The 57,511-nt window shown below is 64.5% G+C and carries 53 protein-coding genes and 3 pseudogenes (1 of these 56 cut by a window edge); 38 read left to right on the top strand and 18 right to left on the bottom strand.

Annotated elements, in window-relative coordinates:
- The first annotated feature begins 1 nt into the window (after position 1).
- A complete protein-coding gene (locus L1080_RS37735; RefSeq protein WP_109336418.1) occupies positions 2-1,354 on the top strand; it encodes a C40 family peptidase in 1,353 nt (450 codons plus the stop codon).
- Positions 1,355-1,630: 276 nt separating this feature from the next.
- Here L1080_RS37735 and L1080_RS37730 read toward each other — a convergent pair.
- The 3 genes and pseudogenes from L1080_RS37730 to L1080_RS37720 form a co-directional block, all read right to left on the bottom strand.
- Positions 1,631-1,925: pseudogene (locus tag L1080_RS37730) on the bottom strand (transposase); the annotation flags it as partial.
- Positions 1,926-2,253: 328 nt separating this feature from the next.
- A complete protein-coding gene (locus L1080_RS37725) occupies positions 2,254-2,649 on the bottom strand; it encodes an IS3 family transposase (RefSeq protein ID WP_109336420.1) in 396 nt (131 codons plus the stop codon).
- A complete protein-coding gene (locus tag L1080_RS37720; protein WP_250775884.1) occupies positions 2,649-3,017 on the bottom strand; it encodes a transposase in 369 nt (122 codons plus the stop codon). The genes L1080_RS37725 and L1080_RS37720 overlap by 1 nt, the downstream gene beginning before the upstream one ends.
- Positions 3,018-3,242: 225 nt before the next feature.
- On the opposite strand from L1080_RS37720, the gene L1080_RS37715 reads away from it, so the two are divergent.
- Positions 3,243-3,404, top strand: coding sequence for a hypothetical protein (locus tag L1080_RS37715; protein ID WP_162603431.1), 162 nt, complete (start codon positions 3,243-3,245; stop codon positions 3,402-3,404).
- 227 nt (positions 3,405-3,631) lie between these two features.
- On the opposite strand, the gene L1080_RS37710 is transcribed toward L1080_RS37715, so the two are convergent.
- Positions 3,632-4,642, bottom strand: a complete 1,011-nt coding sequence (locus L1080_RS37710; protein WP_109336422.1) for a helix-turn-helix domain-containing protein — start codon at positions 4,640-4,642, stop codon at positions 3,632-3,634.
- A gap of 151 nt (positions 4,643-4,793) precedes the next feature.
- Between L1080_RS37710 and L1080_RS37705 the strand changes: the two genes are divergently transcribed.
- From L1080_RS37705 to L1080_RS37680, 6 genes are all read left to right on the top strand, one after another.
- Complete coding sequence (locus L1080_RS37705) at positions 4,794-5,114, top strand: 2Fe-2S iron-sulfur cluster-binding protein (RefSeq protein ID WP_109336470.1); 321 nt, start codon at positions 4,794-4,796, stop codon at positions 5,112-5,114.
- A gap of 22 nt (positions 5,115-5,136) precedes the next feature.
- The gene (locus L1080_RS37700; protein ID WP_109336423.1) at positions 5,137-6,525 is read left to right on the top strand and encodes a cytochrome P450; all 1,389 of its coding nucleotides are present in this window, start codon (positions 5,137-5,139) and stop codon (positions 6,523-6,525) included.
- Positions 6,522-7,730 carry an NAD(P)/FAD-dependent oxidoreductase gene (locus L1080_RS37695; RefSeq protein ID WP_109336424.1) on the top strand — a complete coding sequence of 403 codons (1,209 nt, stop codon included), beginning with the start codon at positions 6,522-6,524 and terminating at the stop codon, positions 7,728-7,730. The genes L1080_RS37700 and L1080_RS37695 overlap by 4 nt, the downstream gene beginning before the upstream one ends.
- Before the next feature lie 233 nt (positions 7,731-7,963).
- Entirely contained in the window at positions 7,964-8,689 is a 726-nt protein-coding gene (locus L1080_RS37690; RefSeq protein WP_109336471.1) for a transglutaminase-like domain-containing protein, read from the top strand.
- A gap of 842 nt (positions 8,690-9,531) precedes the next feature.
- Positions 9,532-10,593, top strand: coding sequence for a BtrH N-terminal domain-containing protein (locus L1080_RS37685; protein WP_109336425.1), 1,062 nt, complete (start codon positions 9,532-9,534; stop codon positions 10,591-10,593).
- A gap of 313 nt (positions 10,594-10,906) precedes the next feature.
- Positions 10,907-11,434, top strand: a complete 528-nt coding sequence (locus tag L1080_RS37680) for a PaaI family thioesterase (protein WP_109336426.1) — start codon at positions 10,907-10,909, stop codon at positions 11,432-11,434.
- Between the two features lie 87 nt (positions 11,435-11,521).
- On the opposite strand, the pseudogene L1080_RS37675 reads toward L1080_RS37680, so the two are convergent.
- A pseudogene (locus L1080_RS37675) lies at positions 11,522-12,025 on the bottom strand (transposase); the annotation flags it as partial.
- On the opposite strand from L1080_RS37675, the pseudogene L1080_RS37670 reads away from it, so the two are divergent.
- Positions 12,014-12,211: pseudogene (locus tag L1080_RS37670) on the top strand (peptide transporter); the annotation flags it as partial. The pseudogenes L1080_RS37675 and L1080_RS37670 sit on opposite strands and share 12 nt — an antisense overlap.
- Here the strand turns inward: L1080_RS37670 and L1080_RS37665 are convergent.
- Entirely contained in the window at positions 12,197-12,460 is a 264-nt protein-coding gene (locus L1080_RS37665; protein WP_162603432.1) for a hypothetical protein, read from the bottom strand. The pseudogene L1080_RS37670 and the gene L1080_RS37665 overlap by 15 nt on opposite strands.
- Positions 12,461-12,951: 491 nt before the next feature.
- Here L1080_RS37665 and L1080_RS37660 point away from each other — a divergent pair, with 491 nt between their 5' ends.
- The gene (locus L1080_RS37660) at positions 12,952-13,224 is read left to right on the top strand and encodes a hypothetical protein (RefSeq protein WP_250775882.1); all 273 of its coding nucleotides are present in this window, start codon (positions 12,952-12,954) and stop codon (positions 13,222-13,224) included.
- 205 nt (positions 13,225-13,429) lie between these two features.
- Here the strand turns inward: L1080_RS37660 and L1080_RS37655 are convergent, their stop codons facing one another.
- The 3 genes from L1080_RS37655 to L1080_RS37645 form a co-directional block, all read right to left on the bottom strand.
- Positions 13,430-16,186 carry a DEAD/DEAH box helicase gene (locus L1080_RS37655; RefSeq protein WP_109336427.1) on the bottom strand — a complete coding sequence of 919 codons (2,757 nt, stop codon included), beginning with the start codon at positions 16,184-16,186 and terminating at the stop codon, positions 13,430-13,432.
- Positions 16,187-16,854: 668 nt separating this feature from the next.
- Positions 16,855-17,571 (bottom strand): HNH endonuclease family protein, encoded by a 717-nt coding sequence (locus tag L1080_RS37650; protein ID WP_109336428.1) that lies wholly within the window; start codon positions 17,569-17,571, stop codon positions 16,855-16,857.
- A gap of 139 nt (positions 17,572-17,710) precedes the next feature.
- Positions 17,711-17,983, bottom strand: a complete 273-nt coding sequence (locus L1080_RS37645; protein ID WP_109336472.1) for a hypothetical protein — start codon at positions 17,981-17,983, stop codon at positions 17,711-17,713.
- A 272-nt stretch (positions 17,984-18,255) separates the two neighbouring features.
- On the opposite strand from L1080_RS37645, the gene L1080_RS37640 reads away from it, so the two are divergent.
- The 4 genes from L1080_RS37640 (at position 18,256) to L1080_RS37625 (ending at position 23,772) form a co-directional block, all read left to right on the top strand.
- Complete coding sequence (locus tag L1080_RS37640; RefSeq protein WP_208964486.1) at positions 18,256-20,133, top strand: RNB domain-containing ribonuclease; 1,878 nt, start codon at positions 18,256-18,258, stop codon at positions 20,131-20,133.
- Between the two features lie 200 nt (positions 20,134-20,333).
- Positions 20,334-21,047, top strand: coding sequence for a ParA family protein (locus L1080_RS37635; RefSeq protein WP_208964487.1), 714 nt, complete (start codon positions 20,334-20,336; stop codon positions 21,045-21,047).
- Positions 21,047-21,910, top strand: coding sequence for a ParB/RepB/Spo0J family partition protein (locus tag L1080_RS37630; RefSeq protein WP_208964488.1), 864 nt, complete (start codon positions 21,047-21,049; stop codon positions 21,908-21,910). The genes L1080_RS37635 and L1080_RS37630 overlap by 1 nt, the downstream gene beginning before the upstream one ends.
- Before the next feature lie 1,247 nt (positions 21,911-23,157).
- Entirely contained in the window at positions 23,158-23,772 is a 615-nt protein-coding gene (locus L1080_RS37625) for a recombinase family protein (RefSeq protein ID WP_160094833.1), read from the top strand.
- A gap of 91 nt (positions 23,773-23,863) precedes the next feature.
- On the opposite strand, the gene L1080_RS37620 is transcribed toward L1080_RS37625, so the two are convergent.
- From L1080_RS37620 to L1080_RS37600, 5 genes are all read right to left on the bottom strand, one after another.
- The gene (locus tag L1080_RS37620) at positions 23,864-24,364 is read right to left on the bottom strand and encodes a hypothetical protein (protein ID WP_160094831.1); all 501 of its coding nucleotides are present in this window, start codon (positions 24,362-24,364) and stop codon (positions 23,864-23,866) included.
- Positions 24,365-24,478: 114 nt separating this feature from the next.
- The gene (locus L1080_RS37615) at positions 24,479-25,159 is read right to left on the bottom strand and encodes a hypothetical protein (RefSeq protein WP_250775879.1); all 681 of its coding nucleotides are present in this window, start codon (positions 25,157-25,159) and stop codon (positions 24,479-24,481) included.
- A 321-nt stretch (positions 25,160-25,480) separates the two neighbouring features.
- Positions 25,481-26,677, bottom strand: coding sequence for a DUF2637 domain-containing protein (locus tag L1080_RS37610; RefSeq protein ID WP_250775877.1), 1,197 nt, complete (start codon positions 26,675-26,677; stop codon positions 25,481-25,483).
- A 76-nt stretch (positions 26,678-26,753) separates the two neighbouring features.
- On the bottom strand, positions 26,754-27,164 hold the full coding sequence (locus tag L1080_RS37605; RefSeq protein WP_250775875.1) for a hypothetical protein: 411 nt from the start codon (positions 27,162-27,164) through the stop codon (positions 26,754-26,756).
- Positions 27,161-28,102: a ParA family protein gene (locus tag L1080_RS37600; RefSeq protein ID WP_308202194.1), complete on the bottom strand. Its 942-nt coding sequence runs from the start codon at positions 28,100-28,102 to the stop codon at positions 27,161-27,163. Before L1080_RS37600 ends, L1080_RS37605 begins: the two co-directional genes overlap by 4 nt.
- A gap of 847 nt (positions 28,103-28,949) precedes the next feature.
- Between L1080_RS37600 and L1080_RS37595 the strand changes: the two genes are divergently transcribed.
- Positions 28,950-29,768 (top strand): SDR family NAD(P)-dependent oxidoreductase, encoded by an 819-nt coding sequence (locus L1080_RS37595; protein WP_250775872.1) that lies wholly within the window; start codon positions 28,950-28,952, stop codon positions 29,766-29,768.
- A 77-nt stretch (positions 29,769-29,845) separates the two neighbouring features.
- Positions 29,846-30,850, top strand: coding sequence for a GAF domain-containing protein (locus tag L1080_RS37590; RefSeq protein WP_250775870.1), 1,005 nt, complete (start codon positions 29,846-29,848; stop codon positions 30,848-30,850).
- 171 nt (positions 30,851-31,021) lie between these two features.
- Here L1080_RS37590 and L1080_RS37585 read toward each other — a convergent pair whose 3' ends face one another.
- The 4 genes from L1080_RS37585 to L1080_RS37570 form a co-directional block, all read right to left on the bottom strand.
- Positions 31,022-31,594: a hypothetical protein gene (locus L1080_RS37585; RefSeq protein WP_250775868.1), complete on the bottom strand. Its 573-nt coding sequence runs from the start codon at positions 31,592-31,594 to the stop codon at positions 31,022-31,024.
- Positions 31,595-31,715: 121 nt separating this feature from the next.
- On the bottom strand, positions 31,716-33,431 hold the full coding sequence (locus tag L1080_RS37580) for an FUSC family protein (RefSeq protein ID WP_250775865.1): 1,716 nt from the start codon (positions 33,429-33,431) through the stop codon (positions 31,716-31,718).
- 362 nt (positions 33,432-33,793) lie between these two features.
- Complete coding sequence (locus L1080_RS37575; protein WP_250775863.1) at positions 33,794-33,937, bottom strand: hypothetical protein; 144 nt, start codon at positions 33,935-33,937, stop codon at positions 33,794-33,796.
- Between the two features lie 200 nt (positions 33,938-34,137).
- Positions 34,138-34,632 (bottom strand): helix-turn-helix domain-containing protein, encoded by a 495-nt coding sequence (locus tag L1080_RS37570; protein ID WP_459032677.1) that lies wholly within the window; start codon positions 34,630-34,632, stop codon positions 34,138-34,140.
- Between the two features lie 1,168 nt (positions 34,633-35,800).
- On the opposite strand from L1080_RS37570, the gene L1080_RS37565 reads away from it, so the two are divergent.
- The 22 genes from L1080_RS37565 to L1080_RS37460 form a co-directional block, all read left to right on the top strand.
- On the top strand, positions 35,801-37,069 hold the full coding sequence (locus L1080_RS37565) for a hypothetical protein (RefSeq protein WP_250775861.1): 1,269 nt from the start codon (positions 35,801-35,803) through the stop codon (positions 37,067-37,069).
- 21 nt (positions 37,070-37,090) lie between these two features.
- Positions 37,091-38,044: a hypothetical protein gene (locus L1080_RS37560; RefSeq protein ID WP_250775858.1), complete on the top strand. Its 954-nt coding sequence runs from the start codon at positions 37,091-37,093 to the stop codon at positions 38,042-38,044.
- Between the two features lie 2 nt (positions 38,045-38,046).
- Positions 38,047-38,961: a hypothetical protein gene (locus tag L1080_RS37555; protein ID WP_250775856.1), complete on the top strand. Its 915-nt coding sequence runs from the start codon at positions 38,047-38,049 to the stop codon at positions 38,959-38,961.
- Positions 38,962-39,046: 85 nt separating this feature from the next.
- Positions 39,047-40,594, top strand: coding sequence for a cutinase family protein (locus tag L1080_RS37550; protein ID WP_250775854.1), 1,548 nt, complete (start codon positions 39,047-39,049; stop codon positions 40,592-40,594).
- 99 nt (positions 40,595-40,693) lie between these two features.
- On the top strand, positions 40,694-42,391 hold the full coding sequence (locus L1080_RS37545) for a peptidoglycan DD-metalloendopeptidase family protein (RefSeq protein ID WP_374435242.1): 1,698 nt from the start codon (positions 40,694-40,696) through the stop codon (positions 42,389-42,391).
- A gap of 220 nt (positions 42,392-42,611) precedes the next feature.
- Entirely contained in the window at positions 42,612-43,199 is a 588-nt protein-coding gene (locus tag L1080_RS37540; RefSeq protein WP_250775851.1) for a hypothetical protein, read from the top strand.
- The gene (locus L1080_RS37535) at positions 43,196-43,849 is read left to right on the top strand and encodes a DUF6668 family protein (protein ID WP_250775849.1); all 654 of its coding nucleotides are present in this window, start codon (positions 43,196-43,198) and stop codon (positions 43,847-43,849) included. Before L1080_RS37540 ends, L1080_RS37535 begins: the two co-directional genes overlap by 4 nt.
- Positions 43,850-43,865: 16 nt before the next feature.
- On the top strand, positions 43,866-44,168 hold the full coding sequence (locus L1080_RS37530; protein WP_250775847.1) for a hypothetical protein: 303 nt from the start codon (positions 43,866-43,868) through the stop codon (positions 44,166-44,168).
- A gap of 7 nt (positions 44,169-44,175) precedes the next feature.
- Complete coding sequence (locus L1080_RS37525; protein ID WP_250775838.1) at positions 44,176-44,478, top strand: hypothetical protein; 303 nt, start codon at positions 44,176-44,178, stop codon at positions 44,476-44,478.
- Between the two features lie 41 nt (positions 44,479-44,519).
- Positions 44,520-45,191, top strand: a complete 672-nt coding sequence (locus L1080_RS37520; RefSeq protein ID WP_250775837.1) for a hypothetical protein — start codon at positions 44,520-44,522, stop codon at positions 45,189-45,191.
- Entirely contained in the window at positions 45,191-46,066 is an 876-nt protein-coding gene (locus tag L1080_RS37515) for a hypothetical protein (RefSeq protein ID WP_250775835.1), read from the top strand. The genes L1080_RS37520 and L1080_RS37515 overlap by 1 nt, the downstream gene beginning before the upstream one ends.
- Positions 46,060-47,505 carry a hypothetical protein gene (locus tag L1080_RS37510; RefSeq protein WP_250775832.1) on the top strand — a complete coding sequence of 482 codons (1,446 nt, stop codon included), beginning with the start codon at positions 46,060-46,062 and terminating at the stop codon, positions 47,503-47,505. Before L1080_RS37515 ends, L1080_RS37510 begins: the two co-directional genes overlap by 7 nt.
- Positions 47,506-47,563: 58 nt before the next feature.
- A complete protein-coding gene (locus L1080_RS37505; protein ID WP_250775830.1) occupies positions 47,564-49,051 on the top strand; it encodes an SCO6880 family protein in 1,488 nt (495 codons plus the stop codon).
- A gap of 87 nt (positions 49,052-49,138) precedes the next feature.
- Positions 49,139-50,890 carry a hypothetical protein gene (locus L1080_RS37500; RefSeq protein ID WP_250775828.1) on the top strand — a complete coding sequence of 584 codons (1,752 nt, stop codon included), beginning with the start codon at positions 49,139-49,141 and terminating at the stop codon, positions 50,888-50,890.
- Positions 50,887-51,177 carry a hypothetical protein gene (locus L1080_RS37495; protein ID WP_250775825.1) on the top strand — a complete coding sequence of 97 codons (291 nt, stop codon included), beginning with the start codon at positions 50,887-50,889 and terminating at the stop codon, positions 51,175-51,177. Before L1080_RS37500 ends, L1080_RS37495 begins: the two co-directional genes overlap by 4 nt.
- On the top strand, positions 51,174-51,413 hold the full coding sequence (locus tag L1080_RS37490) for a hypothetical protein (RefSeq protein WP_250775823.1): 240 nt from the start codon (positions 51,174-51,176) through the stop codon (positions 51,411-51,413). The genes L1080_RS37495 and L1080_RS37490 overlap by 4 nt, the downstream gene beginning before the upstream one ends.
- 25 nt (positions 51,414-51,438) lie before the next feature.
- Positions 51,439-52,122, top strand: coding sequence for a hypothetical protein (locus tag L1080_RS37485; RefSeq protein WP_250775820.1), 684 nt, complete (start codon positions 51,439-51,441; stop codon positions 52,120-52,122).
- Positions 52,122-53,942: a type IV secretory system conjugative DNA transfer family protein gene (locus L1080_RS37480; protein ID WP_250775818.1), complete on the top strand. Its 1,821-nt coding sequence runs from the start codon at positions 52,122-52,124 to the stop codon at positions 53,940-53,942. Before L1080_RS37485 ends, L1080_RS37480 begins: the two co-directional genes overlap by 1 nt.
- A complete protein-coding gene (locus tag L1080_RS37475) occupies positions 53,942-54,388 on the top strand; it encodes a DUF4913 domain-containing protein (protein ID WP_250775816.1) in 447 nt (148 codons plus the stop codon). Before L1080_RS37480 ends, L1080_RS37475 begins: the two co-directional genes overlap by 1 nt.
- A gap of 21 nt (positions 54,389-54,409) precedes the next feature.
- On the top strand, positions 54,410-55,450 hold the full coding sequence (locus L1080_RS37470) for a hypothetical protein (protein WP_250775813.1): 1,041 nt from the start codon (positions 54,410-54,412) through the stop codon (positions 55,448-55,450).
- Between the two features lie 28 nt (positions 55,451-55,478).
- Positions 55,479-56,327 carry a hypothetical protein gene (locus L1080_RS37465; protein WP_250775811.1) on the top strand — a complete coding sequence of 283 codons (849 nt, stop codon included), beginning with the start codon at positions 55,479-55,481 and terminating at the stop codon, positions 56,325-56,327.
- 217 nt (positions 56,328-56,544) lie between these two features.
- Positions 56,545-57,511, top strand: partial view of a hypothetical protein gene (locus tag L1080_RS37460; RefSeq protein WP_250775808.1) — the 5' portion only. 767 nt of this gene lie beyond the right edge of the window; only the first 967 of its 1,734 coding nucleotides appear in the window; the start codon lies at positions 56,545-56,547; its stop codon lies off the right edge, out of view.

Here is a 57,511-nt window from a genome sequence, read left to right as displayed (position 1 = left end):
GATGTCCGACCCCTCCGCCATCATCACGGCGATCGTCATCGCCGTCGGTGGCGCCGCGAACAACACCGCCCTGCCGCCCGAAGTGAAAACACCGGTCACCGACGCCCTAGCGGCGGTCGAGCAGGCAGCACCAGCCCTCGATCAACAGGTCGGAGATGTGTTGGCAACACTTCCCACCCCCGTGCAGCAGTTTGCGCAGCAAGGGATCGACAATGCGGCGCAGGCGATGTCGGAGGTGATACCCCCTCAACCCCCGCCCGCGCCGCCGATCCCGCTTCCTCCGGCCGACACACCCCCACGACCAGATCCCGCCCCTGCAGAACCCGTGCCGCCGGCAGACCGCGCCGTCGTACCCAGCCCCGGCACCGCTGCCACCGACGGATCCGATGGAGGATATTGGAGCAGTGCCAATTTCGCAGACACCGCGTCTCTCGCACCGATCAGCAGCGTACTGCCCCGCCTCACTTTGGCCCCCGGTAATACTTTCGCCACCTTCGTGCCCTGGCTGAACAAGGCCGGCGCACTGTGCGACGGGATCACAGCGCCTACGCTCGCGGCACTCTATTCAGCGGAGAACGGATTCCGCTACGGACCGTCAGCCCCGGTATCTCCGGTCGGCGCCAAGGGCCCCGGTCAATTCATGGATGGAACCTGGCGCACGTACGGCAAGGACGCCGACGGTGACGGTACCGCAGATGTTCTCGGCGTCGCGGACTCCGTCATGGCCTCCGGGCATTTGTTGTGCGACATGTACACCCAGATCGACTCGTGGAAGCACCAAGGACGAGTCCGCGGGGACACCCTCGACCTGGCGATCGCCGGCTACAACGCCGGCCTGGGCGCCGTGCTCGCCTCTCGGGGAATGCCCTCCGGTAGCCCTGACTACGAGAATCAGACAAAACCGTACGTCGCGAAGATCCGCGCGTCCGAGGCCTACTTCGCCAGCTTGCTCTCCCCCTTCGGGGGACCGGCCCTGTCCGAGGCCGGCGCACGGGTCGTCCAGAGCGCCATGAAGTTTCTCGGCCTTCCCTACGTATGGGGCGGCGGAAACATTCACGGCCCCTCGCAGGGCGGATTCGACTGCTCCGGCCTGACCTCCTACGCGTTGTACGCGGCGACCGCCGGGAAGGTCGTCCTCCCGCGCACCTCCGAGACCCAGTGGAACGTCGGTCTCGAACGGCCCCTCGCCGAGGCAGTGCCCGGTGACCTGTTGTTTGGGAACTGGGGACCGAACGGGCCGGGACACGTCGCCATCTACATCGGGAACGGGCAGATGATCCATGCGCCGACAACGGGTGACGTAGTACGTGTGGCGGCGGTTTTCGACGATATGCGGGTGCGACACGTGATGTGACACCCGAGGGGCAGTATGTGTTCGACGCCGCCGCCGAAAGGCATTTCACCCCGAAACACGAGTACGACCACTTCGTCTCTTTTTCTTTACTGTTCCCCTGTGGGTGCCGGGCACCGTCGTTGTCTTCTCTATATTCGGTAGAATCTGCGCCAGTTGGACATCCAGGTTGCGTTGGGCGTTTCCAGCCGGTCAGGCCTGTGTCTCTGGCACATCGGTTTAGTTCTGACTCAGGGTGATCCGGCCTGCGAATGTGGTCGCGAATGCGTTCAGTGCCGGCGTGCCCGGCGCAGAATCTCGCGTTCGAGCTGCCATTCCTTCTCCGCACCCCGCAGCCGAGCATTCTCCGAGCGCAGCCGCGCGAGCTCGTCCGACTCGGTCCCGTCGGCGCCGGTACTGCGGTCCTGCGACGGCCCGTTACGGGCGGTGTCCTTGCGAACCCACGTCCGCAGCGTCTCGCCAGTGATCCCAGGTCCGCAGCCACCACAGCGTATGTGCGTTTACCGTCGGCCGCGCGATACAACGCGACCGCGTCCTTCCGGAATTCCTCCGGGTACAGAGACGGGCGTCCCACCTCGACATCCTTCTGGCTCTCCATTGGAACCATTGTCAGGGGTGTCCACTGCAAGGGTGCAGCCTCAGCGGTCAGGTGAGCCGTGTATTCCCCACCCCGGTCCGAGTGCAGGATCGTCTCACGACACCACCCACCGCGCGCAGCCACGGCGCGGTCGATGGCTGTCGTGACCATCTCGGCACCGATGTGATCAGCAATGCTGTATCCCAACACTTTCCGCCGAATGGCCGTCCCGGATTGCACAAGAACATGTCACCTTCACCGGAGGTGAGATAGGTGACGTCGGTGAGCCAGACGGCATCGAGTCGGCCCTGGTCGAAGTGCTCGATCAGATCCGGCGGGAACGACGCCTGCGGATCGACCACCGTCGTCTTGACCTTGAACGTGCGCGGACTGATGCCCTCCATGCCTTCGAGGCCATGATCTTGGCCACCGTCTTCTTGTTCACCACCTCGCCGTGAGCACGCAACTCGGCCGTGACCCGCGGAGACCCGTAGGTTCCCTTCGAATCCTTGTGGATCTCGACGATCTTGACTTCGAGGTCGGCGCGACGCTGCTGTCCCGGCGTCAACACCGTGGTAGCTCTACGTTTGATGTACTGGTAGTAGCCAGATGTGGACACTGTCAGCAGTCGCGCCATCCGCGTGATCGAAAAGCGCTCACCTTCCGGTGCGGCGGTACCGGCGGTCTCCGCAATGTCGTCGGGGCCGGCGTACTTCACCATCAGATCGAACCGGGTCGATTCTTCTGCGTCGCAGCATAAGCCGAGGCTTTTACCAGGAAAGCGTTGTCTTTCTCGAGCTCGCCGACCTGCCGTCGCAATCGCAGCAACTCGGCGCGTTCGGCCGTGTCCAGAGGTTTTTCTCCATGGACCTCGGCGGCAGCGATCCTGCGTCGCTCGACTTTGACCCACTCACCCAACAGGCTCTCGCTCAGGCCCAGCTCCCGGGCCACTTCTGCGATGGTACGGCCGGAATCGATCACACGATGGGCGGCCTCGACCTTGTACTCGGCCGTGAACGACCGACGCTTGCGAGGAGGCATACGGACATCCTTCCAGCGGGACTGGAGTCCCGCTAACTCGATGTCCACTTTTCGGGGGGAACCTCAGACAACACCGCCACCGAACCCGCTCAGGAGGTGACCCAAGCGGCGCTGACCGCATAACCACCCGACGAAGACTCACGCGACGACGTCATACACCACCACCCAGGACTTTGACCCCCGGTAGGCGTGGACTCCTGCTTAGAAGATGTTTGGGCCGTGGCCGCGATGGTCAGTCACCTGGTGACCCCAGGATGTGGACCGACAGGAGCGATGACGATGGCATGGACGTTGCGGATCGTCGTGGCCGTCCGGCTGGTCAAGCAGCGCTCCACGATGGTCAAGCGCCGGGACGCGGTCTATGCCCGGCTCGATGCGTTGGTCGAGTTGCTCGGGCCCAGGAACAGGCGTCAGAACGCGGCTGCCGCCCGGTGATGGCCGCCGCGACCGAGGTGACCGCAGCGAGCACGTTATCGAGGCGGCCAGGTTGTTGCGGGGTGGTGCCGGAGAAGCCGTTGTCGATGAAGATCCGTTCGCGGGGGACGTCGAGCGCGAGAAGCCGGGCACGGGTTCGATCGGTCATCAGATCAGCCGTTGTTCCGACAGTCCACCGAGGAGCCGAGGCGAAGCCAAAGTCTCCGGACTCCCCGGGCAGCTCAGCGTTATGTGCGCCGGAACTCGCTCGGGGAGCGGCCGGTCCATCGCTTGAAGGTGTGTGAGAAGTTGGTGAGGTCGCTGTATCCGAGATCCGTGGCGATCTCACTCACCGACATTGATCGGTCGAGTAGCCGCAGCATCGCGCGTTCGCGCAGGAATGACTGGTGCAACCCGCGAAAGGTGGTCCCCTCCTCGGCAAGGCGCCGCTTGAGTGTGCTGGTGGATATCGACAGCTCGTGCGCGACCCACTGGCTACTTCTCTGTCCGGGGTCCTTCTCCAACAGCCGTCTCACCTTCTCCGAGAACGACGTGGTTCCGCTGCGCTGGTCGAGAGTTCGTTGCAGATCGGCGATGGCGTGTCGATACGCGACGGGATCAGAGAACCGGCAGACCTCGTTGAGAGTGTCAGCGGGGATGTGGAGGAACGACATCGGAGCGTCGAAGAACAGGCGCCCGGCTAGCATGTCCTCGTAATTGGTCGGGAAGGCGGGCGCTGGCCAACTCAAGTGGAGTGTAACGGTCTGCACCTCGCCGGCGAGCATGTCAAGCAGTCGCAGTAGCGCCGACCCACTGTAGGTGACGACCAGGCAGTCCAGGGCCGAATCACGTGTGTGTCCGGTGAGCCCGACGGTGAGGCCGTGCTCACTTGGGTGAAACTGGGGGCTGACCGCTGTCGAAATCAACGGCAGATAGGTGAGCAGCTCCACGATCTCGGCCACTGAGCCTGCGCTGACCAACGGAAAACTCAACGGGCCGAAGGACGTCAATTGGGCCTGTTCAGCGAACGCGAAACCGAGCAGGGTTGCCTGGTCGACATCGAGTTCGGGGTAGACCTCCCGAAACCACCGTAACGGGACCTGGGTGTCACGCTGGATCAGCGTCGCCTCGTCGGTTCCTTCGCGTGCCATGATGTTACGAAGCCGTGCGACGGCGTCTGGGTCGAGCGCTTGGCTCTCGAGCAGCTGCACGAACACGAGCGGGGGCACACCCGCGTCATTGGGGCACGCCCGCGTCATTGGGGCACGCCCCTCGTCACTGATGTTCACCATCGTCTCGCTGAGCCAAATTCACAAGTTTCTGACTCTGTCGAACATAGTCGTAGGTGCTCATCTTCGACAAGACTTCTACCAAGTATTCACATTGAGGACTACATATCAGGAGTTGACTATGGCAGTTGTCACTTTTGTCTCCCACGACGGCGAGACGCATGAGGCGGCTTTGGTGGAAGGTCAGTCGCTGATGCAGGTTGCTACCGATAATGCGGTGCCCGGGATCGATGGGGACTGTGGTGGAGAAACGGCGTGCGGGACCTGCCATGTGATCGTCGATCCGCAATGGTCCGACGTGGTGGGCCTCTCGGGTGCCGATGAAGAAGAGATGCTCGCGATGAACCCTGAGCGGCAACCTACCTCTCGGCTGTCCTGCCAGATGGTGGGCTCAGAGGAATGGGACGGCTTGGTCGTCCGAACACCCGAGTTCCAACTGTGACGACGAAAGGCAGGTAAGACGCGTGAAGGTTTCCGAGACGATCGGCGACAAGGTTCAGTCGGCCATCCCGATGGATCTGCAGATCCGGGGCGCACACCTCTATGACAAGACCCGACGCTGGGTGACCGGAACGAATGGGACGAAGATGTTCGTCGAGAGCCCCATCCCGCCGGTCGAGGATGTCGAACTCGCCGACATCGACCTCAGCAACCCTTTCCTCTATCGGCAGGGGCGTTGGCAGTCGTACTTCGAGCGCGTGCGTAACGAGGCGCCAGTGCACTACCAGCCCAACAGTGCGTTCGGTCCGTTCTGGTCCGTCACTCGCCATGCCGACATCGTGGCCGTCGACAAGAATCATGCGGTGTTTTCCGCCGAACCGTTCATCGTCATCGGTGTCCCGCCTCGCTTTCTCGATATCGAGATGTTCATCGCGATGGATCCGCCTCGCCACGACAGGCAGCGGGCCGCGGTTCAGGGTGTGGTCGCACCGAAAAACCTGCGTGAGATGGAGGGGCTCATTCGATCGCGCGTTCAGGAGGTGCTGGACAACCTGCCCGTGGATCAGCCATTCGACTGGGTTCAGAATGTCTCGATCGAGCTGACCGCTCGGATGCTCGCGACTCTCCTGGACTTCCCGTACGAGCAGCGTCGCAAGCTCGTCTACTGGTCCGATCTCGCGACCTCGATGGAGCAAGCCAACGGCGGTCCCTCGGACAACGACGAGGTGTTCGAAGGCATGCGCGACATGGCGCGCGGTCTCAGCGCGCTATGGCACGACAAGGCGGCCCGGACAGCTGCCGGGGAGGAACCCGGCTTCGATCTGATCACCATGTTGCAGAGCAACGAGAGCACTAAGGACCTGATCGACCGCCCGATGGAGTTCTTGGGCAACCTTGTGTTGCTGATCGTCGGAGGGAACGACACGACCCGGAACTCGATGAGCGGCGGTGTCCTTGCGCTGAACCGGTTCCCAGACCAGTTCGAGAAGCTGAAGGCCAATCCCGGCCTGATCCCCAACATGAACTCGGAGATCATCAGGTGGCAGACACCGTTGGCTTACATGCGCCGAATTGCAAAGGCCGACACCGTCTTGAACGGGCAGTTCATCCGCAAGGGTGACAAGGTAGTGATGTGGTACGCCTCGGGCAACCGCGACGAGCGTGTGTTCGAGCGACCCGATGACTTCATCATCGACCGGGCCAACGCCCGCAACCACATCGCCTTCGGGTTCGGCGTACACCGGTGCATGGGCAACCGACTGGCCGAGATGCAGCTGCGAATTCTCTGGGAGGAGTTGCTCCCCCGCTTCGAGAACATCGAGGTCGTCGGCGAACCCGAGTACGTGCAGTCCAACTTCGTGAGGGGTATCAGCAAGATGATGGTGCGCCTCACCCCGAAATCCGGCACATGACATCGCAGCGAGCCCTCATCATCGGTGCCAGCCATGCCGGAGCCCAACTCGCGGCGAGTCTGCGCCAGGAAGGGTGGAGCGGTGAGATCGTCCTTATCGGCGACGAGTCGGCGGCTCCGTATCAACGCCCCCCGTTGTCGAAGGCCTACCTGGCCGGCAAACGTGTACTCGACGAGATCACCATCCGCAGTGCGGACTTCTACTCCAAGCAGCGAATCCAGCTTCTGGACGCGCACGTGGAGGCGATCGACCGCTCGGCTGGGCACATCGTTCTGAGCACCGGCGAAACACTGACATACGACAAGCTCGCGCTGTGCACGGGAGCCCGCCCTCGTCAGCTCCGAGTTCCTGGGGCCGAGCTCGCCGGGGTCCATTACCTTCGGACCGCCGCAGACGTCGAGATGATCCGCACGTCCGCCACCCCCGGGCGGCGGGTGGTGATCGTCGGGGGCGGCTACATCGGACTTGAGACGGCCGCCTCGCTGCGGGCACTGGACCTGGAAGTCACCGTGCTCGAAGCAACCACTCGCGTCCTCGAGCGGGTCACTGCTCCCGACGTATCGACGTTCTTCGAACGGATCCACCGAGAGGAGGGCGTCGACATCCGAACGAACGCGAGGGTCGATGCCCTGACCGGTGACCGTACAGTCCGTGAAGTGACTCTGGACAGTGGTGAATCAATTCCTGCCGACCTCATCATCGTCGGCATCGGCGTCGAACCGAACACCGACCTCGCCGACGCTGCGGGTCTCGTGGTCGACAACGGCGTCGTGATCGACGACCATGCCCGGACCGAGGATCCCGACATCGTGGCCGCCGGAGATTGCACAAGCCACGACATGGCCCGTTACGGCCGCCGTATACGCATGGAGTCCGTGTCGAGTGCGGGGGAGCAGGCCAAGGTCGCCGCCTCGACCGTCTGTGGAAAATCTAGGAAGATCGCGGCACTTCCCTGGTTCTGGTCAGACCAATACGATCTCAAGCTGCAGATCGCCGGTCTCAACACCGGTTACGACGAAGTCGTCTTCAGCGGTGACCCCACCCGGGACCGCGACTTCAGTTGCTTCTACCTACGCGGTGGCAAGCTCATCGCCGCCGACTGCATCAACCGCCCCCGCGACTTCATGTTCAGCAAGCGAGCCATCATGCAGCAACTTCCCGTCGATAGGGCCGAGCTGATGCTCGGCGGACTTGCCCGCAGTTGATCGATCGTGGGTGTTGGATACGACGAGCAGCGACCGTGTTTCGGAAAGGAACATCAATTGACGACCGTGATCCGCCACCCTCGTCGAGCGGGGTGGGGCCCGGAGGGTGAAGCGATTCGGCACCACATGCTACGCACCTACACCTGGCCGATCCCCGATCGACATGAGGGGAAATGGGGCGACACATCGCTCCCCATCCCGGGCGGCGGGTTGCCAATCGCGTCGGGGCGCAGATGAAGCAGACACCGGTGGTGTACTTGGGGGCGACCGAATTCCTCGACATCGATCACGAGTCCGTCCGGGCGTTCACCGCCGCCGCGATTGGCGATGCGAGCACCGACCGGGACAAGGCGAAGCGCCTCTTCGCCGCCGTCCGCGACCAGATCTGGTACGACCCCTACACAGTCTCAGAGGATCCCGCCCACTATCGAGCGAGTTTTGTCCTCGAGGCCGGGCGAGCCTATTGCGTCCCGAAGGCGGTGCTCTTGACCGCGGTGTGCCGCGCGGCACGGATTCCGGCGCTGCTGGGCTTCGCTGACGTCCGCAATCACCTGCAGACCGAAACGTTGCGAGTGCTCATGGGCGGCACGGACCTGTTCGTCTATCACGGCTACAGCCATCTCTACATCGACGGCCGGTGGTTGAAGGCGACGCCTGCGTTCAACACCGAATTGTGTGCGCGTTTCGGTGTACCGCCGGTGGATTTCGACGGCGATCGCGACGCCCTCCTGCACGCCTTCACCGCCGACGGAGCCCAGCATATGGAGTACGTCCGCCAGCGCGGCGTCTTCGACGACCTGCCTTTGAACGCGATCCTGACCGAGCTTCGGCATACCTATGGACCGCTGACGCTTAAGGGCACTCACGGGACCGCTGACGCTTTCACCGACACACCCACCAACCACACCCAGCCCGACAGGATCTCCCGCGGGCCCCGCTCATCCCTGGAGACCCGATGAGCACGGCGACCACAGCGGACACCTTGGATGTGCGTAACCCAGCCGACAACCGGCACGTCGCAACTGTCCCTGTGGATGACCGTGAGAACGTGAATGGCATCGCGGCTGATCTCCGCCGCGCCCAGGTCGGGGCCGAAGCTGGCCCGAGGCAACGCGCCAGGTGGTTGCATCGCTGGCGGGACTGGATCCTGGACGCCTCACCGACCTGTTGCAAGCCGAAACGGGCAAGGTGCGCCCTGACGCCCCGGTGGAGACGACAGCGTCGTGTGAGTTCATTACCTACTACGCCAACCCATGCCGAGGAGTTTCTCACTGGCGAGCAGGTCAGGTCCTCGGGTCTGCTGAGACTGTCGAAGCGACTGTCCACCACCTACCACCCGTACCCGGTCGTCGCTCATCACGCCGTGGAACTCCGGTCACCCTGTTCCTCATGGACGCAGCGCCCGGGTTGGCTGCCGGAAGCGCGGTCCTGGTGAAGTCCTCGGGGACGCCACTGATGTGTGCGGGTCATCGAGGGCTGGCACGAGATCGGAGCCCTTTGGTTCTGGCGAAGCGGGTGCGTCGGTGGTGGACGCCGTTGACTTCGTGCAGTTCACCGAGCGACAGCCGTTCTGATCGAAAACCCGCGTCCTTCGTGCGCGTCACCCGCCTCGCCGGGGCATGGTCGCGGCGATGAAGTTCGTCCCCGGACAGCTTGCCGGCAGGCTCGGCTCTGGGCACGGACACGGTGTTCCTCGATGAGGTCGACGTCGCGGCCCGCCAAGCTACCTGGACAGAATCCGAAACAACTGAACCAGTCTTCGAAATCCATCATCCACCCATCCACTCGAAGGGGAAGTCACATGCCCTGCAGGACCCTGATCAAGGACTATCCACATCAGATAGGGGGGCACTGTGGTTCGGGCGCGATGCGAGATCTTCTGCACTGGCATGGCTTGGGGTGGGACGGACCGCCCGATGAAGGTCTGGTGTTCGCGCTCGGCGGCGCGCTGGGGCTGTCCTACCTCCGATCGAGCGATCTGGTTCCACCGCTGTACCTGGTGGGACGAGGCGCCGACTTCGAAATCGACCTACCTTGCCGGCTCGGCGCAAAGGTCCAAGTTCTTACGACCGACGATCCCAGGGAGGGATGGTCGTGGGTTCGCGACGAGATCGACGCAGGCAGACCCAGCCTGGTGTGGGGCGACATCGCCGAGCTCCCCTACCTGCGGGTCCAGTTACAGATGAGTCGCCACGACATCGTGGTGATCGGCTACGACGAGGCCAAGCGGATTGCCTTTGTCGTGGACAATGACCGCGCCGAGGTGCAGGAGGTCCCGCTCGAGGCCCTGGCTCGGGCGCGGTCCTCGACGTCGTTCCCGCAACCGACGCGCCACTGCACCTACCGCATCACCTGGCCGGGCGCGCTGCCCGACGTGGCGGGCGTGGCGGCAGAGGCATTTCGCCAGTCCGCCGCCAGCATGCGCCGCCCGTCGCAGCCTGGGATCGTCGATCTCACGACAGCGGCGGGCGGGGCCGAGGGCTTAGATGCGGTCGTGCAGCTGGCGGCCGACATTCAGACCTGGGGAGATCTTCCGGAAGACGACCTCGAGATCCTCCTGTTCAGCCTGAGCGCTTTCATCGATAAGGCCGGCACCGGCGGCGGGCTGTTCCGCCGGTTGCTCGCCGATGGCAGCGCGGATATCGCACGCCTGACCGGCGACCTCGCCACCGCAGACCTCGTCGTCGCCGCCAGCCGTTGTGCGCAGGCATGGACGGCGACTGCACGTGCCGGGATCCAGCGCGACGTTGATGTGCGAGCTCGCCTTGACGGGGTGGCCTTGTCGGCTAGCCAGCTGCCGGAACTTGAGTTGGACTTGGTCGAGTCCCTGGAGTCTGCTTCAAGCTCGCTGACAGCACGCTGAAGACGAAAGGCAGTCAGCGAAATCTAGAATTTCTTTCCAGTCAGACATCTGGGTAGGACGGAGCAGAGAATTGATACGCATAGTTGGAGTTCATGACCCCGGCGACTATCGCGCGCACTACGGCACCGGTGGAGGTGCCCAGGACGATGGGAGACTGATCTCCTCGTGGGCGGCACACCTCGCCGGCGAGGGCAAAGTGGAGTTGCGTCAAAGGCTGCCGGCGCTCTTCCCCGGAGTGTGCCGGGTGTATTTGCCTAGCGGTCACACTCGCGATCGGCGTTGGGCGCATTTCGTCGACAGGGAGGTCTGAACCATGGGCAAGGCTTCGGATGCGGTCAGTGGGTCGTCCGACCCCGACGTGGAGGACTGGGTGCGCTCGTTCCGGTTCCCGGAATCTGGCTCGCCTGAGTTGCCGCCTCACCATCCCAATTGTCTTGGTTGTGGGCCGGCGAACCCGCACGGGCATCGCCTGTCGGTACGGCGTTGCGGAGACGGCGTCCACGCCCATCACCGTTTCGACTCCCGCCACGTCGGCGCCCCAACGATCGCCCACGGCGGTGCGGTCGCCACCGTCCTCGACGACCTGTTCGGATTCCTGCTCTACACCGTGGGAGAACTCGCCGTCACCCGCCACCTCGCCATCGACTACCTCGCCCCGGTCCTGCTCGACACCCCCTACACCCTCCGCGCCCACATCCACGCCCGCGACGGCCGCAAACTACACCTGCGAGCCACCATCGAAAACGACCACGCCCACGTGGTCACCACCGCCACCGCCCTGTTCCTCATCGTCGACATCGACCACTTCCTGACCACAACACACCAACCCCACCACCGGTAACACCCCCAGATTGCGGCAATGCCCACGCACACGAAGACACACAACGCCGCAGATGGACACACCCCTTGTGACGGGACTGTAACTCTCGTTCCAGTATCTGCGGGACGCGTACCGAAACGTGTTGTTAAGCAGTGGATGACACATGTCTGGACAATCGTTCGATCCCACACCGCGGTGATCGCGTCCGGCAGGCCCTTCAGTCCGTCACACACCACAATGCACACATCGGCGACTGCCCGATGCTTGAGGACGGCGAGCCAGAACTTCCCTCACCGCCGTCACCGGCCCATAGCCCCAGGATGGCGCGTTCCCCGTTCACGGTGACGCCGATCGCGACATAGATCGGCCGGTTGGTGACCTGACCGTCCCGGACCTTGACTGGGGATGCCCCCGCTTGCGGGAGGAGGATGGCGTCGATGAAAATCACCGGGTACACCGGATTCACCGGGTCCAGGGGCCGGACGGACCATTCGGCCATCTCCGCGAGGACTTTGTCAGTGATCTTGCTGCTCGTGGGTGTGGTCCTGAGTAGGCCCCAATTCGGCCACTGATCGTCTCCCTCGACACCGAGGCGCCGTAGATGTCATCGAAGAGGCCAAGGCCGTCGAACTCCTGATCAACGAGTGCGGAACCGTCGACAAGGCGGCACTCAAGCTCAACAAGTCCAAAGCCTGGATTTCGTACCGCCGATCCCTGCTCAAACTCGCCCCCGAGCTGCAAACCGCACTCCGCAAAGGCGAACTCGCCGTCCGCACCGCCCGCTCACTCGCACAGGTCCAGCCCCGATGCCCACGAATCGTCGGCGACACCGTCGACGTCGCGGTATCCCTCGTACTGGCCGAGGACTACTTCGGCGGGGTCGAGCGGGCGGAACGCTCCGATCACCGATTCGCGCGCAGACTGGAGGTCGAGTCGAGGCCTGGGCCGCCGAACAGCAGCGGGAACACACGAAGCCCGATCCGGATCCCACACCAGAAATCGAAAACCGTTTGCCGACAAGACCTCCGGCACTGCACGGAAGGTCACGCGCACCTTCCGCCGCCTGGAGGCCGACCCGACCACGTTCGCCGACGCCCTGGTCGACCACCTCGACGCCGACGGATTGCGAACACTCATCCAGGCGCTCACCGATCGATACTGACTCGGGACCGCCTATTGGGGCTCTTCACCGCGGTGAAGAGCCCCAGCATCGAAATCCTTGTTGCGCAACTGCGCAACTGCGCACGACATCCGACGAACCTAACGTTTTCCGACGAACGTCCGCACGTTTCGTCGACTATGCCTGCGTCTACCAATATCTAGGCGAGCAGTAGCTGACGGTCGCGAACATCCACTTCGTTAGCTGTTACCGAGCCCAACCGACAAGGCAAAACGGGGTGAACGCCATTCTGCGGTCACCAGGGTCCGGTTTGACCTAGGCAATACCGGAAACGTTGCAGATGGCGCGGAGGATGTGCGGTTGATCAGTCGGGCTGTGTGCGGCGACGCGCCTGGCGGCGGACGTGGCGTGCCATGAGATGCGCTCTGTTTTTCTCGCTGCGAAAGATCTCCTGGTTCACTGCCTGTTCAATCATTCCCGGGGCCTCAAGCACACGCTGCGCCGCCAGACGCATCAACTCCGCACGATCGGGGCGGCGAGCTGGTCGATTCCCGCCGGGAGTATGGCCATGTACTTCGGAGAGGTCAGCGCCGACTCTGCCCTCCCCTGCCGCGTCGAAGGCCCGAGAGCGGGAACGGCCGTCCGGAGCCGCCTCGCCGTGCTCGCCGAGGACGTTATTGGCCCCCGCTGATCGGATCCATCCGCGCCACATCAGTATCCGCAATGGCGATCCGACGAACCGTGGAAACACCGCCTCGCCCGGCACACATCTGTGCCTGGCCGCCGCACGTGTTGCGATTGCGTGCCCTTCTAACACTGGCGCACCTCGACGATACTGCCCAGGCCAGATGTTCTCGAGCCCCTCCAACGACATACTTTCCGGGTCCATGGACGTGTCACATTCCGAGACGTTGCTGCTCGACACGCACGAAGTCCGCCGGGGTGGGTTCCACCCCGTCAGCCCACTCCGTCACTACCGCGGCGGCATCTGATTCCTTCGCGTGGCTGCGGCGCGCGTATGCATCGAATAATTCGCTCTTGTGCGCAAGCGTCCTGCGCATCAGTTCGTCGATACTGTCCTTCGCCAGTAACCGGTGCACCTGCACCGTCCGCACCTGTCCCATTCGATGCGCACGCGCGATCGCCTGCACCTCGGTGCTCGGTTTCCACTGCGGTTCGGTGAGGACGACGACCGAGGCCGCCTGAATGTTCAGCCCCACACCTCCCGCCTCGATCTGGGACAGAAGCACCGCGCGGCCGTGGTGCGCGGTGAAATCATCGACCATGCGTTGACGCTCGACGGAGCTGGTGGCGCCGGTGAGTGGACCGAAAACGGTCCCGGGGACCGCAGCGCGAAGTGTCTCGAGGACGGCCCGGAAGTACGAGAACACCAGCACCTTGGTCTGGTTGTCTTCCGCCTCCTCGACGATCTCGACGAGACGGTCGAGTTTCGCCGAGCCGGTCCGGGTGCCCGGAAGGTACGCCGCCTGGCGCATCGCCATGAAATTGCCCTGGGCCACCGCCTCCCGGTACCGCCTCTCGTCGTCACCGCAGAGCTGAACCCAGTCCTCGACCTCGATCAGGTCCGGCAACTCGGTGAGCACGTCAACCTGGTTGCGTCGCAGGTATGCCGGTGCGACGCTCTTGCGAAACGCGGTGGCACCGGCGACTCCGTCCCGCGCATGTATCTGCCGGGCGACACCCGGTTGCACGTATCGGACCAGATTCTGGAACTCCTCCACCCGGTTCTCCATCGGCGTACCGCTGAGCAGGACGGCTCTGCCACTGGATTCGACGACGCCGCGCGCGGCGACGGCACGTTGAGTGGTTGGGTTCTTGATGTAGTGCGCCTCGTCAACAATCACCAGGGCCGGGCGAACGGGAACCCGGATCCGCTTCAGGGTGTCGAAGGTCGTGATCGCAACGCCGCCCTCTCGCGCCCATACCTGCAACTGCATGTCCCGGTCTTGTCCGCGTACCTCGTGGGGGACGAGGCTGGTTTGCTTTCCCGTCTCGTTCGACCAATTCACCAGCACACTGGCCGGACAGATCACCAGGAAATACTTTTCGCCCTGGGCCGCGAGGTGGGCGGCCGCCGCGAGCGCCTGCACGGTCTTCCCCAAGCCCATTTCGTCGCCCAGGATCATCTTGCGGCGGCTCAGGATGTACCCCGCCCCGAACGACTGGTATCCACGCAGAAGAGACCGCATGTAGGTGCGATCGAGCGGGGTCCGCTCGACTTCTCGAACGAACCGTTCACCGACAAATCCATGAGCGGCCCGCTCGTCTCCATCACGCGCGGGAACGAATTGACTCAGCAGGGCATTGACAGCGGCAGCGTCGCTTTCGTATGCCGACCACGGGTCACCCCGCCACTCAGCCGCCGCCAGGACATCGGTGATCTTGGTGTCGAGTTCGGCGAGCGCCGGATCCGCGGCAATCGCCTGCAGTTGCTCCCGCGCGGCCTCCGCGCGCGTGCGCTCGGCCTCGCCGGCGAAGAACATCGCCACTCGTTTACCCGCCCGCTGCGCCGGACCGCGCAGCGGATCGACCTGGGTCCGAAGTTCGGTCAAAGGTGCGCCGATCTCACCGACCAGCGGATCCACCCGCCGGAGCACCAGCAGTAACCGCAGCAGCGAGGTGTCGATCCTCGATCGACGGTCCGGGTCGAGACGGAGCCGAATCCGCTCGCGTGCTCGGGTCCTCTGCGCCATCGCCTCCGTGTAGATCGCGTAAGCCGATTGCGGACCGATGCCAGGAACCGCGTCGAGCGCTGCGGGCGACGACGCCGCAATGTCTGCCACCGTGCGGAATCGGGACGCACCGAGGCTGCCCAACCGTGTCCCCCTCGGCAGCGCGTCCTTCAAGGAACTGGCCGGAAGGTCCCGCAGGGCGGCGTGAGTCCGGTCCTCGATTGCCGCACGCACGTTGGTAGCGAGCTCATCTCTCAGCTTCTGTGGAAGATTCTGCGCGGCCCGGCCCCGGTCGAGTAGCGAGTCCACCAACTTCAGTGCGTGATTGACCGCCGCCCTCGTTGCGGCACCCGGTTTGAGCGCGGGTTCCGGTATGTCCTGCCCTGTCGGTGGCTGTCCGGGCTGAGTGATGGCTCGACCCGAGCTCGGTCGAGTTACCGGGTCGGTGGCGGATCGTTCCGTTGCTGCACGTTCTTCGACGTCCGGTCGCATGGCAGCGGCGCGATTCGCCGCCTCGCGCTGCGCTGCAGCCGCGGAGTCCTCGGCGAACCTCCTCTGCGCCTCGATCGCTGCCCACACCTCCGGAGGAAAGCCGGACATACCCAGGTAGTGAACGAAATGGCTTACGAAGGCAACGTCTTTGCGGTGGAGGACGCCGAACGAGACTTGTTGGTTGTCGCGAGTCGTGATCACTAAAGTGTTGAATCCCAACCCCATGATGTCGAATCGCTGGATGTTTCCGGCGACAACGACCACCCTGGGTCCGCTGGTCGCCACGTCACTCCCGAGGAACGCAAGCACCCTGGCATTGGTGATCGCTAAACCGTCGCATGGGGGATACTTCGCCGTCGTCCTCGCCAGGGCCCACACGAACTCGCCCGGATACATGTGCCGTTCGAGCGCGACCAACCACTTCTGCGCAGTTCTCCGCCTCAATTTCGGGGCAATCTGCAGAGGCATAGTGATCCTGACAGGGCGGCAAGTGTGGTTCAGATTACATCGCTTTCAGCCACCCCGCCGTTTCCATACCGATCGAATCCGTGGGCATGACTGCAGGTCATTCATGGTGCGCCTGCCACTCGGCGACGATGGTTCAGTTGTGCATCCTCCCCAGCCAGCAGGCAAATGCACAGTGGTGTTGTTCAGCATCAGGTAACGAGTGACTGACCGGCCCGATACACCAATCGGGTTGGGGAGAACCTAGGAGCAATCGTGGGAACAACACCATGGGGGCCGTGGCCAGACTCGCTCATAGTCCGCGGGCAAGCGGGCATCGTGCCCATCAAGCAGTTGATTGGACTGGGATCATGATCGGCAACGTGTTCGACCTCGCGGAAATACCGGGAATTTACTTCCCCTTCGTACCGGCATGGAACATGTTCGTAGTCTGGTTCAACCAGTTCTAGCAGGGCGATCTTCTCAGTACCGCCAGGCCCGCGCACCTCGGCGCAGCACACCGGGCGGCAGTCCGTCACCCCGGCCGACGACCATAAGCGCGAAACTGAGCGCAATTCCCTGGCTGTACGGCAGTTTCCCAGGCTCGATAAGACCGCGGCTGTGCGTCCGGCACTTCAGCATGGTCACCGCGGCCCGTCGTGAGTCGAACCCAGCTAGGTCGGGTTCCCCGCTCAGCAGGAGTGCAGGACCTGGCTCATCGCGTCCTTCTCTGCCTGGGTCACCCACAACCGGTACAAGGCTTTCACGTCGATCTGCCGTGAGACGTAGGTGCACCGGTAACTCTTGTTCGGCGGCAACCACGATGCAGCGTCGGAATCGGACTTCTTCGAGTTGGTGGGCCCGTCCACGGCCTGCAGGTTCCGCGGATCATTCGCCAGGTCGCGGCGCTGCTCCGGGCTCAACTGCTGGGCACCCTTCTGCCACGCATCCGACAACGCGACGACGTGATCGATCTGCACCGCGGTCGAAGTGTCCTGCCCGCGGACGAAGGCGATCGTGGTACCGGTGTAGGGGTCAAGCAGAGTGCCGGTCGCGACCACACAGTCCCGCGTACTCGACTTATAGGTCAGGTCCACCAAATCGCGGCGCAAGATGTCATTGCGCGTATCGCACCCGTTGTGGCCGCCCTCGACACCGTTGTCGTCGGACCACGACGGACCGAACTGCTCACGGGTGTACCCGGTCTTCGGGGCGCGGCCCTTGACCGCCAGGGTGTCGAGCTTCGCCAACGCCGGCGCCGCATCAAACCCGGCCGGTGCCGGAGCGGCCGGCGCGTCCCCAAGCGAGCCGGTCCCCGGGTTCGCATCAGCAAGGGCCGAGCACCCAGTCATACCGAGCACGGTGACCGCCCCGAGAGCGAGAAGAGCGGTCCGGGGTCGATGGCGCATACGTTCTGTTCTCCTGTTACCTGTGTGACTGATGTGCACACGAGTATCGCCGGTACCTCCGACAACCGCGGTAGCCGGCCCGGCTGAATGCAGTGACCTAGCCGAACATCGAGCATCCCTGCACCTACGAAAGCTCGGATCAGGTTGTGTGGCGGATCAGCCGCCAGCCGCGGCGTGCGGCAATGAGACCGCAGACCGCCCCAAGGACCGCACTGAAAATCAGGCCCGCCGACAGGAACGGCATGGGATTGACGGAATCCATGTCCCCCGTTACTCCCTCGGAGGCGAACTGATCACCCACATAGCCCACGGAGAACCGCACCGGGTACGACAGCCACCAGGCGAACAGACCGGTACATACCAGGCCCGCACCGAGCCCGAGGGCCGTGCCGATCAGTATCAGTGTCCGCATGAGATCAACTTCGTAAACGCCGGCTGTGCTGTTACCGACGTCCGAACGCCCGCACGGCGCCGTCATCGCTCCGGCAGCGCCGGTCTCCACCGCCAATGAGGGCTCGAAACAACGAGAGATGTCCGTTTTGTCTGTTGTTCACCGCGGTGAACAAACCGTACCCGAAGCCGGTTTTAAGGCTGCAGGTGATGTTCCAGGGGGCGCGTCGCTGACGCCCCTGTGGGAGATTTGGATATCGTCGGAGGCCTGTAGACCCAAAGGGAACGGTGGCCATGAAATCTTCGACAGTCACCGACGTGTCGACGCTGCTGATGATCGATTCGGCATCTGCGCGGGACCGGGACGACGCGTTCTCCGTCATCCCTCCCGACGACGGCGGCGGATGGACGGTCGAGGTCCATATCGCCGGTGTGGCCGATGTCGTCGGTCTCGGGTCGGTCGCCGACGAGCAGGCGTTCCTGCGGGCTGCGACCCGGTACCTGCGCAGCCGCACCATTCCGATGCTCGGCGAAACGGCCGAACAGGCAGCCACCCTGACCACGCAAGCGCGGCGGACGAGCCTGCGGGTCACCGGCACCATCACCTCCGACGGCCATCTCGTTGATGTAGTCGTCCGTCGTGGAGAGATCCCGGCGGGCCGATGCGCGGCAGTCGATCATGCCGACGTGCCCGGCATCCTGTCCGACCCGGGACATCCGCTGCATTCCCAGCTGGCCGCCGCGGATGCTGCCGCACAGGTCCTGCTGACCGCCCGCCGCGACGGTGGCGCCCTCGCGTTCTACGACCTCACCCGCGGCTGGGCGAGCAACGAGGACGGGGCAATCGTGTCGATCGCCGCCGAACGGCGGACCGTCGCCTACGTCATCGTGCAGGAGCTGATGATCGCCACCAACGAGGCAGTCGCCCTCTGGTGTGCGGAGCGAGGGTTGCCGATCCTGTTCCGCAACCACCGGCCCAACCCGGTCGCCGGCAGCACCGACGAGCTGATGACCGAGATCGCCGCCGCGGCCGGGGACCCGGACCTGTTCGCGAAACTGCGCGGACGACTGTTGTCCACGCTGCGGGCTGCAACTTACGACCCCACCGTGCATGGCCACTACGGTCTACGCCTGAGCGCCTACACTCACGTCACTTCCCCGCTACGCCGGGTAGCCGATCTGATCAACCAGCGGATTGTCTTCGCCCACCTCGACCACTCCCCCGCCCCCTACACCGGCGAACAGCTCGCCGCCCTCGGCGCCGACCTGAACCGGCGCACCCGCGCCGCCCGGGAAGCGAAGAAGAATCACTTCAAACACGCCGACCAACGCATCATCGCCGAACAGGCCACCTTCGATCTCGCCGCCCTCGACAGTCGCCGGTTCCACAAGGTCCTCAAAGCCGAAGCCTCTGGGCCACTACGGGCCGAACTCGCCTCCGAGCTCGCCCGCCGCGTCGATGCCGACCTGCTGACCGCCCCGGACGTCGCGGTCCTGATCGACGCCGCCGACCCCTCCTGGCTGCCCATCCAACTCCGCATCCTGGACACTCTCGCTGACACTCACCCCGAGATGGGGCCCAGCGTTGCGTCGGTGTGGCGGCAAACGCACCCCGACCAACCGCCCACCGACCTCGAGATCCGGGGCAGCGGCGCCGTCCACAACCCGTTGTTCGCCGCCCGCGCCACCCACCTCGGCATCCGCGGACCTTGGACCACCGCTACAGCGAAGAAGCCCGCCGAACAGGCCGCCCTCTGGGCGGCAATGCGTGCACAGCTGACCGGCACCGACCACGCCGACGCGGAACCGGACTGGCCCACCACCGAGCCATCCCCGCATCCCACGACTCCCCCGCCGGCGTCGAAAGATTCCGGTCCCACAACCACGACGGAACCGCGCCGGATGACCGCCCCGGCCGCGCTGAATCTGGGTGGGGCGAAGAAGCCCAAGGCACTCTCGAACCCCACCGCCTGGCTGATGAGCCTGGCCCAGAACAACAATCAGGCCCCGCCCGAATGGGAGTTCCGCACCGACGGGCCTGCGCACGCACCCCGGTTCACCGCCACCGTGTACCTCGCCGGCCACACCGCCACCGCCGATGCAACCACGAAGACTTCAGCGAAGACCGCGTCGGCCGCCGCCCTCGTCGAGGCGCTCTTTACCCAGCACTAAGTTCTTCGGTGTCCGTTTTGTCCGTTGTTCACCGCGGTGAACAACGGACAAAACGGACATACCGAGGTCCCGGCGAAATGGTCCGCGCATCGTTTCACCGCCCGGCCGCGTGTCGGACCCGATGCGCCCGCCTGGTGCCGTACCGTGCATTCCGTCCGAAGTAGCCCACACGAGCGGGTGAAGCAAACGGAAAGGGTCCCATGACCATTCATGTCCTTCTCAACCAGAAGGGCGGCGTCGGAAAAAGCACCGTCGCCGTCAATCTCGCCGCCGTCACCGCGGACGTGCTCAACCAGGACGACGACCCCGATGCCACCTCCCCGGTCGCCGCGGTGTCCGTCGACCCGCAGGGATCGGCGATCTGGTGGGCCGACCGCCTCGACAACCTGCCGTTCCACATCGTGCAGGCGCACGACGATCTCAACGGGCTCCGTCAATTGGGCCAGCTGCCCGGCATCCGCCACGTCTACGTCGACACCCCCGGCTGGATCGACCTCAACGCCGCCGACGACACCTCCGACCCCCTCGGCCGCGGACCAGCCGCAGACGCCCTGCGGACGGTGCTCGAGGTTGCCGATCACGTCATCGTGCCGATGGAAACCGAACCGCTGTCCTTCGACCCAACCGCCCGCACCATCCGAAAGATCCTCGAGCCCCGCGGCATTCCGTACACGGTGGTGATCAACAACTGGGATCCCCGCGACGGAAAACTCGACCTCGAGGAAACCAAGGATTTCGTCCGTGCAAACAAGTGGCCGCTCGCGAAAACCGTGATCCGGCACTACAAATTGCATGCCCGGGCGAGCGCCGACGGCCTGGTGGTCACCGAATACCCGGCCAACCGGGTGGCGCTGCAAGCCCGAGAGGACTTCTACCGGTTGGCTTTGGAGTTGCGAATCGACGGTGGTCGGTGATGGCACGCGGTACCCGCACCAATCTCGCGACCCTCGCCGGCGTCGTCGGCGAGAACTCCCCCGTCGACCGGCCCGCCGCCGGCGGGACACCGACCAACGTGCCACTGAGCGAGCTGGCACCGAATCCGCGCAATCCGCGTGATGATCTCGGTGATCTCAGCGATCTGGTCTCGATCACCGGCACTCAACTCCAACCCGCGCTGGTAGTCACCCGGGACGCGTATCTGCGGTTGTATCCGGAAGACGACACTAAGATCGGGCTGGCCCGATGGGTGGTGATCAACGGATGCCGGCGCCTGGCCGCCGCCGCAAACTTCGGCCGCCCCAACCTCGACATCATCGTCAAGGACGAAGTCGCCAAGGACCGGGAGACCCTACTCGCCGCGGCGGTCATCGAGAACGTCGGCCGCCGCGACTTCGACGTCATCGAAGAGGCCAAGGCCGTCGAACTCCTGATCAACGAGTGCGGAACCGTCGACAAGGCGGCACTCAAGCTCAATAAGTCCAAAGCCTGGATCTCGTACCGCCGATCCCTGCTCAAGCTCGCCCCCGAGCTGCAAACCGCACTCCGCAAAGGCGAACTCGCCGTCCGCACCGCCCGCTCACTCGCACAGGTCCCGCCCGAGGCCCAAGTCCAGGCCTGGGCCGCCGAACAACAGCGGGAACACACGAAGCCCGATTCGGAACCCACACCTGACTCCGAAACCCGTTTGCCGGCACGCACCCCCGTCACCGCAGCGAAGGTCACACGCACCTTCCGCCGCTTGGAGGCCGACCCGACCACGCTCGCCGAGGCCCTGGTCGATTACCTCGACGCCGACGGACTGCAAACTCTGATCCAGGCACTCACCGATCGACACTGATCCAGAAACCGTTATTGGGGCTGTTCACCGTACGCGGTGAACAGCCCCAATAACGAAAACCCCTGGTGTGCCCAGGTATCGAGCTCGGAAGCGTTAGGCATGCCACCTAACGCTTCCGACGACACCTCACGCGTTCGTAGGAAGCAGTAGCTAGCTAACGGCTGCGGTCATTCGCTTCGTCAGCTGTTACCGAGCGCCGTTCTGTGGCCACCAGTGCGCGTCAGTTCGGTGGGCGTTTGCGGCACTCTTCGTAACTCAGGCCGGAACTGAAACAGTCGTAGAAGCCCGACTGAATGTCGCCGGAGGTGGGAGGCTCCCCACAGAGAGTTCCACAGCGGAGATAGTTCGGCGCAATAGAACCGTCTGGGTAACGACACACGCCGCTGTCGCAGCTGTACTTGCGGCCGTTCGGATCGATCGGCATCAGGTCCGGTGTGTAGGACCACACGTAGGCGTCGGTGCGAGCTACTCGGGTGCAGTAGACGGTCCTTCCGTCTGCCAGATGTCCTGCTGCATGGTGATCATCGCAGTAGGCGTTCAGTTTGACTTCAGGACCAGGAGGCACGTTCCGACCGTCTTCCGGACCCGGAGCCACCGGTGCAGCGGACAGGCTATCAATCCAAGGAATAGGTGAGGCAGCCGCTGGCACAGCGGATATGGCGAGTATCGCCACTCCGCCGAAGACGGCGGTCACGAGCCGTCGCAGAATGCGCGGGTGGTGTGCAGTTCGCAGCAATGCTTTGTCCTCTAGTCGATTTCGCTATTCGATACCCGGTATAAGTCGTTGCGGCAACTTCGCCGGTGGGCGCCGCCAGTCCAGACGGCTCGGCGCCGTCCTGGGGTCTTGAGCCCTGGGTCATGGCCACCCGGGCAGGCGCGTTCGGCTTCAGATCCTCGTCTCGTGACGTCGTCCCCGACTATCGAATCAGGAGATTAGAGGATGGGGTATCGATCGTTTGAATGCTTCTCTCCGATTTGACGCAGCTGAAGGCCCTAATACTGCAACCGAAGCCGCAACTTGCACCGCCGACAAAGACGAAAACGGGCTGAGCGCCGTTCTGCGGCCACCAGGGTCCGTTTTGGCCTTGGTCATACCGGTACGCCGGAGAACGGCGCTCCACGGCGAACCTACGGCTGGTGAGTTGACTCCGACTAGTTCGTTATAGATGTTCGGTTGAAAATTCCGGTAAGACGCGCCAGAAAACGAACGATGTGAGATGTCGGCCCGTTCGGCGATACTGACGAGCATGAAAATCGGCTACGCACGGTGTTCGACCGCCCGACAAGACGTCGCCGGCCAAGTTGCATGGCTTGGCAAGCTCGGCGTCGACGACGCTCAGGTCTACACCGACCACGGCTACACCGGACGCAACCGGAAACGACCGGCGCTCGCCCGCGCGCTCGAGGTCTGCCGCAGCGGCGACCAGCTCGTGGTGACCAAGCTCGACCGCCTCGGACGCTCGGCCCGCGACCTCCACCAGATCGTCGACGGACTCGTCGAGCGCAACGTCGCCCTCAACATCGACGGCAAGGTATATGACCCAACCGATCCGATGGGCAAGATGTTCATCGGGTTCCTCGCGATCATGGCTGAATTCGAGTCAGACCTCAATCGTCAGCGCACGAAGGCCGGCGTCGAGGTCGCGAAGGCCAAGGGCAAGATGCGCGGCAAACAGCACAAACTGTCACCGCTCCGCCGCAACCTCCTGCTACGGGACCACGAGACCGGCCGATTCACCGTCGATGATCTTTGCGCGGGCTACAACCTCAAGAAGACGGCCCTGTACGAGAACCTCAAGCTCGCACGCAATGAACGCGCAAGTGCGACATCGGAGTCGACGGAGGATGAACTGTCAGCCTGACAGCCGGATTGGTCAACGAATCACCGGAGCCGGCCAGATCAAAGGTGATCAGACCCCCTGATCGGCCGGCGCATTCAGATGCCGCTCGTGGTCATCCGTGTAGCGCTGACTCACTCTCTTGCGTCCGCTTTGAGGCGTAGTGAGCCTTCAGCATTTCGGCGGCTTCGGCCCGTGTCGGTCGATGGTGCCGCTCTCGTCCGAACGGGGCAACCTTTTCCTCCAGCATGGCGGGAAGCAGGCTCGATTTCAGCAGATCGACCGCCGCCGTGATCACTTTGCCCTCGATGTGATCGACATGGTTCACGGTCCAGCCGCGGATGTCGTCGGGGCCGTCGGCGGGTTCGCCGAACAGGTCTTCCAGGGCTTCAGGTTTGTAGCCGTATTCACTGACCAACTCCTCGGCTGTGAGCCAGTCGTCTGTGGGTTCCTTGACCCACACCTTCGGATCGATGCGTTCGTTGGCTTCAACTACACGCCGATACTGCTCGGCGAATGGGAGGTCGCGGGCGTCGGCCGGGGTCTTCCAGCTCCATGTAATGGACAACTCGTTGCGTTCGACTTCTTCGGGTGTCGCGTCTCTGAAGTATCCCATGAGCGGAGATCGTACAAGTGATGACGGCGGGGAGTCCGAGGCCAGAAGGGGAAATCGCATGGCGCGGTGACTGACCTGGCTAAGTTCCTCCGTCAACCCGGTCAGTGTGACTCCTTAGGTCCGGCGGCTACGGGCGGTGAGTTCGACCCGTTGGCGGAGCGAGCCATCTGCGTGCGGAACCCACGCCCCAACAGGCACCCACCGTCGCTCCCTGAGGGCTGTTCGAGCGGCGGTACAGGCAACTGTCGGCGAATCGCCGGACACGACATCCATTGTCCAGGTATCGAGTAGATCTCCGTCACTGGTACGGATCTCGACCACTTGCGACTCTGTTCCGTCCTGAAGGATCGCGACTGGGCGTCTGAGGCGATCGTGCTGGGCGATTGCGTGGAGCTCGCACACGTACAGGATGGTGGGCAGTCCGGGAATAGCGGCTAGCAGCGAGGACAACAGCAGCAGCAGATCCGAACCGGTGGTCGAGACGAGAAGCTGGGCGGCGATGTAGAGGGCAGATGCCGACGCCATTCCGATCACGCCTAGCGCCCAGGCGGCAGAGCGTGGAAGCCGATGACCGCTGCGGTGGTCTGCGAGCATCACCGTGGACGCGACAACCGACACGCTCAACGCTGCCACGACCGCAGTCAGACCAGTAGTCTCGTCGAAAGCGATTGCCACGACGAGGATCCCGGCAGAGAACGCACCCATCACCACCGCGATCTCAGCAGCAGCTACGGCGACACCAACCACTTCATCCCGGGTCCATGCCCCCCGGAAGACTGACGATCGCTCGCGCATCGGCACTGTCCCCTCCCCATTTCTGCGGACAGCTTATCGGGGCGCAGACAGAAGGTCCGCGGTCCCATGTTGCCGCCCGATGACCCGCCGGCCCCTCGGCAACCAGGCACGGCCCCCAAGGGTGCTGGGTTCGTTGCGCTGCACGAGGAGTGCAACGGCGACTTCCGTGCGGCCGCAACGTGTCGATGTTGCACCGCAACGTCGGACTCGATGGACGTTGTTGCCGCAACGGATCTGTCGAGGGGTTGTCCTCGGACCGGTTGTCGGCGGTCAGGCCGAAATCGCGAACTGGTCGTCACTCCCCCAGCCTAGGGTCGGACATCACCGGGCACCGACCAGTGCGTACTGCTGACCTGTCGTTGCTGCATTGCGGGTATCCGTTGCGTCGTCGACCTCGGGCAGCGGCGGGGTGCGGAACCCCGCCTGTACGGCTCGTTGTGCGACCTTGTCGTATCGGCGCATCGCGGTGGAGGCCGCCTTGGCTTGGGTAATCGTTGCGATTTCCGCGTAGCTCAGATTCTCGGTGATCCGAAGGCGGGCGGTTTCTTTGACTGTCGGGTCGAAGTCGTCGCAGGCGTCGATGAAGTCCAGGAGGTTCTCGATGGTCTGTTCCCCGTCCGGCAACACGTAGACCTCCGGTGACGCCTCGGAGGGCGCATTGCGGGCAACCGACCGCTCCCCCAGGTCCGCAACGGCGGCAACGCGGGGTGCATCCGCAACGAGCGGTTCGGCAACCACCGCAACAGTGGCTGGCGTGGTGTCTACCTGGTTCCCGACCGGCACCGACGCGTCGCCAGCTGCGGTCCCTCGCTGTGCCGGATCGCCGGCCTCGGCAACCGGCCCTGCCGCAACGGCGGATGCCGACGAAACGTCGGGTGCAACAGGGTTGGCCTGAAAGCTTCGGAACGCCTCCCATGCTTGGCGGTTCATCTCGATACCTTGCTCCTCGAGCTCGTTGCTGAGTTCGTTGCGCGCCACCTCAGCCGTGACGTTTGCAGCCTGCACGAGGGCGTTGTACTCGGTGTAGGCGGTCCCGATGGACTTGATGAGAATGCCCACGCCGTGTGTGAAAGCCAGAACCAGCAGCGGCGGAATGATCGCGAGGAGGGCGGCGCCGGTCGGTGTGAGGGGGGTGTAGCCCAGGTCGATACCGGCGGCGAGTTTCCGTGCAGCGTCTTCACCGGCCCGGTGCGCGTGGTAGGCGTTGCCGTAGACGCTGATGAGGACCACGCTGACAGCCAGCGTCAGGAAGAACTTCTTCCCCGCTGCACTTCCATTGATCTTGCTCAGCGCAACGGTCGCGATCGTTGCGCCGAGGATTGCGCCGTCGACGATCGAGGGAAAGATCCAAGTGAGGTGGTGCGGGACACCGGCCTGCAATGCGAGGTCGCGTTGCACCGCAAAGGACAACACGAATGCACCAGAGGTGATACCCACCGCAATGGCAATCGCAACGGCAAGGGCTGCGATCAGGGAGCGGAGCTGGATTCGTGCTGCTCGAAGATTAAGGTCAGTCATGATCGGGTTTTCCTTCCACGGGGTCCCGGTCGACGAGGCCCCTGCCGACCCACTCGGCAGGGGCCTCCCCGTTTGGTCAGTCGTCAGCGAGCGGACGGCCGGGTGGCAGGGGTGTGTCCTCGCCACCGAAAAAGTCTCCGTCGTTGTGTTGCATGGCGCGCCGTTGCGTTGCGTCGGCGAGCGCCTTCTCCACGAAGTGCGACCAGTTGCGGTCGGATTCGACGGTTCGTGTTGCCTTGAAAGCCAGACGCGCTTGTTTGTAGACGTCCGGAGCGATGTAAACGGTGACGGCCTTGTTGCTCGGCTTCTTCTCCGGCTCAGTCGGCGTTGCAGGCGGTACTACCTGCTCTTGCGGATGTTGCGGGCCCTGTTGCACCTGCGCCGGTGCAACGTTGCGGCTCTGTGCCCTTAGGCGCGAGAGATCGCCGGTGACTGCTCGTGGCGCGAGGCCGGTAATCGTCCGCCTCGGCGATACTGAGTCGGTCATGATGCCACTTCCTCGCTCTCAGCTGCTGTGATGCGGTGAACCATCTCTTCGGTGACCCCGAGGAGGTCATCCGCAACGGAGGTCGATGACCGCGGTGCCATGCTTTGTGCCGTTGCGTCTCCGCGGAGCACCTCCCACCACTTCGGGCCGCTCCGAACAACATTGTCGAGTTCGTGGACCAACATCCCTCGTTCCCGCGTGGCCTGCGCTGTCGCTTCCGAATGCCGGACCGTCTTGTCAAAGACGACGTCCTCACTCCCGCCGAACGCCTCGGCAATCGCGTTGCGTGCCTGCTTCTGAACGGTCTTGGCGGAGGTGCCTACACCGGTGAGGACGACGCCAAGGAGGTCCAAATCGGGATTGACTCCGAGAACAGCGTCGAGGCGTTGCACCACAGCTGCCATGCCCTTTCGGCTGGAAGCGTCGCTCTTGACCGGCACCAGCAGCCACCGCGCGGCCGCCGCGGCTGCGGTTTGCAGCGTCTCATCACCAGGCGGGCAATCGAGCAGCACCATGTCGTACTGCGATGCGAATGGCGTGAGTGCAGCTGCAAGTGCCAGCTTCGCCCCATCGGGATCCTTCGACGCCATCGAACTGAGCGCGGCCGTAGCCTGTTCGAGGTGTGTTCCGCCGGGCAGCACATCCAAGTTCGCGCGCACGTCGCGGATTGGGGCGAGCGGGGCACCGAACGCCAGCGCCTGCGCGAGATTGCGCCCCTGGTCATCGAACTCGCTTCCGGTGTAGCCGAGATCCTCAGCTAGATTCCCCTGTGGGTCGAGATCGACGAGTAGCACCTTGTAACCGGATGCGGCAAGCAGTCCTCCGACATTCGCCGCCAGGGTCGTTTTGAACACTCCCCCCTTCCCGTTGATGATCGCAATGACACGACGCAACTGCGTCGCGTCATGCTGCGGAGCTGGTTGCGTTCGTGCTGACACCGGCATCTCCCTCGATGGTCCTACACAGATTTCCCGTTAATACTGGCAATGCAGGTAATCCACGCTTCGCTTTGAACACTGGCGTTAGCAGCGTTGCTGTTGTTACTGGCGTTGCATGTGTTGCTTGCATTGCACACGATACCGGCAATCACGTCAATGCAAGCATTACTGGCAATCCTGGCGTGTCGGCCTATACAGCAATGCCAGCAATGCTTTCCACGAGGTCACATGCATATGCAAGCAATGACTGCTCTACTGGTCGAATAGAGTGAGAGTTATTGCAAGCAATACCAGCATTACTTTCATAACCGACTAACGCTTGACTGGGCGGCTTCGGCCATCGGTTACCCAAGCAATCACAGCAATGCCAGTAATTTCTCGCCCGTATGGCAGCAATCCTTTTATCGCCAGCAATGCTGGCACCCAGGTGAAGAGTTACCCAGAATCACGTCAGTGCAGCCTCTGAACGTGGCGTAGCGTCTCCGTGGATCCACGCGGAAGTATGAGGGCTGGAATCAAAAAACAAGTCAGTTGCGACAACTGGAGTCGCGCAGCCGGCAGGGGATGGCCGTCAACGTCCCCCTTATGCAACTTCGAGGTCCGCAGAAGGCAAGAAGACTCCCCCGGCCAACCCCCTTCGCTGCGTGCAACGACCCTCACGTCTGTTCGCTCTTCGCTGCAACGTTCCCTGCCCCGTGCAAAGGCACGCCACACAGCGGGATCCGGTCCTCCGAGTTTGGATGTCCGGGGCGCCAAGCGAAGCGCCCCCTCCTGGCCCGCTCGGACAGATGGCGCACGTTGGATAAGGTAGAGATAGGGACGCCGCCCGGCGAGGTAAGGGGAACAGATGGGATACTTCGAGGGTCGTGTCTTCGCAATAACAGGGTCCGGCGCAGGAATTGGACGCGAGCTAGCTCTACAGCTCGTTCAGTCTGGCGCGCATCTGGCGCTGTCAGACTCGTCTGAGTCTCAACTGTCCGATACTGCTGACCTGTGCGCAGGCGGACCAGGAGACGTCTATACGTCGGTTGTCGATGTGACGGACCGAGCTGCGGTACTCGCCCATTCAGCAGATGTTGCTTCTCGTTTCGGCCGAGTTGACGCTCTGATCAACAATGCCGGTGTACTTTTTGCCGGCGACGTCCTGGACACCACCTTCGAGGACTACGAGCGAGTGGTCGACGTTGACTTCTGGGGGGTCGTCAACGGAACGAAGGCCTTCCTCCCACACGTGATGCGCTCAGATCGAGGGCACATCGTCAACATTTCCTCAGCCTTTGGGTTGATGGCCGCTCCGTCGTATTCCGCCTACAACGCGGCCAAGTTCGCTGTACGGGGCTTCACTGAGTCGCTCCGCCAGGAGATGGTTCTCGGGGGACATCGCGTAAAGGTGACCTGCGTTCACCCGGGTGGAATTCGGACCAACATCGCGCGCACTGCTAGGCACGCGGCAGGAGTTGACGGGACCGAACTCGCTGATTCATTCGAGCGGCGTATCGCGAGAACAGATCCGAATGCCGCCGCTCGGACGATCCTCCGTGGCATTCAACGCGGGTCTGCGCGCGTCTTGATCGGCGCAGACGCCAGAGCGGTTGACATGGTTACGCGAACGCTCGGAGCGCGCTATCTGTCCATCCTGCCCGCCCTGAAGAAGCTTGGTACGTAGCTGGACGTTCGACCTGAACAGCGTTCAATACGGACAGGCTAGGATCTCCTCGTTCATTCGGTCGGGGAGGTTTTTGGATGGCGACAAAGTGGTTGCTGGTAAGTACGTTCGGGGGCGCGGTGCCGTCGATTGTGGGACAGGGCCGCACGCCGAAGCCCTTCGTGCCGTTGGAGCAAGTGATCAAGAGCAAGCGGTCATTTGCAGATGCGACTTCGGCAATCACCGAGGTCATGGCGCACCCGATAAAGATTGACAGGCTTTCCAGTGACGGCCGCCGCCGGGTTATCGCGGACCCTCTCTGCACGTTTGAGGGCAGACTTCACGCGATCTATCTGTGGGCCGGATTGGCTGAGGAGCAGGTTGCACAACGTGATCCGGCTGGAGCCTGGTACTTCAATCTCACCGACCTCAAAGTTAGTGGTAGCGAGGATCTTTTCGACCTGTATGGGGTAGCACCCGAGAATCGTCGGTCTGAGGCTGCAATGGCCGGGGCGTTCGATCGGTTGGATACCGGCGTCGACGAGGGGCAAGCACTAGCCAAGATCGTTCAGTCCACCCCGGGGATGGAACACCAGGCGGTGTGGACGGTCAAACGCGACGACGGCGACCGCCGTGCTGCGCATTTCTCGTGCCGCGCTGTTGAGGAACGGCCCGATCCGAACAGCGATCGGAAGGTAGTGATTCTGAGGGGTGTTACACATGACATTGGTCCGGCGGACGATGTGCCGACTGCGCCGCCGCCGGTCATTCTGGAACATCGCGTCTTGGACGCCAAGTTGAAGCCTGGTGAGTATCTGGCCTACGTGGATATCAAGAAGCTGAGCCTGATCAAGTGGCGAGGCAACCCGATGCCCGGGATTGCGTGGGAAGGTGGGGTAGGGGAGCCGACGCCGGCGATGCACCCGGATGACGTCGCGGTAGCGCGGCGTTTATCTGCAGAGCTTGCGCGTGGTAGCACCTCTGGTGTTGTTCGTTTTCGCGGGCTGGATGGTGAGTGGAAGCCATTGCACCTTGAGGTTTCGTTGATGGTCTTTGACCAGCACACGACTGGTGGACTTGTCACCGTGTCAGCGGCGCCGTAGCCGGGACACGGTGGCACTCCCTCGCTAGCTCGCGATCACAGGCGCGCCGGTACGGCGCCAGTTCTCGATGCACCTGACGGCCCAGCCGCGCCGCGGCTGGATGCTGACACGCTTGGGATGTCCATCGAGTCTCCTTGTTCGCGTGGAACCGGAAGAGTTTATCGCCAGCCATTATTGGCGTATACGAGTGTTGGTACGCGCTGGGCCTTGGATGGTGACACCTCGTTGCGCTGTGACGTGGGCATTGTCGTGGAGGAGGATTCGGCTGTTGTCGGTGGCGTGGACGGTGGTGTGTCCGTCGGCGTGGATGGTGGCCTGGTCGTAGGCGTAGATCGTGGGTTCGTCGGTGGCGCGGACCTTGGCTCGGTCGACTGCGTAGACGGTGGTCTTGTTGCGGGCTTCGACCTGGGTGTCGTCGAACGCTTCGATCAGGGCGGTGGTGTACGCATAGCAGCGAGAGTGTCCCTCGAGCTGCACCTGGGCCGCGTCAGTGACGACGATGGCCGGCGACCGTGTCTGTTGTTGTGGTGTGCTGGTGGTGATGCGGACGCGTGAGGTGCCGGTGATCCGCAGGGTGCCGGTGCCAATGAGGTTGTGGAGTTCGAGGATCTGATCGGGCGGGGAGTCCACAATGACGGTCTTCGCGCCCTGAGCGAACCGGGCTACGACGTCGGTAGCGGTCCGGCACGGAGTCCGGGGTGTGCGGCACTGTGGGTTACGTGTCGAGGTGGTTGGGCGCCTCATGCTCGATAACCTAGTCGGGATCCGCGGCCGGGGAGTGGGTGCCGCGCTGGCGGCGACGAGTCCTGTCTGGGCCCGTGTATGCCCAGTCGCTGCATTATTCGTCGATCCACTTGGTCTTTTGTCATGCGGCCGACCGCACGGCTGAATTGATCTGAGACACCACGGCTCGGGCGGTGGAGTAGTCAGCCCTTCCGTTGGATCTGGTGGGGAACCTGCCGTAGCGGACTCGGGCCGGGGCCGAAATTGGTAGCGTCAGCATTCCGGTCGAGGTAGTCCGCCGTGTCCCGCGCTTCTTACCCCGAGTGCTTCGCCACTGTTGCTCTTCGTTCCACCAGGTAAACAGCTCACGGTCTACCAGATGGCGTGCGGCTCGGCGGGCGTTGATTCCGGCAACTCCCCGGGTCTGTGCGACGGTCTCAAGCGTCCGGAGCAGCTGCTCGCCCGTGGCCTTCGAAGTGAGCAGTCCTGTCGATTGCAAGCTGGTCAGTGCTCGTTCGATGTACTTGGTGCCGTAACCAGTCTTCTCCGACAAACCGATCAGGCTGACGACCCCAGACCGATAGAACCAGTAGACGCGTGCGGTTGCCGCACCGAGGCCGCCGGACCGGGAGGGACTCCATAAGTCGTGGGTGTGGTGGGGGAGGAGCGGGAGCGGGGGCCCAGGAGCGGGGGCGGGTTCCCCTTGTGTTGCATGAGAAGTAGTCTCTACGCCCACATCCTGCGGCTGGTTGAGGGTCCACCGTGCAGCTCGCGTCCCGGCGCTTGGAGTGGTTAGCGTGACCCAGCCTTCCCGTGCCAGCACACGAAGCCTGCGCGAGACCGTGGAGGCGTCGAGAGCGCATGCCTGTCCCAGGCGACGGCAGTCGATGTCGAGGACCCGAGTCCGGGCGGTGCGCGCTAGCGCGGTCAGTGCGTGCAGGATCCGCTCGTCACTTGCTCCTCCTCGCCGGCCCCAGTGCGCTGTTGTCGCTGCGAGGGCATGTTCGATGGCGTCGAGGTCGTCGTCGATCGGTTCACGGGGTGCCTGGTCCGGGTCAGCGGTGAAGGTCGCGGCTCGGGCGAGTGCGCGGGACCATTGGCGTTCTGTGTCGTCGCGGCCGCGGACCGCATCCTCACGAAGTCGAATCAGACCTGGGGCGGTGGCAACGGCGGCGCGGGCGTCGTCGAGTGTGTGTCCGGCTCGGGCCATGGAAAGAAGGATGGTGTACGCGAGGGCACTGCGGTCCGCCCCTTTAGACGGCACCGTCGCGAGCAAAGCCGCAGTTCGGTGGGGTAGCGGCCGCCGGGGTCGGTCGAGTCTCGGACCCGCCGCATCCTCAATGATCCGCGGCCGTCGATGTTCTTCGGGCGGTGTAGCGGGCTCGACATGGGGATGCCGCGCAAGGAGCCAGTTGACGACTTCCGGCGTCGTCCCGCGGCTGACGCGCTCGAGAGCCTGCTGCAACTCGGCGCCGGCCAGGTGGGGGACGGACCGTCCACCGTCGCGATGTGGTGCGCCTGGAGGCCGGACAACTCCCATACGGGGTTTGCTCAGGGGCGATGTGTCGAAGGTTGGGTAGTGCTGAGCGAGCACGCGGTTGAGTTCACCGACCGCGGCCGGATCGGCGCCGTTCTCACCAAGTCGGAGCCAGATGTGTTGGCCGCCCCACGGCCCGGAGTACGCACGCAGGTAATGGACACCCAGGTCGTCGAGGTGTGCAGCGAGGCGGTCCGAATCAGCACGAGCCTGATCGGCGCCATAACGGGAGGTGTCGAAGTCGAGCACGAGAAGCCGAAAGCGGTGATCTGAGCTGGCGAGATAGATCGCCCAGGGAATTTCCGGCTGTTGCAGGGGCATGGAGATAGAGGCGTCGTACTCGTGTTTTCGGTCCGGGTCGACGCGGACGCGCCGCCGCGGCGACCACATGCGGGTGCATGTGTTGTAGAGCAGTTGTGTGCTGTCTGGGCCACCACTTGGCGGGGTGACACGCGCATGGGTTTCTAGACCTGAATCAGGGCGTGTTATACCCTGGGCTCTGTCCAGCAAGACAGTCCCTCCGGGGATGAGCAGTACAGAGAATCGAGCGGCTAACTCGTTTCTCAACCAACTTCAAAGACCCAATGCCCTCGGCCCTGCCCGGTCGGGGGTTTTTTGGTTAGTTGGTGCGATGCACTACGTGATGTGTGTTCGTTTGTGCAGCGTCAAGGCCGCCATCGCGTTCACGCGGAAAGTTTCAGCACCTCCTGGTTGGTCTCCTGAACGAGTTGGGCATGGCCTGTAGCGGCTGCGAGAAGATCTGCCAGGAATTGGCTCATGTTCACACCCGCTGCCATCCGTCTACGTTCGAGTTCCTCGAACACCACGTCAGGGACTCTGCTGGTTACGCGAGTTCGGTCTCCCTTGTATGGGTTTCCCATCCCCTTCTCCTTCCCTGACCCCGACCGTCCACCTTCGGACTCCAATCTGCAGCACCAAACCTGTCACAAGTTGGACCGATAACGATGAAGACACGCCGTCGAGCGCTCTCAGAGATGCCGAATCCGTGCTTTAGTTGCGTGATTATTTATAGGTTCTTCGCGCGTGTCTCTCGATGTTCATAACCGCGCTTCCATGCTTCTGCAATGATTCGCCGGTCGACCCCGTAGAGCTCGGCGATCTTGGGCACAAGGTCATCGCGGACAGCCTTTACCCCGTTCTCGATCTCGGCCAACGTAGTGGCCCCGATTCCGAGTCGGGCGGCTGCGTTTCGCTGATTCAGCGCTGCCCGCACTCGAAGGTCGCTCATTCTTAGCTTGCCTGCCGGGATCGGCACCAGCACTGAGATTGATGTGTCCAGGGCTTCGGCAAGAAGGCCGAGCATTTCCGGTGCCGGCCTTGACCGTCCGGTTTCCCAGGTCGAGACTGCCTGACGAGTTGTACCGATTCGGGCCGCGAGATCGTCCGGCGTGAGCTGTGCTTTCACACGCTGTTCGCGGAGCTTGTCACCCCGGAATCCTCTGACTCCGCTGCGAGGCACTTCATCAACTCCCGGGGTCCGACCACTTATGTATCCGACCATTGTTGCCCTTCCCGGGGTGTCATCATGTGCTAGTGCGTTTTATAGTTGCGTGTTATTGTTGCGATTATCTTAGCTGCTGCTAGCGGACTCGCTCAGAGGAAGGGGCGTGAATGAAAAGCGTGAATAGGTTGCGCACAGAAGCTGCCGCGGTTTACTATCTTTCCGCGCGCCCCACCGGGGAGTCCTGCGGCCTTGTACACGTCGGGTCCGCTTGTAGCGCAAAAGGTGCTGCACACCGTCTATTTGGTGTGCCCTTTGGACTCTCAGGGGCGATCGTGTCGGAAGCAACTAACACAAGGTGTGGCTCGCGTAGAGCCGCACCTTCGCGTGCTTCTGACGTCCAGGTCACCACCGCGGCGACCAGCGGTTCGGCTCGCCGCGTCTCTGAAGTCGAATTGGCTCAGGCTCATTCGCTCCGGACCGAACTCCGAATCCCCAAGACTTCCACTGTGCGGTTGAACTTCTGCCCAAGTCACCGCTCAGTGGTCTCACTTCGCAGCTCGTGGCTCGCACGCGGGCCAACTGTGCTGCGCAGAAAACCCCAGGTGCGGTGATGATTGGCGTCCTCGCCCGCACCTGGGGTTCTACTCCCCACAGCGTTTCAACGCGTAAACGTCCAAGCCGCAGGATCTCGGATCCTCGCGGGCCATTTCTGTACCCAGTTGGAGGCTCCGATGTCTTTGGGTGCCCAGATCCACCCGACCACTAACCATACTGCTGCCCCGTTTTCGTTACAGGCAGATTCCAGCGAGTCCGTTCCTCAGGTTCCGATCTCGATGAGCGGAGGGGTGCGACCGCTCAGCGTCGTCGCTCATTGCGCTGGCCGAGCACCCGGCTACAGGTGCTACAGCCTCGTTCTTCCTGGGTTTTCGACCTGCCCCGCGGGCCACTCTCTGGTGCCGTACTCGTCGCCCTGGATCGGCCTCCAGTCGGCCCTCTAACTCCGTCGGATGAGCTCATTCGGGGCGGGATCGGATGACTATCGGCGCCGCAGATCACCTCTTAACTAACCGTCGGTTTTGTCGAAGTTCTTCCTTCGCCAACGTTCCGGTGAACGTATCTCGTTGTTAATCAATCTTTTTGGGAAGACAAGTGACGTGAAAGGTTTGAGATGAAGACTCGAAATAGTCCTGCAGGGCGGCATCGTGCTGTGAAGGAACGGGCGGCGGTGACGACGTCGCTTGCTGTGGCTGTGATGTTGTCGTGCGCGAGTATCGCCCAGGCCGCTCCGGGGGAGCAGCCTGGCGTAACGGCTCCTTCTGGTCCGCGTGAGCAGCCTGGCGTAACGGGTACGCCGCCGCGGGCAGAGGCTCCGGTGGAGCGTGAGTACTTGCCGGGCTATCAGCCCTCGGAGCAGGTGCAGAACGCGGAGTGGCGCTCGTATGAGGACTACCAGCAGGGATATTCGCAGCCGTCGTACAACGTGCAGCCCGCATACGTCGAGCCGTCGTATGTGCAGCCGTTCCACTCCGGATACAGCGAGCCCTATGTTGAGCCGCAGCCGGAGGTCGTGACGCCGCCACCACCGCCGATGGTTCAGCGTCCGGGTATCGCCCCGATTCAGGCGCCGGAGAACAAGATGCTGCTCGGCTCCGCACTGCTGGACCGACCGGCTTTCATTCCCGAGCCGGACGCACGGCGGATTAGCAACACGATGTCGGCAATTCAGGCTGACGGCGCCAACTTCATCAACTCCCTCGGTGTCCCGACGAACCAGGCCGACCGTCTCGCTGCTGGCACGGTCACCGGAGTCGTGGTCGGTGGCGCCGCTGGTGCTCTCGCGTTGGGCGCCCCGGCCGCCGTGCTCGGCGCAGCGGGAGGCACGGCCATCGGCACCGTCGTGGGTATCGCGGTCGGCACCACGTTGGCGTCGGTGTTCATCCCTGGTGTCGGAATCGTCGTCGGGCCGGTGCTCGGCGGCGTGAACGGCGCGCTGATCGGAGCAGGTGTGGGTGCCTTGGCGCTCGGTGTTCCCGCCGCGATGGCGGGTGGCGCTCTCGGCATGCTGTTCGGCGGCATCTATGGCGCAACCTTTGCCGGTGGCCAGGACGTGGTCATCGAAGAACCCGCTCCCGCCCCGGCACCGGAGGTGCCTGCTCCCGCGCCGGTATGGACTCCGCCGGTCGTCGACACGCAGGCAGTGACCGCGCAGACACAGCAGGTCCTCGGTCAGGTCGCGCACGCGCCCGCCGGGGAGCAGGTCGTCGAGGCGGTCCGCGATTTCACTGACGTGGCCCCGTCGTATGCGGCGGCGGCGCAGTCCCAGGTCGATACGGGTGTGTCTCAGGTCCGTGAGGCCGCGCTCGCACAACCCGGCGGCCCCGACGCTGTCGCTGCCGTCGATCAGGCGATCGCTGAGGTCTCGACCGCGACCGCCCCGGTCGCTGCGCAGGCCGCCGCTTTGGTGGCTGCGGTCAATGACGGACTGAACGCGTAAATCACGCAAGGAGACAGAACGATGGAGCGCGACGACTGGTTCCCGAAGCTGGACCCGGCTGTGGGGGAGGACGAAACAGATGAGCAGCTGCTCGTCGAGTCGATAACCACCGACGATTCAGTAGACGAGTCGGGCTCGAACGAACCGTCCGCGAGCAGCGGCGACGCGTTGGAGCCGGATGCCGACGAAGAGCCAGCCGACGCGCAACGCCCCACCCTGTCCGCTGTACCGATGCCCACCCCCGCTACCGGGCCGGGGTGGGCATCGGGGTGGCTGGATGAGCCACTTTCCACCGACGCCGAGCATCCCTCGGACGTGTATCCGGTTGGCTCTAGGAATGATTCCCCAGTCGCCGAAAACGAGGCGACCGAAATGTCCGCGCCGGACGTCAAGGAAGTGCCGAACCAGGCCGATCGTGCCCGCCGCAACCGCCGAGCGCTGATCGGTGCATGCAGCGCCGTCGCCCTGGTCACCGTGACCGGTGTCGGAGCAGCCGCAATATCGCTCACCGGGAGCAGCAGCAACGCGCAGCCGCTGGACATCCCCGGTACCACCACGGCCTCGGCGGAGTCCACGCCGCCGGCCCCCACCGCCGCCTCCGCCGTGTCCTGGTGCCCTGCGCTCGTCCTCGATGACCGGGTGGAGGGGAACGGCACCGGCGGCACCGACTCCGGACCTGCGGCGATTCTGGCGTTCGATCACGGCTTCTACGTCGCACGCTCTGGGACGGAAGCACGCCGCGTGGTCGCCCCCGATTCGCAGGTCGCCTCTGCAGAACAGCTGCAAGAAGGCATTGACCAGACCCCCGAGGGCACCGAGCACTGCCTGAGTATCCGTCCGCTCGCCCCGGGCGAGTGGGCCGTCGACGTGCAGGAGAAGCGACCGAACGGCGAGGTGAACGTGTACCCGCAAATCTTCCGTACCGACAACCGTGACGGCCAGGTATTCGTCACCGCAATCACGAAGCGAGGCTGACGATGACCGAATCGTGGACGGACTGGGCCGCTGGTGACCCAGACGCCGATGATGCCGGCGCCGACCTAACGAACGAGCAGATTTCGACGGCAGCAGGAACGCCGCCACCAGCGGAGGCGCTGGCCGCTTCGTCGTGGCACTCTCCCGTCGAGACGTCAGCTCCGGTGATCGTCATCGGGCACCGAGGGGGTTCGGGCGCGACGACGACCGCGCTCGGTGTCGGCGCAGCTCTGCCGTGGTCGATACGTCCGGCACTGATCGACGCAGCCGGGCAGGGTCGCGACAGTGACCTGTGGGAACGCGGGCTCGGCGACGGCACCGGAGCGAACCCACTGCCCACGAGTTCCGTCGGCGAGCTGGGGCAGTGGCACCTGCGGGACGGGGTCGTGTGGGGACTCATCGACGACCCGCATCGTCACCGCGGACTCGTTGCGATGCTGCCGAGACTCGGACTCACCCCAGTCGTCGACGGCGGCTGTGGCCTACGGGTTCTCGCCTCGATGCCGCTCGACCAGGCGGGATGGCCGCCAATCGTGCTTACCGTTTCGCCACGTGGTGGCGAGATCAACCGGCTTCCCGCACTTCTCGACCGGCTCGGCAACTGCTTAGGAGCGACCATCGACCACCCGGATGCTCCGGGTCTGGCGGCCGTGCACGTGGTGGTGACGAACACACGGCCGGTAACCCAACCGATAGTCGACCACCTACGCACCCACCTGGCAGGGCGGGTCGGATCGGTCTCTGCGATCCCGCACGACCCCCATATCGCCGAGTGCGCCGATTTCGACTTTGCCGCACTCGCCCACGACACCGCTGCCGCCTACCACCAGCTGGCAACGCTGACGTGCCCGAACATCGCCGCCTATGGCGAGACGGAACCCGAACACGAGAGCAGAAACAACGAGGAGGAGCGGTGACAACATCGGTAGCCCAACCTGGCGCGACGGTCGAACGCGACCAGTGGCAGAAGTTCGTGTTGCTGCCCCCGGCCGGGGGTGCGTGATGGCGGTACGAAAGTTGCGCCCAGCGACGATGCCCATGGTGGCGCTTCTCGTGACGGCCATGTCCGTGGCGGCAGCTGCCGTGGGACCGACCACGGCAGCGGCCGACCCGGCGGAGTCAGACTGCACACCATTGCACGTGGTCGGGGTGCAAGGAACGAATCAAAGCGCCCCCGACGCATCACCGACGACGGATTCAGGCTTTCTCGGTGACGCAGTGCTGGGTCCCCTGCTGAAGACGGCCGAGGGCAACATCTCCCGTGAGTACGTGCCTTATGCAGGCGATTTCGGCTGGCGCGGGGAAACCTACGAACAGTCGATGCTCGGCGGAGTCGACAAGGCGAACCAGGTTCTCAGCGACTATGCCTCCCGCTGCCCCGATACCCAGTTCGCGATCATCGGCTATAGCCAGGGAGGTCAGATTGCGGACATCCTCGCCCGCAACATCGGAGCGGGCGACGGACCGGTGAAAGCGGACCAGGTCGCAGCGGTCAGCCTGTTCTCCTCCCCGAACCGACCCGACGGGGCATCGACCTTCCCGGACGCACCGGGACGCACCAGCCCACTGGCACCCGAAGGGGTGCCCGCCGATGCACTCTCCGACCTGACAGTCGAGGTCGAACCGCCTGCCGACGGTGGCGGTATCGCCCCGAACATCGCCTCCGCGAACGGGTACGGCGAGTTGGCAGGGCGGGTCGCATCATGGTGCGGGGAAGGCGATCTCGCGTGCGCGACACCCGAGGACGCGCCTTTGGCTCGAACCGTGACGAACATCGCCGGCCAGCTGCATCTGGAAGCACAGGATCCGCAGCAGACACTTCTCGACCTCACCGGCGCCCTCGGCGGCGCCGTGCTGCGCACCGGAGCCGACGTGATCAACAACGACATCAACTTCAGTGGCGGCCGCTTCCAGGTCAAACAGTCGGGTCAGACCGTACTCGGCCGACTGGCTGACAACTCCGATCCCCGCTCGGCCACCCCTGAAGCCGACGCCGAGATCATTCGCGCAGTCATCAAGACCGGTGTGATGGGTTTCCAGGCCGGTGTCGCGATCGCGAAAAAGGTCCTGACCCCCGAGAACATCGGCCAGCTCGCCGCAGTGGGATTGGCAAATCCTCCCGCGGCGCTCGGGCTCCTTGCCCTCAAGGTCGGGGACGCGGCGCTCGATCTGTTCCCGCCGGCCACCGGACGAGAAGTCGAGCGCTACATCTACAAGGAAGTCACTCGCGGCGTTCAGGACAACAAGGGCCTGCTCAAGATGGCGGCTGACCTGAAGTACTGGGATGCCGCCCGCAACCATGCCGTCTACGACGTCAATGTCGTCGACGCGGTCGGACGCACCGCCGCCGGATTCACCGTCGCGTGGCTGACCGAGATCGCTGCCGCCCTCACCGACAGCACCCGGCCGGCAAGCACCACGACCAGCCGGGCATCGGTAACAGCACCGTCGACTCCCACCCGCGCTCCGGCATCGACCTCGCCGTCTACCACCGCCTCGAGCACGCGCACCCCGGTCACCACCACATCGGGTTCCGCGAGCTCGGGTTAGACCGCCGCCGGTGGGCAGGCAACCGTCCTTGCCTGCCCACCGGGGGCTTTTCCCGATTTGCCGAAGTTCCGCCGATTCCACCTGAGCGAAGGAGTGAGCGTGTCCGACCAGAACAAAGGCAGTTCGGTGATCGTGCTGCTCGCTGCGGCAGTCGCCGGCCTGCTGTTCATGGTCGCCGTCGTGGTCGTGCTCCTCAGCCCCCCGAACGAGTGCCGACCCGACGTCCCCGGCAGCGGCGCGCCGGTGCCGGCGGGCACGCACGTCAAACCCACCGCCCCAGATTCCACGACGATGACCTCCGGTTTCGGGGAACGGTGGGGGACCCAGCACCAAGGCAACGACTACGCCGGTGATGTCGGCACCCCCATCTACGCGTTCACCGACGGCCGTGTAGTCGCCGCCGGACCGGCCACCGGTTTCGGAAACTGGATCGTCATCGACCACGAGATCGACGGCAAAACGTACAGCACCGTCTACGGGCACATGTTCGACGACGGTGTGCTGGTCCAGGTTGGTGACCACGTCACCGTCGGCCAAAAGATCGCCCTGATCGGCAACAACGGCCAATCCACAGGTGCACACCTGCATTTCGAGATCTGGGACGGTGGCCGCCTCCCCGACGGCGCCGGGACCGCTTTCGACCCGACACAGTGGGTGGACGAAGCAACCGACCCCGGCACCGCCTCCACGCCGTCCCCGGGTACCGGCGGCGGCCAGACCGATACCCCGGTGGGCGGTCTGAATACAGCGCAGTTGGCCATCGCGAAGCAGACCGTCGCGATCGGTGAAGCGATGGGGGTTCCCGAACAGGGCATCGTCGTGGCCCTGTCCACCGAAGGTCAGGAATCGACCTACCGGATGCTGGCCAGCTCAAACGTCCCAGAGTCCCTCGCCTATCCCAATGACGGGGTGGGCTCCGACAACAAGTCGGTCAACCAGTTCCAGCAGCAGGTCGGGTACTGGGGCACCGCCGAAGAGTTGATGAATCCGGTCACCGCGAACGTGAAGTTCTACAACGCACTCCTCGCCATCCCGGAGTGGGAGACCCTCCCGGTCACCGTTGCGGCGCAAACGGTCCAGGTCTCGGCACACCCCGAGGCATACGCCGACGACGAACCACTCGCCCGCCAGCTGTATCAGCAGTTCAAGGGCGCCGGCGACGATCTCACCGATGCCGACCGCGCGGCAATCGCCAGCGGCAACACCAACGCGGTGGGCGTCGCTGCTGGTGGCAGCACCCGCAGCGGATGCGAAGAAGGAACACCGACGAATCCCGATGGACCGCAATACGTTCCTGGCGGACCGTTCGGGGCGAACGTGATCGCGGCAGCCTCCCGGTGGATCGGAACCCCGTACTCGTGGGGCGGCGGCGACACGAACGGACCGACCAAAGGTATCCGTGACGGCGGCGTCGCCGACAGATTCGGCGACTTCGACAAAGTCGGATTCGACTGCTCCGGACTGACCCTTTACGCCGTCTACCAGGCATCCGGCGGCCAGATCACCCTGCCGCACTTCACCGGTACCCCCGGAAACCCGGGTCAGCTCTACGACCCACGCGGCCAAGAGATACCGCTCGACCAGAAGCAACCCGGGGACCTCATCTACTTCGGCTCCGGCGGCGCGACCCACCACGTCGGCATCTATTACGGCGTCCAGGACGGCCAGGAAATGCTGCTCAACGCCCCCCAATCCGGCGATGTCGTCGGCATCGATCCGCTTTCGAACTGGGCCGGAGAAGAAATGTACGTCAGGAGATTCGGATCAACACCATCCCCACACGAGGAGACGCCATGAACTCTCATACCAGCGCTGATCCCGACATGCTGATCGTCGCCGCAAGGGTCTGGGGTCCACCAAGGACTGACCTCGGGGCGGTGTCTCGTCGGCCTCCACTTCTTGACATCACACCCTCCGCGCCATACTTTGAACTAGTTAAAAGTATACCGGATGTTGTTGCCGAGCAGCTCCGAATCACCGGCACTGTCCGGACATTCGCCCAGGAAGGGGTAGTTCGATGAGCCGCGACACACCGATTCGGCGCGGATTGCGAGGCAGCCTGCTCACCGTGACGGTCGCCGGCTTGGTACTGGCCGGGTGTAGCTCCGAATCCAGCGAGCACGACCACCTGGACGACGGCGGTCCCACGGGGGCGTTGTCGACCCCGCCGCCGCCGTCACTGCCCGAGCGCTTTGCCGGAACCGATCAGACCGACCCCGAGTCGGTGATTGTCGCGGCCGCGGAGGCGTTGTTCAGCTACGACCCGATCACCGACACGAACCAGGCGGCGGCAGCGGAGCGGGCCAAGCCACTGCTCGACGAACAGTTCTACGACGAGAACACACTCTCGTTCTCGGTACTCGCGCCGATCTCAGGAAACCGCTGGCAACAATGGCGTGACGAGCAGGCCGTGGTGACGGCGACGGCACGGATCACCGACGACGACCACCCGGCCGACGCACCCGCCCGCATCTCCAGAGTGGTCGCGGTCGATGTGGTTGCCACCGCACCGACGGGCAGAGAAGTCGACCGAATGAACTGGGCGGCATACATGTCCGCAACCAAACTCGGTGTCTGGCGGGTCAACGCGGTGGCCGTGCGATGAGCATCGCCATGTCCGTCGACGACTTCGACGACCTGCCCCGCCGCCCTCGGCTCGTTGGCGCGCAGCTGCCACTCCCCAACCGGTGCGCGCCGATCTGGAACGGCCCCGTTCACGCCGGCGAGTTCTCCCCACCGAACCCGATGGTCTGGCTGCTTGGGGCCACCGGCGGGGCAGGGGTCTCGGTTCTCACGCGCTCGCTCGCCTACGCCGGCGATTGTGGCCGCACCTGGCCGTCACATGTCGGCCCGGACGCCCAGTCGCCACTGGTGATCATCGTCGCCCGGACCACCATGCACGGCCTCACGTGTGCGCACGACTTGCTGCTGCAACACGCGGCGGGCGGGACCCCGCAGGGGGTGGAAGTGCTCGGCGCGATCACGGTCGCCGACAGCGACCGCCCTCTGTCGAAACCGGTACGCCACCACATCGGGCTGATCACCTCCCTCGCCGGGGCGTGCTGGGACGTTCCGTGGATCGAACCGTGGCGCGTGATGCGCCACAACGAACTCCCCGCATGGGGACCGGGATCGACCATCCCGACCACGAAGAAGGACCGATCGGACCACCGCAAGGTGCCACCCGCACCGGTGATCGACCTCTACGACCGCATCCGGGCCGCAGCCCGCGAGCGAATCACCACCCTCACCTGACGAAAGGACATTCACCATGCTTCTCACCGCACTGACCACCACAACCGACCTCCTCGCACAGGACAAGCCGCCGGTCATCGACTTCACGATCACCGCACCTCCCGGGGGCATGGACGACAAGACGAAAGTGCTCCTCGGCGTGCTGCTGTGGGCCGTGACCATCGGCCTGATCGGGCTCGGTGTGTGGGCCGGATTCGCCTTCGCACAAGCGTTCTCGGACGGCGCCGCCAGCCGCGGGCAGAAACTGCTGTTCGGAGTCGTGGCGGTGGGCGCGATCATGTCGGCGGGGGCGGCCTCCTGGGTCACCTTCTTCATGTGAGCAGGCGATGAGACCAGTGCTCGCCACCCCACCCTCGCTCCTCGCACAAGAAGCACCTCCAGCGCGACCCGGGGGAATCGTGTGGCCGGACCGGGAAGCGATGGATCCGATATTGACTCTCGGCGGCTATCTGATGTTCGCCGCCGCCGCCGCCTTCATCGGGGCGGCGATCTGGGCCGGTTTCGAAACAGCCCTCTGCTACCGCGCCGCCCGCGGGGTCAACGTCGGGGTCATCCGATACGGCGTCACTGCGATCGCAGCGATCGTGTGCACGTCGGCAACCGCGATAGGCGGCTGGCTGCTGATCTGACCCGACCTTCCCCTGCCCGAACAGCTTCGAAAGGCGCATCCATGCAGACACGGACTCGACCCCGCAAGCGGTGGGGGCTTCCCGCCGCCGCGCTCATGACAGCGGCGGCAATCTCCCTTGGCGGTTGTGGCAGCGACACCACGACCCCTGACACCGATGCCGACAACGTCGACACCACGGCCGCACCGGACTCGGTGACCTGGACCAACTACCGCGGGGTTGAGGTGCCCTCGTCGACCACCGGTGGCCCATCGGCGAACGGGAAGGTCCCGGGCGGATACGCACACACCCCGCAGGGGGCGGTATTGGCGGCCATGCAGGGCCAGACCCGCTTGGCGTTGGCGCCGGACGACGAGTGGCCCACCGTGGCATCCACGGTGCTGGCATTCGGTCCCGGCCGCGACGCATATGCCATTGCCCGGTCGATGACCTCGATCACCGACGCGGCCGACCCCGCACAGACCGCGCAGTACGCCGGCTTCCGGGTGGACGACTACAGCGACGACCACGCGACCGTGTCGTTGGCCACCCGGATGCCCGGCGGCCAACTCGCCGCGTCCCCGACCACGCTGACCTGGAAGGGAAATGACTGGCGAATCACACTTCCGGATCCGGCAGCCAATCCCGTCGGCGACGACGGCACCACGGCCACCGACCCGGCCGAACTCAACTCCCTCGACGGCTACACACCGCTGTCGGCGAAGGAGGCCTAATGTCCGGCGACTCGAAAAAGACGCCCCGAGAATCGGAAAGGCCCAACGTCTTGCTGCGCACCGGCCAATGGTGGTTGGCCAGCCCAGCGACCTTGTGGGCCTCGGTGGGATTCCTGCTGGTGATTGTCATTGCCGGTGCGATCCTGATCGCACGGGGCGGCGGCGAGGACCGCGCAGGATCTGTTCCATCGGCGGCGGCACCGACGCCGTCCTCACCGGCAATCGAGCCCGAGCAGGACCAGTCGGGTGCGAGTGGCTTCGGCCCGCCCAGCGCCGACTGGCTCGGCCGTCCGGTGACGAAGCCGAACAACCCGGCCGGTCAGGTGTTGCCGCAGACCGCTGTCAGCCGCGGCCCCTTCACCGCAGGTGAGCTGGTTCCGGCTCCGGTAGGGGTCATGTGGCAGCAGGTCGGCCCCTCGGTGCTCCCGTTCTCGACCTCGGACGGACCCGCCCGCATCGTGGATGGGCTCGCGACCGGCTATGCCCGAACTCCACAAGGCGCCGCGCTGGCGGCATTGCAAGCACTTGTCCGCGTCGCGAACCCGGACGCATACCAGCAGGTGGTCGACCGGCAGATCCTGCACACGCCCGAACTCGAGCAGATGCTTGCACACAGTCGGCCAGAGCAGACCAAGTCGAGCGACCCCACCGCGATCCTCAAGTTCACCCCGCGACCTGCGGCATTCCGGGTCACGGGGTGGATCGAGGGGGAGTTCGCCGCAATCCAGTACGCCCTCCCGCACAGCGAGAACGGCCCGTACACCATCCTTGCAGCTGAGGCCGTGTGGGTCGACGGTGACTGGAAGCTGCGGTTACCCGAGACCAAACCCCGGGAGACACAGACGACGACCCTCGCGGGGTGGACGCTGTGGTGAGAAAACTGCTCGTCGCACTCCTGGCTGCACTCGCGATTGCAGTCGCTGTTCCCGCCGGAGTCGCTGTCGCACAGCCGGAAACCGCGGAACAGACCGAACAAGATCTCTATGCCGAGTGCCGCGCCCTGGGCGACGGTGTCGCGAACGCTATCGGTTCGGTCTTCCTCGAACGCGGCTGCGACGTCTTCAAAGCAGTCACCAATCCCAGCGACGCTGCCGGTGAATTCGCTTCCGGGACATGGGACACGATGGTCGGCGAAGCCGCTCAGGTCTTCGCCGAAGGCTGGAAAGAAGCCATCACGTTCATGATGACCTGGTGGATGACGAACTCGGTCAGCGGTCCACTCGGGAACAGCAATACCGAGTCGCTGGTCTATGTGCTGCACCAGTACCTGCGAGTGATCCAAATCCTGGTGTTCTTCGCCGCGATCGTCACGTCGATGATCAAGCTGGCCTGGGCGAAACACCACATGATGGCGGCCCACGCCACCGAAGCTGCCCAGGTACTGACCCGATCGGTGTTCGCGACCTGGGCGTTGACACCGATCGTGATCCTCGCCGACGAAGGCTCGCGCGGCCTCGGGGTGTGGCTGATCGAGCGGATGGTCGGCGACAACATCGACGGCGCACTCGACAAGCTGCTCACGGCTAACCAGCTCGGCACCCTCGGTGCGGGACTGGTGTTCGTGCTCGCCCTGCTCGGCATCATCGGCACGATCATCCAGGCAGTGTTCATCATGGTGCAGATCGCGCTCGCGCGACTGGTACTCGGCTTCGCCCCGGTCGCTGCCGCCGCGTCCGGCCTCGGCAATGCCGGCCGCCAGGTGTGGGCGAAGGTCTCGTCCTGGTGCGTGGTGTTGGTGCTGTTCCCGCTCGTCGCGTCGGTCGTGTACGGCATCGCGTTCACCTCGATCTCCTACGAGGACGAGTCCGGTCAGGGGGTTCTGGCCGGGATGATCCTGCTGTCACTGTCATTCCTGGTCGCCCCGACACTTGCCCGTCTCATCGTGCCGACCATGTCGGGCATGGCAGGTGGCAGCGCAGCTCCCGCCGTAGCCGCGGCAACCGTCGGTTCCGGCGCTGTCGCAGCGAAAGGCCTGTCCTCGATGGGCAGTTCGGCCAGCCGCGGCGGAGCCACGACGTCGACGAACAGCGTCGCCGGTGGACGCAGCCAGGGGCCGACCGGCGCCGTTTCCACCGGAGGCGGCTCGTCGATCGGTGGCAGCGGCGCGGCAACTGGCGTAGCGAAGGGCGCCGGCGCCGGCGCCGGCAGCGGTGCGGCCGCAGCAGCGGGGCCCGCCGGTATCGCGGTTGTGGCTGGTCAGGCCGTGGCAAAGGGAGCAAAAGCGGTCGGCAACCAAGTAGCCGCTGCCGCCGAGTCGGGCGCATCCGCCGGCGAGGACCCGTCCGGGTCCATGCGCGGAGGCCGCTCGACATGACACCCGATTCCGGCACCACCCACCTCGCCAACCGACTCGAATCCACTGAGGAGCAGTGATGAGTGAGACTCCCGAACGCCGAACGTACGGCGGCTGGCACGAGCCGAGCACCACCTACATCGGCGGCATCGGCAAGAAGCTGTTCTACACCTTCTGCATCCTGATCAGTCTCTCGATCCTCGGGCTGATGCTCGGCCGCTGGGTCTTCTCGGTCCTGGTGCTGCTGATGATCGGTCTGGCCTGGCTGCTGATGGCCTGGCGTTACGGCGGTCGCAGCGGCTACGAGGTGATCACCACACGGGTGGGATGGCGGCGACAGAAGCGAGGTGGCTCGCACATCCTGCGGGCCGGTGCGTTGTCGAACCAGGCCGGTGGACGCATTCGGCTGCCCGGCGTGGCCGCCAACATCGAACTGTGGTGGGGCATCGATGCACTCGGCCGGAAGTTCGCGATGATGCACCTGCCGACCACTCACCAGTACACGATCCATCTGCGCTGCACCGTGCCCGGCTTCGGTGGAGCCGAACAGTCCCGTATCGACCTGGACGTCGCGAACTGGGGTGAGTTCATCAACCTCAACGGACAGGCCGGCGACATCGACTGCGTGGCCACGACCATCGAATGGCTGCCTGAGACGGGTGCGCGCGCGGAATCGAATGTCGCGGATATGTGCGCACCCGGCGGCAGCCCGATCGCGCAGTCAGCCGTCCGCGAAACCATTACCGACGTCGACTCGCAGGGCTTGCAATTCCACGCACGGATGTCGATCACCTGGCGAGCGAAGACCGCGGCCGCCCGCCGCGACCCGATGGTGATGCTCGGCGACCTCGCCCAGCGCATCCCCGCGATTTGCCGCAACCTCGCCGAGCTCCGGGTGACCGGCGTCCCGATGAGCGACAACCTGATTGCCGCCGTGGTCCGCCGCAGCTACGACCCACGCACCGGTGTCGAAGCGGTCGCCGAGCAAGTCGCCCGCACCGACGATCCGCTGGTGTCCTGGCTCGACGCCGGACCGGTGACCGCCGAAGAGACCAAGGCCAGCTACTTCCACGACGGCGCGGTGTCACGGACCTGGGAAATGCACATCCCCCCGCGCGGCAAGCCGAACGAGCAGGTGCTCCGCAGCCTTCTCGAAGCGAACGCGAAAGCCCCGCGCAAACGCATCACACTGCTGCACCGGCCGCTCTCCCCGGCCGACGCCGCCGCGGCCGTCGAACGAAGCTTCCTCTCCGCCCTCACCGCCTCCAACACCAACCGAGGACACGGCACCGCCCGCGGTGACCTCGGCCTGCGGGCCGCCGAGCAGACCCGCCGAGAGGAGGCAGACGGCGCAGGCGTGACCGACTTCTCGCTACTTGTCACCGCCACCGCCGACACCGAAGCCGAACTCAATCGCATCGCCGAAGACATCATCGAAATGGGTCAGCACGCCCGCATTGGCCTGCGCCCCTGCTACCGGTACCAGGCCGCGGCCTTCCTCGGTGGCCTCGCCATCGGCGTGCTCCTTCCCGACCACGCCTCCACCCCCAAGAGCTTGCAGGCATGAGCCCGCGACGTCTGGAAAGGACCGCCATGATCACATCCTCGTCAGAGTTCGTCCTCGGCCTGCTCGCGCTCGGCCAGGAGAGTCGTCGTGGGTAGGGCGATGGCCGGCGAACGCCTGCGCGATCGGCTCCGCACACGGCTGAGTCTGCGCCGGGCGGTAGCGGATCTGTCTCACAGTTACGAGCCGCGCCGGATCACCGACCGCAACTCGATCACCGACCCGATGTCCGCCGCGCGCAAGCGCCGCAGGATCGAAGAACGTGCGCAGGCCAAGGCCGAGGAGGCGGAACGTCGCCGCATCGCCCGCGAGCGCGATCCCTCGATCGGTGAGCCGGGGTGGCGTCGCGCTCGGAAGCTGTCCCCGCGCGGCTTCGACGGGCACGGCGGGGGAGCGATGCATGTCGTCGAGCCGCCGCCGTCGTTCCGGGCCACCACCTTCCAAGCGTGTGGCATCAACCCGTGGGTGGTCGGCGACAACTACCCGAAGCGGGGGCTGCCCCTCGGCGAGGACCTGTACGGTCGCACGTTCTGCTACGACCCGGTCACCGCTACCTATGTGACGAACCTGCAGAACACACCGTCGGTGTTCGTCCTCGGTCTGCCCTCCCTCGGAAAATCGAGCCTGGCCCGCAAGCTGGTGACCGGGTCGATGTCCCGCGGCCACATCCCGTTCGTGTTCGCGGACACCAAGCCCGACTTCGCCAAGGCCATCGAGGTGTGCGGCGGCAAGGTCATCAAACTCGGCCACGGTGAGGGGTACCTGAACCCTCTCGCCCTGGGTGCACTCGGTTCGATCATTCCGCTTCTCGACGCGTTCCCCGCCGTGCAGAGAAAGGTCGCCAAGCAGGTCCAGCAGCGCCGCCGCCGACTCATGCGGGCACTGTGCGAAATCGAGCGCGGCGACAAGCTGACCACCGTCGAGAAGAACGTCCTCGATACCGCGCTGCGGGTGCTGGCCAAGGATGAACGGTTCGGCCCCGATACCCCACCGCTGATCTCGGACCTGGTCGAACTGATCGACTCCCACCACCCCGAGCTGATGCGCCGGTGCCGCACCACCACTGCGGACGCGTACAACGCCCGCGTCGACGAACTGGTGCAGACGCTGACCGCACTGCTCGACGGCGACCTCGGCGAGGTGTTCTCCCAGCAGACCAGCCAGCCGATCGACTTGCGGGAGATGCCTCGCGGGATCTGTGTCGACATCTCCGGTGTCAACACCGACGACTCGAAGCTCGAAGCGGCCGTCATGGTCGCGTGCTGGGAGGACGGGTTCGGCGCCATCGAAGCCGCCCACATCCTCGCCGAATGCGGCTTGGGGCCGCAGCGGCTGTTCGTGGCCGTGCTCGACGAACTCTGGAGGGTCCTCGATTCTGGTCCCGGCATGGTCGGTCGCATCAACGAACTCACCCGTCTGACGCGCACTCGCGGCACGGCACTGGCGATGATCACCCACACGGTCAAGGACCTCGAATCGCTGGAGTCGACTGTCGACATCAATAAGGCGAAGGGCTTCATCGAACGCGCCGGCGGCCTGATCGTCGGTGGCCTGCCCAAAAGCGAGATGGACAAGCTCGACGCGATCGTCCCGTTCACCGACTCCGACCGCGAGTGGGTGGCAAGCCTGTCCACCCCGGCCGGCTACGACCCGGTCACCGAGCAGGAAGCTCCGCCCCCGGGGCGGGGGTACTTTCTGCTGCGTCTGGGCACCGAACGGGTTCCGGGCTTCCGGTTCCGCACCACATTCACTCCGACCGAACTGCACTACAACTGGCACGACACGAACGCCTTGTTCGACCGAGGCATCGAGCGTGAGCGCCAGCGGCAGGAGGCGGCATGAGCCGCCCCCGCCGCCGCTACCCGGAGGCGGTCCGCGATTCGGCAGTGCAGATGGTGCTCGCACTCGAGCCGGACATGCCCTCACGCTGGGCCGCGATCGAAACCGTGTCCGCCCGAACCGGGATCCACACCTCCACGGTGCGCACCTGGGTCCGGGCAGCAGTCGGTATCACCGTTCGCGGCCCGCAGAGCGATTCCGCCGAAGTCAGGCGGCTACGCGCGGAACTCGACGCCCTCTCGACCACCCTGCAGAACGTCGTCACCCAGCTGAGGGGGAGCAGCTTATGAGCATTCGGGTTCTCTACGCGTACTCGGCCGCCGACGGTGACGCCCATATCGCGCTGGAAAACGCCACCGACGAGATGGACCGACAACTGACCACCCTCGAACACCAATTCACCAGCGTGAGCGTGATCGGGCACTCACATACCTGCGCTGCCACCGAGATCGTGACCGCCGGAATGTTCGGCCGTCCGAAAGCTGGGTTCGTCGTGACGATCTCGACCGTCGTCGACGTGCACTGACCACCCCACCGAAAAGGAGACATCGATGCCGACGAAGACCGCCTCATCCGCCGCCGACTGGGACAAGGTCGAGCAGCTCGTCAAGAGCAACGAGCGCGAACTGGCCACGATGGCCGACCACCTCGCGTTGCGCCAATGGGCAACCGACAACGGGCTGGCCACCAAAGCCCTGTTCCCCAAGTTCAAAACAGTGCTGCTCAAGCGGTGCGACATCGACTACGGGGCTCTGCGCGAGCAGGCCCATGAAGCCGAGCGTGAGCAACTCTCCGAGGCGGCGGCCGCCGCCCCGACCGTCGAGCTCTATGCCGCCGGCGACGACGAAGCCGGCACCTTCGCTGTCTGCGGGCCGGAAGGGGCCGTCGCCTGGTACGGCGAATTCTTCGACGACGACAAGACCTACACCGCAGGCGATCAGACCTCCGCCGACCTCTCCGCCGCCCGCAAGGCGGTCTTCCTCGCCGGTAAGACCCGCGAGGAACTCGACGTCGATGCGATCAACCTGACCCTGCACGTGCTCAATCACGAGGTCGGCCCCCACAATCTCTCCTTGGCCGCCACCCGCGTCCGCGTCGTCGTCACCGTGGAAATCGACAACGAGAGCCCCGCCCTCGAATGGTGCCGGGAGAACGGCTACAAGAACTGGCGCGAGCAAAACCTCAACCACCTCGTCGCGCCCGACACCGCCGCTGACGAGAGTGAGGTGGCCTGATGCCCAGGGAGGTCAAAGATCCCAGCGGCCGGGACCCCGCAGTCGAGTTCATCCTGTTCGTTGCAACCGTGCTGGTCGTCCTCATCGCGGGGATCTGGCTGGCCATGCACCTGGGTACCAGCCAGAACGTTCCTGCCAACCCCGCCGGCGTCCTCGCCGGCCTCGTCCGCAGCGAACTGACCTGGACGGCAGGCGCGACCGCCGTTGCGGTCGGTTACGTGCTTCTACTGCTCGCCGTCGCAGTCGCGCTGATCGTGCGGAAGGTCCGCATCAGTAAGAACCGCACCCGCGTCGACCACAAGGCCGATCACATGGCCACCCTCAAAGACGTCAGGTCGCTGACCGAGAAGACCGCCCGCGCGTCGGCGAAACGCCTGAAGGTGGAAGTACCGGACGGTCAGGTACCGGGAGTGCCGATCGGACGGCACCTTCCCAGCAATAAGAAGCTCTACGCCTCCTACGAGGACATGCACGTGTGGATCTGCGGTCCCCGCGTCGGAAAGTCCACGTCCGTGGTGATCCCCGCAGTCGTCGGAGCACCTGGCGCCGTACTGACCACCTCGAACAAACGCGACGTCGTCGACGCCACCCGGGGTGTCCGCGAAAAGGTGGGCAACGTCTGGATCTTCGACCCGCAACAGGTAGCCAAGGCCGCCTCGACCTGGTGGTGGAACCCGCTGTCCTGGCTCCGCCGCGAGATCATCGGACCGGATGGGCGGCCGCAGATCATCGCTGACGAAGTCCGCGCCGCCGACCTGGCCACCCACTTCGCCGCGGGCAGCATCTCCGCCGACGCCAAGACCGACGCCTTCTTCGAACCCGCTGCGAAGAATCTGCTCACCGGCCTGTTCCTCGCCGCGGCCCTGGCCGATAGACCGATCACCGACGTCTACACCTGGGTCACCCAAGAAGACGACCAGGAGCCGGTGCGCATCCTGAAGAACGCAGGGGACCGCTACACGCTCCAGGCCGATGGTCTCGCCGGCCAGTACAACGCCCCGGACAAGCAGCGCGGTGGTGTTTTCGGCACCGCCCTGAAGATGATCAACTGCCTGACCATTCAGTCGATCCGGTCCTGGGTCACCGACACCGGCGATTCACGCCCGCACTTCGATCCGGCCGCCTTCGTCCGGTCCACCGACACCCTCTACCCCCTGTCGAAAGAAGGCGCCGGTTCCGCCGGTCCGCTGGTGACTGCACTGACCGTCGCCGTGTGTGAGGCAGCCGAACTGTTCGCCACCGACTCACCCGGTGGACGGTTGGCGACGCCGCTGTTGGCGTCCCTCGACGAGGCCGCCAACGTCGTGCGCTGGACTTCTTTGCCCGCCCTCTACAGCCACTACGGCTCACGCGGGATCGTCATCCAGACCATCCTGCAGTCCTACGAACAGGGCATGAACGTGTGGGGCCGCGACGGGATGGACATGCTCACCTCCGCATCGAACGTGCTCGGCTACGGCGGCGGCGTCAAGGTCGGCGGGGCCGGCTTCCTGCGGTCGATGTCCGAAGCCGTCGGCGACCACTACGAGATCACCGGCTCGGTGTCCTCGAACGGCAGCAACGGTCGCTCCGTCTCACGCCAACGCTCCCTGGTGCGCACTCTGACCGAAAAGGAACTCGAGGCTCTGCCCCGTGGCCGCGCCGTCATTCGCTCCTCCGGCAACCCCGCCGCCCTCGTGGCCACCATGCCGTATTGGGAAGGACCGCACGCCGCCGCGATCGATGCCTCGAAGGACAAGTACGCCCCCAAGGGCGAACAACCCCAGGTCTCGCCCGCCGCCCCGGATAGCGAACTCGAGCTCACCGGAAAGGAACTGTGATGAGCGTCGACGAAATTGACTGGGACGAACTCGAAGACGAACCCGACCCCGCCGAGCCTGCCACCACCGAAGCGGCGGCGGAGGAGCCACCCCAGCTGGTGTTCGGCTCGGCCGCCGAATTCATGCGCGACAAACTCGCCCCGATGTACCGGCGGGATCTATCAAACCGACGGTGGTGCAACCAGTGGTGGCTACACGCCGAAGCCGTCTCTCGCGTCACCGCGCTCTGGCGCGCATGGGAACACCTACGACTCGACCCTGCCACCGGCATGAGCGTGTGGTGGCGCGATCACGCCGACCCCCACATGGCTGTGCTGTTGTCCAGCGAAGGACCGTTCAGCAACTGCACCGAACGTCGCGGCCACCACGACGCTGACAGCGAAATCAAACCCTTCCCACTCATCGAACCCCCGGCCGAAATGTTCCCCGACACCCGGAACCTCTAAGCACCAGGGAAAGGAAAACTCATGGATATGCACCGCGACGACGGCATCTACACCGCCACCTGCCACTATTTCCGCAGCAACGGCACGCAAGGGCTGCCGCATGGCACCTCCACCACCCAGCACACCTCACGGGCCGCCGCATTCGAAGCACTCAACCACGCACTCCACGCAGCACGGGCCGACCGCGCATCCCAGGTCGACGTGTCCCTCACCCGCGACGACACCGCGCAGACCCAGGTGATCTTCGCGGCCGGCCCCCGACATATCGACAACGTCCACCCTGAGCTCGACGAACAGCGGTCCTCATACTCCCGCGCATGGGAGATCCTCACCACCCATGCCAACGAGATCCTCTCCGAACTCAGAAACCCGCACTCACCCGTCCACCAACCACTCTCACCGGAACTACGCGACGTCGCCTGGGCAGCCCAAAACGTCTACGACGCCGACCGCATGGCCGTCGGGGGGCACGACGAGCCGGTCGACGAACCGTTCGGATACGTACCCGCCACACCCGACGACTACTACGTGCAGCAACACGAACGCTTACAAGCCCATCTCGCAGGAGAACTCGACCGAGCCAAGGACCGCGCCCGCGACGCCGGACACAGCGAAGCCCAAATCGAGGCCGCCGCTCGCACAGACCCGGACCTGGATATGGAATCGCTCCGCCAGCACTCTGCGGCCCTACTCGACACCGTCCGCAACCTCGCCGAAGATCCCACCCTCACATCTCAGCAACGGGCAGCTCTTTCCGCTGCCGTCGACCAGGCCGAGACCACCGTCACCCAGCTCAACGTCCACAAAGGCGCCCTCAGTGAGGACGCCCGGGCAGCGGCCGTCACCGGAGTCGCGGCACACAACGGCATCGCACCTGTCGTCAGCCACACCACCAACATCGAGCAGGATGTCACCGCCGCCGCCCGCCTCGCTGCCAGCGATTTCCCGGCCCCGCCCCGGTCCGTGCTCACCTCACCGCCCCAAACCTCACCGACCCACACCCCTGAACCCTCTCGGACAACAGGGCTTTCCTCCGTCCAGAGCCACGACCACGGCCGGTAACCACTCACCAGCGAAGGGGATCGACACCATGGACAACCACGACGAGATCAGCAACATCACCCGCGAGACCGGCGCCATCTTCCGAGTCTGGATGCAGGCCGCTACCCGCTTGGCCGAACAAATGGCTCGAACTCGGGAAGCGGAACGGCGCCGGGCCGAGCAGCAGAGCACACAGGCCACCCGAGAGCTCGAGCAGCGGATGAACAGTGAACGCGCCGCCGTAGAGTCACAGCTTCGAGCTGTTCTGGACGACCAATGGTGGGACCGCGCCAACAGCCGTCAGATCGCCGACAACTATCAGAGCGCCCGGGCCTGGCAGAACGAGTCACCCGCCGCAGCCCGCGCCGCCGAACGCATCGAGGAAGAGGTCAAACGCCGCTACGGCGTCGACCCGTCGACCGCCGTCCACCACGCCACGATCGACCGTCTGCTCCGCGAAGCCGAAGCCCGCCGCGCCCGTGAAAAGGAAGAACACGACAACGCACTCACCGACGATCTGACCGCATCCGCCCTGATGGCCGAGGCCGATCGCACCGATCGAGCCGAGCAGGAACAGCCCACACTCGATGCGGATGACACCGGCGCTGAACCTGAACCCGCGCTGGGTCCTGCGGCCCCGTCACCGGACGGTGAACTACTCCGCGACGCCGCCCACACCGAATGGGACTCGGCTGAACGGCGCGACAAGTTCGCCGACGATATGCGCGCCGCCGGCATCGACGCCGAAACGGTCGCCGCCCGCATCACTGCCGACCTCGACGAAGCCACTCACCCCCGCAACGCCGTCGCACAAGGCGGACCGAAGAAGGCACCGAGAGCCCGCAGGGGCCGTGCTCAGATAGGCAAGGACAGTGAACGGGCAATGGGGAGCCGCTGACACGTGGGATCCGCCCGATTGCCTCACCACTTTCTCAGCGCTATGCCGTGCACGCGTTGAGGAAGTGGTGACGTGCCTCGCTATCGGACTTCATACCGAAATGGTGGAAGGGCTGGGGACGGCTTCCCGGTACTGATATGGCGAAGTTCCTCGTGGACCCCGTCATTCACGCAATCTAACCGCCGGGCCGGCTGTTCGTATGGGCGATACTTTTCTCATGCCGCGCATCGAATGGTCCAGGAGAACATCGGAGGAGACCGAGAGCATGGTCTCGATGTTCCTGTGCCGGGAGTTCCCATCCGCATACCGCGTGCGCCCTGCTCGCGGCGACGGGGGCATAGACGTCTGTATTCCATCGGAAACTGACCCAAACCACTACACGGTCTATCAGGTCAAGTACTTCGCCACGAACCTCACAAGCACCCAATGGGCCCAGATCAATAAATCTCACAGCCGTCTCCGCACATACGCAAGCGAACGGGGCTGGGTTATCGATCAGTGGTACCTCACCATGCCGCTGGATCCGACCCCCGGCAACCTCGTGAAGCTGACGGAACTTCAGGAGACTGGCGACTTCCCGTGCGAATGGCGAGGGCTGTCCCACGCCGACGGATGGGCAGCCAAGTACCAAGACATCGTGGACTACTACCTGCACGACGGGCGAGAGCGCTTGGCGGAGGATCTTGCACGCTTCTCCGCGATCGCTCATTTGCCGATGGCAGCCCCGACCGACGATGAGTATGCGAATTTGGCCCCTGCCGATGTCCTGGACGGCTTGACGCAACTGCGCGAGAGTCTCAACATCCGAGACCCCCATTTTGAGTACGACATCGCAATCAGTGGCTCCGTCCCGCCGGTTCCGGATAACTTCGCGCCGAGCACTGTCGCATTGAACACTCGGCAAATCGGGGACAGCTGGGTCACATTCACTGTGCACGCTCGGTGCGCCGAATCGCTGAACGAGCGCCCCGTCGAGTCGCACATGACCCTTGTCGTGACGCCCGAGAGTGACGAACACCGCGAGTTGAAAGAGTTCATCGAATACGGTCGGCCGTTCACTCTCCCGATCGAGGCTAGGGATCTGAGTATCACTATGCCGGGAGGTCTCGGCATGACCGATGGTTCCGGCTCAGTCCGCCTTCTGCCGGCGCCGTCACCCGAGGATTCGGATCAAGGCCACCAGC

The sequence above is a fragment of the Rhodococcus sp. MSC1_016 genome (assembly GCF_023667485.2).
In the GTDB taxonomy this organism is placed as follows: domain Bacteria; phylum Actinomycetota; class Actinomycetes; order Mycobacteriales; family Mycobacteriaceae; genus Rhodococcus_F; species Rhodococcus_F oxybenzonivorans.
This window is presented reverse-complemented; position numbering and strand designations above follow the sequence as displayed.

What these genes read in the sequence shown, in the direction of transcription:
- L1080_RS37580 (WP_250775865.1), bottom strand. Translation starts at nt 33,431, where the DNA reads ATGCCCCTGCAACAGCCGGAAATTCCCTGGGCGATCTATCTCGCCAGC.
- L1080_RS37485 (WP_250775820.1), top strand. Translation starts at nt 51,439, where the DNA reads ATGCCGACGAAGACCGCCTCATCCGCCGCCGACTGGGACAAGGTCGAG.
- L1080_RS37505 (WP_250775830.1), top strand. Translation starts at nt 47,564, where the DNA reads ATGAGTGAGACTCCCGAACGCCGAACGTACGGCGGCTGGCACGAGCCG.
- L1080_RS37655 (WP_109336427.1), bottom strand. Translation starts at nt 16,186, where the DNA reads ATGCCTCTGCAGATTGCCCCGAAATTGAGGCGGAGAACTGCGCAGAAG.
- L1080_RS37555 (WP_250775856.1), top strand. Translation starts at nt 38,047, where the DNA reads ATGACCGAATCGTGGACGGACTGGGCCGCTGGTGACCCAGACGCCGAT.
- L1080_RS37475 (WP_250775816.1), top strand. Translation starts at nt 53,942, where the DNA reads ATGAGCGTCGACGAAATTGACTGGGACGAACTCGAAGACGAACCCGAC.
- L1080_RS37705 (WP_109336470.1), top strand. Translation starts at nt 4,794, where the DNA reads ATGGCAGTTGTCACTTTTGTCTCCCACGACGGCGAGACGCATGAGGCG.
- L1080_RS37605 (WP_250775875.1), bottom strand. Translation starts at nt 27,164, where the DNA reads ATGACCGACTCAGTATCGCCGAGGCGGACGATTACCGGCCTCGCGCCA.
- L1080_RS37735 (WP_109336418.1), top strand. Translation starts at nt 2, where the DNA reads ATGTCCGACCCCTCCGCCATCATCACGGCGATCGTCATCGCCGTCGGT.
- L1080_RS37635 (WP_208964487.1), top strand. Translation starts at nt 20,334, where the DNA reads ATGACCATTCATGTCCTTCTCAACCAGAAGGGCGGCGTCGGAAAAAGC.
- L1080_RS37645 (WP_109336472.1), bottom strand. Translation starts at nt 17,983, where the DNA reads ATGCGGACACTGATACTGATCGGCACGGCCCTCGGGCTCGGTGCGGGC.
- L1080_RS37465 (WP_250775811.1), top strand. Translation starts at nt 55,479, where the DNA reads ATGGACAACCACGACGAGATCAGCAACATCACCCGCGAGACCGGCGCC.
- L1080_RS37480 (WP_250775818.1), top strand. Translation starts at nt 52,122, where the DNA reads ATGCCCAGGGAGGTCAAAGATCCCAGCGGCCGGGACCCCGCAGTCGAG.
- L1080_RS37680 (WP_109336426.1), top strand. Translation starts at nt 10,907, where the DNA reads ATGGGCAAGGCTTCGGATGCGGTCAGTGGGTCGTCCGACCCCGACGTG.
- L1080_RS37590 (WP_250775870.1), top strand. Translation starts at nt 29,846, where the DNA reads ATGGCGACAAAGTGGTTGCTGGTAAGTACGTTCGGGGGCGCGGTGCCG.
- L1080_RS37690 (WP_109336471.1), top strand. Translation starts at nt 7,964, where the DNA reads ATGAAGCAGACACCGGTGGTGTACTTGGGGGCGACCGAATTCCTCGAC.
- L1080_RS37625 (WP_160094833.1), top strand. Translation starts at nt 23,158, where the DNA reads ATGAAAATCGGCTACGCACGGTGTTCGACCGCCCGACAAGACGTCGCC.
- L1080_RS37660 (WP_250775882.1), top strand. Translation starts at nt 12,952, where the DNA reads ATGCGCTCTGTTTTTCTCGCTGCGAAAGATCTCCTGGTTCACTGCCTG.
- L1080_RS37520 (WP_250775837.1), top strand. Translation starts at nt 44,520, where the DNA reads ATGCAGACACGGACTCGACCCCGCAAGCGGTGGGGGCTTCCCGCCGCC.
- L1080_RS37540 (WP_250775851.1), top strand. Translation starts at nt 42,612, where the DNA reads ATGAGCCGCGACACACCGATTCGGCGCGGATTGCGAGGCAGCCTGCTC.
- L1080_RS37595 (WP_250775872.1), top strand. Translation starts at nt 28,950, where the DNA reads ATGGGATACTTCGAGGGTCGTGTCTTCGCAATAACAGGGTCCGGCGCA.
- L1080_RS37560 (WP_250775858.1), top strand. Translation starts at nt 37,091, where the DNA reads ATGGAGCGCGACGACTGGTTCCCGAAGCTGGACCCGGCTGTGGGGGAG.
- L1080_RS37725 (WP_109336420.1), bottom strand. Translation starts at nt 2,649, where the DNA reads ATGGTGAAGTACGCCGGCCCCGACGACATTGCGGAGACCGCCGGTACC.
- L1080_RS37610 (WP_250775877.1), bottom strand. Translation starts at nt 26,677, where the DNA reads ATGACTGACCTTAATCTTCGAGCAGCACGAATCCAGCTCCGCTCCCTG.
- L1080_RS37535 (WP_250775849.1), top strand. Translation starts at nt 43,196, where the DNA reads ATGAGCATCGCCATGTCCGTCGACGACTTCGACGACCTGCCCCGCCGC.
- L1080_RS37585 (WP_250775868.1), bottom strand. Translation starts at nt 31,594, where the DNA reads ATGAGGCGCCCAACCACCTCGACACGTAACCCACAGTGCCGCACACCC.
- L1080_RS37530 (WP_250775847.1), top strand. Translation starts at nt 43,866, where the DNA reads ATGCTTCTCACCGCACTGACCACCACAACCGACCTCCTCGCACAGGAC.
- L1080_RS37615 (WP_250775879.1), bottom strand. Translation starts at nt 25,159, where the DNA reads ATGCGCGAGCGATCGTCAGTCTTCCGGGGGGCATGGACCCGGGATGAA.
- L1080_RS37685 (WP_109336425.1), top strand. Translation starts at nt 9,532, where the DNA reads ATGCCCTGCAGGACCCTGATCAAGGACTATCCACATCAGATAGGGGGG.
- L1080_RS37695 (WP_109336424.1), top strand. Translation starts at nt 6,522, where the DNA reads ATGACATCGCAGCGAGCCCTCATCATCGGTGCCAGCCATGCCGGAGCC.
- L1080_RS37630 (WP_208964488.1), top strand. Translation starts at nt 21,047, where the DNA reads ATGGCACGCGGTACCCGCACCAATCTCGCGACCCTCGCCGGCGTCGTC.
- L1080_RS37525 (WP_250775838.1), top strand. Translation starts at nt 44,176, where the DNA reads ATGAGACCAGTGCTCGCCACCCCACCCTCGCTCCTCGCACAAGAAGCA.
- L1080_RS37650 (WP_109336428.1), bottom strand. Translation starts at nt 17,571, where the DNA reads ATGCGCCATCGACCCCGGACCGCTCTTCTCGCTCTCGGGGCGGTCACC.
- L1080_RS37515 (WP_250775835.1), top strand. Translation starts at nt 45,191, where the DNA reads ATGTCCGGCGACTCGAAAAAGACGCCCCGAGAATCGGAAAGGCCCAAC.
- L1080_RS37550 (WP_250775854.1), top strand. Translation starts at nt 39,047, where the DNA reads ATGGCGGTACGAAAGTTGCGCCCAGCGACGATGCCCATGGTGGCGCTT.
- L1080_RS37490 (WP_250775823.1), top strand. Translation starts at nt 51,174, where the DNA reads ATGAGCATTCGGGTTCTCTACGCGTACTCGGCCGCCGACGGTGACGCC.
- L1080_RS37470 (WP_250775813.1), top strand. Translation starts at nt 54,410, where the DNA reads ATGGATATGCACCGCGACGACGGCATCTACACCGCCACCTGCCACTAT.
- L1080_RS37495 (WP_250775825.1), top strand. Translation starts at nt 50,887, where the DNA reads ATGAGCCGCCCCCGCCGCCGCTACCCGGAGGCGGTCCGCGATTCGGCA.
- L1080_RS37620 (WP_160094831.1), bottom strand. Translation starts at nt 24,364, where the DNA reads ATGGGATACTTCAGAGACGCGACACCCGAAGAAGTCGAACGCAACGAG.
- L1080_RS37715 (WP_162603431.1), top strand. Translation starts at nt 3,243, where the DNA reads ATGACGATGGCATGGACGTTGCGGATCGTCGTGGCCGTCCGGCTGGTC.
- L1080_RS37710 (WP_109336422.1), bottom strand. Translation starts at nt 4,642, where the DNA reads ATGACGCGGGCGTGCCCCAATGACGCGGGTGTGCCCCCGCTCGTGTTC.
- L1080_RS37640 (WP_208964486.1), top strand. Translation starts at nt 18,256, where the DNA reads ATGAAATCTTCGACAGTCACCGACGTGTCGACGCTGCTGATGATCGAT.
- L1080_RS37570 (WP_459032677.1), bottom strand. Translation starts at nt 34,632, where the DNA reads ATGGTCGGATACATAAGTGGTCGGACCCCGGGAGTTGATGAAGTGCCT.